The following is a 57671-nucleotide window of genomic DNA, read 5'->3' on the forward strand; positions in this document are numbered from 1 at the left end:
AGCAATACCCAGAAATACGATATTCATGGTGATTCTCCTGCTGAGCATATTTCGTACAGTTAACCGTAGAGGGAGGAGGTAGTCCATCCCATTAACTGGAAATCCAAATACGGTGGGATGGGATCCTCTGATATCAAGCGGATGAAAGAGCTGGAAGAAGAAAAACGTCGATTAAAACAAATGTATGCATCTCTGAGCCTGGATCATGAAATCCTTAAGGATGTCGTCGCAAAAAAACTTTAACGGTACCTGAGAGGCGTGAGCTGGTGCGCTATGTTATGGCGGAACATCAGGCCAGTGAGCGACGCGGGTGCCGTATTATCGGTATTAGTCGAAGCCTTTTACACTATCGCCCGAATACCGAACGGGATATTTCAGTGATCTAGGCATTGCAAAAGCTGGCACATCAGTATCCAGCGTATGGTTTCGGCCTCATGTTCAAATCGAAGGGACTACAAAACGACCAGATATGACCGAAAAATTCAGGTTGTGCCGGTTGTTGGTGGTCAGTGATTATTCGTTTTTACCGAAGTATGGGAAAAAGATATTAGGACGGATATTAGGAAAAGGAGTTCAGATCACAAAAAAACCGCCTTCCGGCGGTTCTACGACACTGCTTATTGCTTTGATTATTCTGCTATTTTCCAATGGTACCCGGAGCGGGACTTGAACCCGCACAGCGCGAACGCCGAGGGATTTTAAATCCCTTGTGTCTACCGATTCCACCATCCGGGCTCTGGGAAAATTGGAGGCGCGTTCCGGAGTCGAACCGGACTAGACGGATTTGCAATCCGCTACATAACCGCTTTGTTAACGCGCCAAATCTGTCGCTCTTTGAGCTAAAACCTGCGCTATGCGCAAATTTCTTTAATTTGGAGCGGGAAACGAGACTCGAACTCGCGACCCCAACCTTGGCAAGGTTGTGCTCTACCAACTGAGCTATTCCCGCTTTGGTAAATAAGTCATTCATTCAGAACTTATTTACTTGTATCTTCTGGCTTTTCACTTCGCCGTTCGATGCGTTGCATTCTACTTATCTGGCGCACTGCGTCAACACCAATTTTCGTATAACACGTCTGTTTGCTGCTTTTTAACGCGCTTCGATCAGGGTTCAAGCAGATCGCCGCGCGCCGCATTCAGGTACTGGAACATAGACCAGAATGTCAGCACCGCCGCAATGTAAAGCGCGATAACGCCAGCGGCCACAATATAGCTGTCCGGCCGCCAAAGCAGGCCCACCAGCGCCAGCATCTGGGCCGAGGTCTTCACTTTGCCTATCCAGGAAACCGCCACGCTGCTGCGTTTGCCTATCTCCGCCATCCACTCACGTAACGCGGAGATAATAATCTCACGCACAATCATGGTCGCAGCCGGCAGAGTGATCCACCATACGTGAAAATGCTCGGTCACCAGCACCAATGCCGTAGCAACCATCACTTTGTCCGCCACCGGGTCGAGAAAAGCGCCAAAACGCGTGGTCTGCTTCCAGCGGCGCGCCAAAAAACCGTCAAACCAGTCGGTGATGGCCGCAATTACGAATATCAGCGCGCAGACAAAAGGAGCCCAGGTGAAGGGAAGATAAAACGCCACGACAAAAAACGGGATCAAAATAACCCGGAACAGGGTCAACAACGTAGGTATATTAAATTGCATAGCGTGAGATAAAAATCTTCCTAAGGAGATATCGTACTATGTTGCTACAATACCCTTAGTGTTTCAACGCATTGTGGATCTTTTCTGCCAGTGCAAGCGAAATACCCGGCACTTTTGCGATCTGCTCGACACTTGCATTCATTAAAGACTGCAACCCGCCCATGTGTTTGAGCAGTTGCTGCCGCCGTTTCGGCCCCACCCCTTCTATCGTCTCCAGAGAACTGGTGTTGCGTACTTTGGCGCGTTTTTTACGGTGGCCGGTAATAGCATGATCATGCGAGTCATCACGGATGTGCTGAATCAGGTGCAGCGCCGGTGAGTCCGGCGGGAGCGAAAACCCTTCGCCTTCCGGTTCAAAAAACAGCGTTTCTAGGCCGGCTTTACGATCGCTGCCTTTGGCGATACCCAGCAGCAGCGGCTTCGTGGTATCCCAGGACACGTTCAGCGAGGAAAAAACGTCCTTCGCCTGCGATAACTGCCCTTTCCCACCATCGATAAATACCACGTCAGGAATTTTCTCTTCATCAAGCGCTTTACCGTAACGGCGGCGCAGCACCTGATTCATTGCCGCATAGTCATCCCCCGGCGTAATGCCGGTGATGTTATAGCGACGGTATTCCGCGCGCACCGGGCCATTACGGTCAAATACGACACAGGAGGCTACCGTCTCCTCACCCATTGTATGACTGATGTCGAAACACTCCATACGCCGGATCTCGGAAATATGCAGCACTTTTTCCAATTCGCTCATGCGCTGATGAATGGTCGACTGTTGGGAAAGTTTGGTGGTCAGCGCCGTCGTTGCGTTGGTTCTGGCAAGCTTCAGGTAACGCGCCCGATCGCCGCGCGGACGGCTTTGGATCTGAATACGCCGCCCGGCAAGCTCCGTCAGCGACTCGGCCAGCAGGTCTTTCTCCGGCAAACTGAAATCGAGCAAAATCTCACCGGGTAAAGTGCGTACCTGGCTGCCCTGCAGATAAAACTGGCCGACGAATGTCTGTACCACTTCCCCAAGCTCCGTACCGCCGGGCACCTTGGGAAAGTAACTGCGGCTGCCCAGCACTTTTCCCTGCCGGATGAAAAGCACGTGCACGCAGGCCATGCCGGCATCGAATGCCACGCCGATCACGTCCAGATCGTCGCTGTCGCCGGAAACGAACTGCCGCTCGGTTACGCGGCGCACCGCCTGAATCTGGTCGCGAATGCGTGCGGCCTCTTCAAAATTCAGCGTTTTACTGGCTTCTTCCATCCGCGCAATCAGGGAGTTCAGCACCTGATTATCTTTACCGGACAGGAACAGACGCACATAGTCCACCTGCTGCGCATACTCTTCTTCGCTGACCAGCCCTTTTACACAGGGGCCAAGACAACGACCAATCTGATATTGCAGACAGGGGCGCGAACGGTTGCGGTAAACGCTGTTCTCACACTGGCGAACCGGGAAAAGTTTTTGCAGCAGCGCCAGCGTTTCCCTTACCGCGTAAGAATTAGGGAAAGGCCCAAAATATTCCCCTTTGGCGTGCTTTGCACCACGATGGATACTGATTCTGGGATGAGTGTCTGCACTAAGAAAAATCAATGGGTAGGATTTATCGTCCCGCAACAGAACGTTATATCGCGGCTGATATAATTTTATATAATTATGTTCCAGCAGCAGCGCTTCGGTTTCAGTATGCGTGACGGTTACGTCTATTTGCGCGATGTTCTTTACCAGAGTTTCCGTTTTACGGCTGGCGAGATTTTGCCGGAAATAACTGGAGAGGCGTTTTTTGAGATCTTTTGCCTTGCCAACATAAATCACCGTATCGCTGGCATCATACATACGGTAGACGCCCGGCTGACTGGTGACTGTTTTCAGAAACGCTCTGGGATCAAACGGTTCACTCACTTCCGCGTAACTTCTCTGCCGTACACAATCCGTGACGGATTGCCAGATGCGTCAGCTCAACGTCGCCATTGATGTTTAGTTTGCTGAACATACGGTAGCGATAGCTGTTTACCGTTTTCGGACTGAGGTTCAGTTGCTCTGAAATCTCGTTGACCTTACGCCCCTGCGTAATCATCAGCATGATTTGCAGTTCACGTTCCGACAGGCTGCTGAAAGGCGTCTCCGTTTGCGGCGTCAGCTGGCTCAGTGCCATCTGCTGCGCGATATCGGAAGCAATGTAGCGCTGGCCGGCATGCACCGCCCGAATCGCGTTCACCACTTCCTGCGGCGCGGCGCCTTTGCTCAGGTAGCCGAATGCCCCCGCCTGCATGACTTTCGCCGGCAACGGATTTTCAGTGTGGATAGTCAACATGATCACCTTGACATCCGGGCTATGCCGCAAAATTTTGCGAGTCGCTTCAAGCCCGCCGATGCCCGGCATGTTCATATCCATGAGTACGATATCAACGTTGTTGCTGCGGCACCATTTAACGGCATCCTCGCCGCACTGGGCCTCGCCAACAACTTTAATCCCTTTGATATCTTCAAGAATGCGTCGGATCCCTGCGCGCACCAGTTCGTGGTCATCAACAAGAAGAACGCTTATCAAAGAAAAATCTCCAACATAATGAAGAGAATAACAGCACTGCTCATCAATCAAGTTTAGTAGATAATACTGGTTTTTGTTCCAATAATGAATAGTGAATTTACTAATGCATTTATTCGCGCCAGATTAATTATCAGCCACTTAATTTGCGTTTATCCGCGTTTGCGCGTAAATCACGCAGGTAAAATCGTATTAACAGTGCATCAAAAGCGCTCCCTGCATGCATTCCAATAAATCGGCAACATAATCAACATTTAGCCAACATACAATAATTATAAAAATAACTGTTGTATATTGCTATGAATATATTGACACCTACTGGTTTTGCATTCTGTGCTTTCCCAACGGTGAATAGCCGGAAACGATTTTAACACGCGCAGTCCGTTGTGCCGATAAAAATAATACGGAAACATCCTGAAAAAACGGCAAGTATAATGATAATTCATTCCATAATATGAGCAGAAACGACACTTTTGTTACTTTTGCTGCTGCCTCGCCCGGCGGCGGCGCACGCTATTATCACGGGTTGTGATATACTTCACGCCGAGCAGCCCGGCCCGCATCCGGCGGGGCGGCAGTCTGTATGAACACATTATGAGAAAGGATATTATATGAGCAACGTCGACTTTTCCACTGAGCCCACGATTGAGTCCCTGGCAAACGAAGTGGCCTGCCTCAAAGCCACCCTGACGTTTATGCTGAAGGCCATGGGCCAGGCAGATGCCGGCAAAGTCATCATTAATACGCAGAAATTCGCTGCCCAGCTTGAAGATCCGGCACAAGCGGAAGCGTTTAACCGCACCCTCAGCCAAATCATCCACGAATACCGTAAATAAGCTATGCGACAACGGCCAGCGCCCGGTAACGCTGCTGGCCCCGCGTCGTTTCGTTCGCCCTTCCCTCCGGCTGCAGCACCTGCGCCACGCGGGATAAGACTTGGAAATGGCCATGGGACTTGTTTTAAAAGCCATTCTTGGCGCACTGGTGGTCGTGTTGATCGGGGTTTTATCGAAAACCCGTAATTATTACATTGCCGGTCTGATCCCCCTTTTTCCGACATTTGCGTTAATCGCGCATTACATTGTCGGAAGCGAACGTGGCACTGAAGCCTTACGCGCCACCATTATCTTTGGTATGTGGGCGATCATTCCTTATTTTATCTATCTGGCGTCTTTACTGGTCTTAATCAGCTGGGTACGCCTGCCCTGGGCCCTGACAGGCGCCGTCGTCTGCTGGGTTGCCGCAGCCTGGCTGTTGATTTTGTTTTGGAATCGTTGGCACGGCGTCAATTAATGCCCGGAGCAAAAAAGCGTCTGTAGACAAAAAATACCGGGCTTATTCTTATATAAATAAGAATAAGTCAGATCATTATCATCCCGGTTAAGGTAAATAAATCATCCGCGGCATGCAATAAAACTAACCCGCCGGATTTCCGACGGGTTACACACTTTCCGTTATTTCTCTGCGTGCTCCTGGCAAGCGCAGGTATGACGGGGAATATCATCCGGATGAGGCTCTTCGCGCAGGAAAATATACGTCGGCGATATGTCATGAAAATCGCCGCTGTGTTCTTTAAACGCTTCCGGCTCCATTATCGCTAAGGTATGGTCCTTGGTCGTTATCCCCGCACGATAAACGTAAGGATGCGTTTTCTTGATGATGCCATTGAATACATTGAATTTATCATCATCTATCTCAGCCCAGATCGCTCTCGGCGGATTATTCGCCAGGGAGCGGGACGCGCCCTGAATCACATCGATTTCCGCGCCTTCAATATCCAGTTTCCAGATATCAAATGCTTCTCCTATAGCATCCACGCCAAGCGCCGGCACGGAAATCGTGACAGGCGGCTCCTCTGAAAGCCATCTGAGACGATCAACAATTTCCGGATCGCAGGTTGCCCCCTGCTCATAAACCGGCGAAGTAAACATCTCTTTTTCGCCAATCTCCCCGCAAAGCGCTGCATTAATGCAGGTAATATCCGGATGTTCAAGCGCGTCTATTCTCCCGGCAAATGCCGGAAACGCCTCTACGGCAGTGACGTTCCGGGCTCCGGCGGCAAGTAACCACAGCGCGGTTAACCCAATATTCGCGCCCGCATCCAGCACCCGGTCGCCTTTTTTTACCAAATGATTGATAAGAAATCGTGTAATATCAAATTGCGGATGGGTTACGTCACAAAGCAGGCATAAGGCGCAGCGCCTTTCATACTGGTTAGCCAAATCAAGCCTGAGAGGATATCCCGCAATCTCTACCGAGATATGCCCTTCGCGGTTAAAATACTTTTCTACATCGCTATAGTGTTGCATCCATTCCTCTTATATTTATATATCCCGCCCCACACCGGGGAGAGCAATAATATAAGAGGAAAACGTCTCCTTCATCTGCCGCAATGATGAGCAAAAAGTGCATTCCCGCGCATTTCAGAATATAGCCTGAGACTTACAAGCATAAATTTAGGATAAGCGCCATAGGAGTTTTCAGAATATCAGCCATTGCCTTGCCGCAGTTAAAAACGTTTAATACCTACCGATAACTATTATTTTATGTTCATCATCACATTCTCCCGCCGGTTTTCACCGGCGGTTTTTTTTATCCGTCTTGCTTTATTGCCTGCCCATCGTTTTGAATTAAACGCACGTATTCCGCTAATTCTCCGATCATAGGATCTTCAATATCGAGGCGAATTAACGCCTGCTCCAGCGAAAACAGATATTCCGCATTCGAACCGAGCGCGCCGCACGCGCCGGCAATCATTCCGGCAACAACTCCGCAGGTGGTATCCGCCTCATACAGAGGATGCGAGGGATTGGTTACGAAAGTAATCGCCCAAACGCTGCGCCCGTCCGCCAGTTGTACGTTGCACCAGCACGGGTTATACACTCCGGCCAGCATTTCCCGCATCCACAGCAGGCGAAGCTCTTGCTGCACCTTGTCTGCATCAAGCCGGAACACGATACCGCAGGTTTCTCCGCCCGCCTTCAGGCCCAGCATCCTGCCCGGCGCGCGCGCAGACCCGCGCCCCGCCAGCAGACGAATGTTAAAATCACGCGACCAGCCGTTCAGGCGGCCGGTTTGTGCTTCAGCGAAGTCCAGCAGCGGATTCCAAATCAACGAACCGTAACCAAAAATCCACACATCCTGCGTGACGGGGCAACGCTTCAGCGTTTCCTGCAACGAGCAGTTCAGTTGCTCGGGCGTCAGGAACATCTTTTCCAGCGTTGAATAGGTCCTGGCGAACTCGTCAGACTCCAACAGTTTTCGGGTTAACACACCACTCTCCCGGCAATAACCACAGCCAGTATTTAAACTAATTTATCGTATAAATTAATACAAGCGTGATTAAATGCTAAACAAAAATCTTTATATACTTAAATATTCCGAAGAATGTAGAGCGCGATGGATGCTTCCATAATGATGATCAAAATCGACCAGAAGGCCGTCATGAACTGCGCATGGGCTGCGATAAAAAGTCTGAGGGATTGAATTTTGAGGGATAGCATAAGGACCCTCCTGTTTGTTTCTGTACTTTTCTTAGTCTACGCCCGATAAAATTATTGCGCAAATAATCAATTAAATTTTAATCACCATCATTAGCCCTCACTAAAAGAATATTCAATAAATTGATATCTATGGTTTTTATCCAAATCCGGCAGAAATGATGTTCGTTTGCCCCTTTAAATCCGACCCGTTACAATGATCCGCGTCATTCTTTGTTGTAGCAGGTTTTTCCGATGTCTTCCCACTGGGACACCATAAGATCCATTTATTTTATCGGTATGGCCGTCACTGCCCTGATAATTTTCTTTTTCAGCCGTGATTCCATCAAAATGCGCCTGCTCGCCGCCCTGCTTATCGGCACCACCTGGCCGCTCAGCTTCCCCGTTGCGCTTATCTTCCTGTTTTTCTGAGTATAAAAAACCGCCATCTTCAATCCGCTCAGACCCGAAAAAGTGACCGGAACCGCATTTTTTCGTCTGCGTAGGCAAAAACGTTGTGCCATTTTCCGGCTTATGCTTTTATAAAAAACATCGTTGATAGTTTATTGATTAAGGAATCCCGTGACTACGACCCTGCCAACCCAAAGCCTGCTACTAACCGCGCAACCTGCCGCGGTGGTCGTCGTGCGTGTGGTGGTGGTCGTCGGCAATGCGCCGTAACGGGTCCCGAATCAACGTACGATTCTCAAAACCCCGCCGGCGCAAACCGGGCGGGGTTTTCTCTTCTGTGAGTCCTGCCTGAGGCGCCCCGGCCCAGAAGAAGGACGAAGACGCAATGACATCCACACAACGCAAACGTTATACGGGCGCGCAATTGATCGTTCACCTGCTGGAACGGCAGGGTATCACCACTCTCGCCGGCATTCCTGGCGGCGCAGCCCTGCCGTTGTATGACGCGCTGAGCCAGAGCCGGATTATTCATCACGTCCTGGCCCGTCATGAACAAGGCGCGGGGTTTATCGCTCAGGGAATGGCGCGGGTAAGCGGCAAAGCCGCGGTCTGTATCTCCTCAAGCGGGCCGGGGGCGACCAACCTGGTTACCGCTATTGCCGACGCCAAGCTCGACTCCATTCCCCTGGTGTGCATCACCGGCCAGGTCGCGTCCTCGATGATCGGCACCGATGCCTTCCAGGAGGTGGATACGTACGGGATCTCCATTCCCATCACCAAATACAACCATCTGGTGCGCGACATCCGCGAGCTGCCGCAGGTCATTACCGATGCTTTCCGCATCGCGGAATCAGGACGGCCCGGCCCGGTGTGGATCGACGTCCCCAAAGATGTGCAAACGGCCGAAATTGAGCTGGACGAACTGCCGCCCATCGCCACGCCCGACGCCCCGCCGGCTTTCGCCAATGAACCGGTGCTGCGCGCCGCCGACATGATCAACCGCGCACAGCGGCCGGTACTGTACCTGGGCGGCGGTATCATCAACAGCCAGGCGCAGGCGATGGCGCGGGAAATGGCGGAGCGCGCCAACATCCCTACCGCCATGACGCTGATGGCGCTGGGCACCCTGCCGGGCGATCATCCGCTGTCGCTGGGCATGCTGGGCATGCATGCCGCGCGCAGCACCAACTTCATTTTGCACGAGTCAGATCTGCTGATCGTACTGGGCGCCCGCTTTGACGACCGCGCCATCGGCAAAATGGAGCAGTTCTGCCCCAACGCCAAAGTTATCCACGTTGACATCGACCGCGCCGAGCTGGGCAAAATCCGCCAGCCGGACGTCACCCTGCATGCAGACGTCGGTGAGGTTCTGCGTCAGCTGTTGCCGCATATCGAAGCACAGCCGCGCGCCGGATGGCTGACGATAATGCGCGATATGCAACGCGATTTCCCCTTCACGCCGAACAACATCGACGATCCGCTCAGCCACTACGGACTGATTCGCGCCGCGGCCGACGCCGTGGACGATGACGCCATTATCACCACCGACGTCGGCCAGCATCAGATGTGGGTCGCTCAGGCGTATCCGCTGCGCCGTCCGCGCCAGTGGCTGACCTCCGGCGGACTGGGAACGATGGGATTCGGCCTGCCCGCCGCCATCGGCGCCGCGCTGGCGCAGCCGGAACGCAAAGTGCTGTGTTTTTCCGGCGACGGCAGCATCATGATGAATATTCAGGAGATGGCCACCGCAGCTGAACATAATCTGGATATCAAAATCATTCTGATGAACAATCAGGCGCTGGGGCTGGTACATCAGCAACAAACCCTGTTCTATCAACAGCATATTTTTGCCTCAACGTATCCCTACAGCACAGATTTCATTAAAATCGCCTCCGGTTTCGGTATGGATACCTGCGATCTGAACGCCGCAGCCGATCCCCGCCAGGCCTTACGGGAAGCCATCCAACGTCCCGGTCCGTGCCTGATTCACGCGTTGATTGACATTGAGGCGAAAGTTTTCCCGATGGTTGCGCCCGGCGCCGCCAACATTGACATGATTGGAGAGTAAGCCATGTCCGAACATCAAAATACTCCGGTGGTGCTTGAACTCACGGTGAGAAACCATCCCGGCGTTATGACGCACGTTTGCGGCCTGTTTGCCCGCCGCGCCTTCAACCTGGAAGGCATTTTGTGTATGCCGCTGAAAGACGGCGATAAAAGCCGGATTTGGCTGCTGGTGCTTGACGACGCTCGTCTGCCGCAGATGATCAATCAGGTTGATAAGCTGGAGGATGTACTGGCGATTCATCGCCATAACGAAGACGTGATGGTTTTCGAACAGGTCAAAGTTTTCTTTCAGTAACGTATTTTGTACATACCAATCAGTTGCACAAATCCAGCCAGGCACGCAGGGTATTGCCCGCAAGGGCAATACCGCGGCCGGCCATCCGGGAGTAAATTATGGCGGAAGTCGTGAGCCCCGTTGCGGCGACTATTGCGGTGGTCGTACACAATGACCGGGTTTTGCTGGTGCGACGGGCAAATCCGCCCGATGCGGGATTATGGGGATTTCCCGGCGGAAAAATTCAGGCCGGAGAAACACTGTCTGCCGCCGCGCTGCGCGAGCTGCATGAAGAAACCAACCTCATCGCCGAAGCCGGTCCGGTGCTTACCACGCTGGATGCGCTCGACTATGCCGCAAACGGGCAACTCAGGCACCATTTCATTCTGGTTGCCGTTTTGTGTCGTTGCTGTCACGGGGAAACGAAAATCCGCGCCGGGGACGACGCGCTGGAGGCCCGCTGGTTCGTCACCAGCGACCTGATGCGGGAACCGCCCCCGCTCAGCGAGGGCGTGTTGGACGTGCTGCGGCTGGCATTACAGACCGGGCGCTAGCCCGGCGTTACGCCTTCTGCCACCAATAGGCATCCAGCTTGTTCTTAAACTCCTCACCCGGCTGCCACGACGCCGACGGCTGTGTGCCGACGGGCGCAAAACCACAGGAGGCAAACAGCTTGCGATACCCGTCCTGCGTATACGCCTGCATGCTGGAGTCGTAACGGCTGACCTTGTCACCCTCTTCGATGACCCAATAGGACGACGTGGCTATCTGCTGCTCCCCGTCCCAAAAATTCTCCTGCAGCAACAGATGCGGCGCAGCGGAAAACAGACCGCTCTCAAGCGTCTGCCAGCTGCTTTCCTGCATTCCCTGGCGACAAACCTCATCCCAGGTATGTACTTCGGTCAGCAACATACCGCCAGGGTTCAGCATTGATGCCACCTGAGGCAGCAACCGCTCAATATCATCCCGGCTGAATACGTTGAACTCGCCGAACGTCAGCATAATGAAGTCAAACCGTTCCGTGCTGTGATACGTACGAATATCAGACAGCACGTAATCGATATTAAAGCCGTCCTTCGCCGCCTGCTCTTTGGCATAACGAATCGACGCAGGTGAAAAATCCACCCCGGTACACCGGTATCCCTTGGCCGCTAAGCGTTGCAGATAAAACCCCGGCCCGCAGCCGAGATCCAGCACGCGGCGCCGATCGCTGCCCAAACGGGCGGTAATCTGATGAATTTGTTGCTCAATGACACGAAAACGCCTGCTGGCCCAGTCATGTTCCTGGGAAAGGTGGTTTTCCAGCATGCGCACACTGAATGATTCATCATTCCACGGAATTTTCTCCCCGCTTTGCCAGGGAGTCGCCGGAATCGCTCTTTTAATCAGATCGGATAATGTCATTGCGATTACTCAGTTCTACTAATCAATTACGCCCGGCCACCTGGATTCATAAATGAACAGGCACCGACGGATTATTTTGCATCCCTGCGCCTATCCTTTTGACATATTTATATTTTTTTAACAGGAAACCTTACTTTCGGCGTCATTTTACCTCTCAATACCGGTAAAGAGAAGGGAAAATAAGAAATACATCAGAATCATCCAGTATTGCCGGAATAATCCATAGCGTCCCTATGGATTATAAAATCAATGATTAAGCGTTATTGATTGATTACGCATTCAGACCGCCTGGTCCGTATTATTAATGAGCAATCCACCCACCGCAACGCGCCCGGAAAGCAACACCTTTTTATCGCGAAATAAAAAGGGATTGGTGAAAATAACGAATTTATCACCATAAAATGGATAAGTTAAGGGATTACCGCCATTAAAACAGAAGAAACAGCATGAAAGCCCTTAATATAATTAGCACGAATAGATCTCACATATAAAATGATCCCGATCAATATAAGATTATACCCGATGAATAAGAATGCTCTTAGTCAATGACTGACGATATGCATCGCCAGATGCCTGTTCAAAAAGGAATTGGAGAATAATCATGTCTCTCTATAGGAAAAATCTTTCCTTCATCGCAATTAACATCTCCCTGGCTCTGGGGACCCTTGTCCTCCCCCCTCTGGTACATGCCGGCCAGCAATACACCGGCTTCATCTGGAGCAACGGCAGCTATGGTGACGATTACACCATCACGGGTGCCAACAGCGGCGGCTACCAGGGATCGGCAATCTACAAAAACGCCAACAACGCGGTTCCCGGCGACAGGAGCACCGGTATCGTGTTCGGAGATAACCTCGTCGCCACTACCGGTTCTTTTCTGCGCAGCGGCGCCGACGTTATTATGACTAAAGCCGGCAACGATGTTGATGCTTCAATCGTCGTCGGCAATAACGCCCAGCTAAAGGCCACGGGGATTTCCGGCGATGGCATTAACATTGGCTATGGCTCTGGCTCAATGGCCGTCATCATCGGTGAAAACGCAAAGATCACGACCACCTACGGCATGGGGGTACGTGCAAACCTGGGCGATCGGGACTCTATCCTGAACCTGATCGAAATCGGCCGCGGCGCGGTGATCACCACTAACGGCAGCGGTAGCAACACCAGTAGCGGCGAAGGCTACGGCGTTTATGCCGGTAACCGCCAAAAAAGTAATGAGTCCGGTTCGAAGGAAGACAGCGTCCAGCTCGGCCAGGCCATCGTGAAAATCGGCGCCGACAGCAGCATCACCACCGCCGGGTCCAATGCCCACGGCGTGTTCGCCAACAAAGGCGGACGGGTCGTGCTCGGCGATAACGTCACCGTTCTCACCAAGAACACCGGCGCCAATTCGGTCGCTGATGGTCTGCACGCGGAAAAAGGCACCGAAATCAACTACAACAGCGGCAGCATTGAGCTGCTCGGCGGCGCCAACATCACCGTGCTGGGCGCTAAATCCAACGCGATTTCGGTCTACGGCGAAGACGCCATTGTTCACTCTTATGACGCGGAAACCGACAGCGCTAGCGCGGGTATTTTCACGATCACCGGCAACCTGCTGGCCAATGAGCAGGGACAGATCGCGCTGAACATGATCGACAGCAGCATGGTAACAGGCGACGTCAACGCCCTGAACAGCGGCCTCATAGATTTAACCATGGCCAATAACAGCAGCCTGGATGGGAACATCAATGCCACTGCACAGGGTAATGCCCGTCTGGCGCTGACGGATGCCAGCCAGTTCACCGGCAACGCGGACGCCTCCGATAAAGGCAGTGTCAGCCTGCAACTGGACAACGGCAGCACCCTGACCGGCAACCTCAGCGCGGCAACCGAAGGCACCGTCGCCCTGACGATGCAAAACACCAGCACGTTCACCGGCAACGCTGACGCTACCGATAAAGGCAGTGTCAGCCTGCAGCTGGATAACGGCAGCACCCTGACCGGCAACCTCAGCGCGGCAACCGAAGGCGCCGTCGCCCTGACGATGCAAAACACCAGCACGTTCACCGGCTATGCCAATGCAGGAACCGCAGAAGGCGCAGCCAACCCGGACAACGGCACCATTAACGTCACGATGTCGACAGGCAGCATCTGGAACATGACGCAGGACTCCATGGTTTCCACCTTCTCCCTGAACGGTTCACGGCTGAACTTCGCCCCGCCTGCGGATGTCGACGACCCGGAGAATTTCGTCCCCAGCATCCTCACCGTCACAGGTAACTATGACGGCGACGGCGGCATCATCGCGATGAATACGGTATTGGGCGACGATAACTCCAAAACCGACAAGCTGGTGGTCAAAGGCTCAACCTCCGGCACCACCAACATGATCATTAACAACATCGGCGGCGCGGGCGCTACGACGATTGAAGGGATTGAGATCGTCAACGTAGCGGGCGATTCTGATGGTATCTTCCAGAAACTGGATGGCACCCGCATCGTTGCCGGCAGCTATGACTACTCCATCGTGAAAAAGGACAGTAACTGGTATCTGACCAGTTACAAGGAGCAACCCCCGGTCGATCCTGAACCGGAACCTGAGCCAGAACCCGGTCCGGGCCCTGGACCGGGGCCGGGACCTGGCCCCGGACCTGGACCTGGACCAAAACCTGAGCCGGAACCTGAGCCTGATCCGGAACACGTTCAGCGTCCGGAATCCGGCAGCTACATCGCTAACCTGGCGGCGGCCAATACGATGTTCATCACCCGCCTCCACGATCGTCTGGGTGAAACCCAGTACACCGATGTCTTAACCGGTGAGCAAAAAGTCACCAGCATGTGGATGCGCAACGAAGGTGGTCATAACCGCTTCCGCGATGCCAGCGGCCAGCTGAGCACCACCGGCAACCGCTACGTGCTGCAAATCGGCGGCGATCTGGCGCAATGGACCAGCAACGGGCAGGATCGCTGGCACCTTGGCCTGATGGCAGGCTATGCCAATAACCAAAGCAAAACCCGCTCTTCGGTGACGGGCTACAGTTCACGCGGACACGTCAACGGCTACAGCGTCGGCCTGTACGGTACCTGGTATCATAATGAGGCAGATAAAACCGGTCTGTACGTTGATACCTGGGCGCTCTACAGCTGGTTTAAAAACCGGGTCAGCGGCGATGCGCTGCAAACCGAGAAGTACGACTCCGACGGTTTCACCGCCTCGCTGGAAAGCGGCTACACCTTCAAACTCGGTGCAAACGAGCGTGCCAGCTACTGGTTGCAGCCCAAGGCGCAGCTTACCTGGATGGGCGTTAAAGCCGACGATCACCGCGAGCACAACGGAACCCGCGTTCGCGGCGAAGGCGACGGCAACCTGATGACGCGTCTGGGGGTTCGCGCCTACGCCAGCGGGCATCACGCCATCGATGATGGTAAGGACCGTACCTTCCAGCCGTTCGTCGAACTGAACTGGATCCACAACACGAAAGACTTCGGCGTGAAAATGAACGATGAGCACAACGCCATGCGCGGCGCCAAAAACATCGGTGAAGTTAAGGTCGGTGTGGAAGGCCAGACCAGCAAGCGGCTGAACCTGTGGGGTAACGTCGGCTATCAGGCCGGTGACAAAGGTTACAACGACACGCAGGTCATGATGGGCATCAAATATCACTTCTGATATTCATAAACAGAAAAAGCGCCATGTTCCGCAACGGACATGGCGCTTTCTTATTCAAACAGTCCGGGCTTACGCGTTATCCCGGATACCGCGCAACAGCTTCTTCAGCACGGCAACGTCCTCCGCGCTGAACGACGCCAACACCTGCTCCTGCTGTTTAACGGCGATCTCCCTCAGCACGGCGGCCTGCTCTTCACCCGCCGGCGTCAGACGGTAACCGGCATCCGTATTGGTCACCAACCCTTTACGGCACAGAATCTCTTCCGCTTCCTCAATTTCCCTGGCCGGCATCGCGACTTCACACAACAGCGCATTCTGGCTCATATGCTCGTCGCTGCTGAGCACCATCAGCATCCGCGCCTCGCTGGTGCGCAGCCCGCTGGAAAGCTGTTTAGGCTGATACGACGACTGATAGCTGCGCAGCGCCTGCGTCAGCAGGTAGTAGACGTTATCTTCCAGGCGCTTCTGACGGCAACTGGCTTCACCCGGCGGCACACTGCCTTCCTGCGCGCGCGGATACGGCAACACCATCGAATAAGCGCCCTGATGGTACACCAGCGGCGCACGGCCGAAATCATCAAACGCCACCACCCGGCCAATCAGGATCCAGTGATCGCCGCCGTCCGTCTGCTGGTATTTCTCGCACTGAAAGCGGGCCGAGCAGTCATGCAGCAACGGTGCCCCCCCGGCCCCGGCGTCGTAGTCCAGCCCGGCAAACTTATCTTCGCCCGGACGGGCGAAACGGTTGGAAAGCACAATCTGGTCAGCGGCCAGAATATTCACGGCGAAATGCGTCGCCTGCTCGAAAACCGAATAGCTTCCCGAACGCTTATCAATGCTCCACAGTACCAGCGGTGGGTCCAGAGACACCGAGTTAAAGCTGTTGGCGGTCACGCCGACGCGACTGCCGTCGTCGGCGCAGGCCGTCACCACGGTAACGCCCGTGGCAAAATTTCCCAGCGCGCGCCGGAAAGCGCGCGGGTCAAGGACATCTCCAGAGTGATGCGTCATGCTTAAAAATCCTCTGCCTTTTAAACCATTGTCGGGTCGGGTTCCAGCCCCATCAGCTCGCGCCCCAGGATCTGGGCGCAGATATCGTAATCGGTATAAGCGTGTGCGCCGGTCATGTGGGAATCGCGGAATAAACGCTGAATTTCGTTATTGGTCATCCAACTGGTGGCCCCGGCTGCGCTGAACAGGCGATCCACCGCGGAGATGCACATTTTCACTGCAAACGCCTGGTTGGTGCGCCAGAACGCCAACTCCGCACGGGTCGGGTAACGATGCTGACGCCCGAATTCGGCATGTTCTTCCCAGGTTTTTTCCAGGAATGCGCGGGCGGCGGCAACCTCATGGGTTGACTCAGCCAAACGCATCAGCGCCGGGGTCGCGGTGCCGACGTTAGCGCCGGTATAAGCCCGCACACGGTTCTTGGTTTTCTCTTTGAACGCCACCAGCATACGTTCCGCCACGCCCAGGCTGATTGCGGCGAATCCGCAGGCAAAATACGGACGATACGGCGTATAGAAAATATCGCTGTCCGGATACAGTCCATAACCCTTGGAACGTCCTTCCATCATATCTTTGGCGACTTCGATGCGGTGCTCAGGGATAAAGACGTTATTAATCACCAGCGTTTTGGAGCCGCTGCTGCTCATGCCCACCGCATACCAGTCATCGCGGATCTCGTAGTCTTTCCGCGGGATCACGCCGAAGCTATAAATCTTGTCACCGGCTTCGTTGAAGCGGTTGAAGCCGACGATGGCCCAGTCGGCGTGATCGCAGCCGCTGCTCCAGCCCATTTCGCCGCTGAGATAAACGCCGCCTTCCGCTTCTTCGATACGGCCAAAAGGGGCGATGCTGCTGCTCGCAGTGGCATCCGGATCGCTCAGCCACATTTCATCCTGCAACTGCTGGGTAAACATCGCCAGCTGATGGCTGTGGGTACACAACAGACTGAACGCCCAGGCGGTGCCGCCGCAGGCGCCGGCCAGTGCGGCCACGCAGTCGGTGAACTGCGGCAGCGACATTTCCAGCCCGCCGTACTTCTTAGGCTGGAACATGCGGTGCATACCGATTCCCTTCAGCAGCTTAATATTTTCCTCTGGCACTTTACGATCGCGCTCCGCCTGAGCGGCGTTTGCAGCGATCAACGGTAAAATCGGGCGTAATTTGTCCAGCATCGGGTTATTGGTTGTCATTATCGGACTCCCTTTTATTATCGTAGGGTACATGGCAGCCGGAGTTATCCGGCTATGTTCCGGCTGTCTTCGCAGCCTGCTTCCTTAGTGTTAAGAAGGATTATGAGGAAATGAATTTTTAATGGAATGTAAAATTCAGGTGAACAATTGTACTTTTCAGGTTAAAAGGAAAAAGTGTGACGTCATCGAAAATTTCCGCAAGGCGCGGCGGGCAAGGGGTTAGACAGAGTTGCGCAGTTCAGACTGGTACTTATACAATAAAACCGGATGTTACAATGATGTTTCTTTTCATCATTTATCGTTGAAATGTACGCTCTGAAATCCTGTTTTAAGCACCCGTCGGCTGGTCATGTGCTTCAGCCCATAATCCTTTGATGAAACTTCATTACTTATCAAAAATGAAGGCCATTTTGTCGGGCATATTTTTAAGGTATCTGATTTTTACTTTCATACCGGCCTGAAGTTGGCTGGCGTAGAATGCAGGAACCGTTTCTGTCCCCCTGATGGTTTTATTTTCATGGGTAAACGGATCAACAAATGACAACACAAAGAATACATTGGAGCTACCCTGTTGGTTAGCGCTGATAACCCGGCTTTCAAGAATTTCTGCAATGGCCGCCACTCCGTTTTTATCTATCTGGCAGTCCCGAAAAAATTGATAGCCAATATAGGTAATCACTGCGGCAATGATGGTATAAATTACAAAAGAGGTCATAACACGGCTACCTTCGATATCCGGACGTAGGGTTCAGTCGTGCGTGCGTAGGCCATCCAACAAGCCAAGCCGTCATTCCCCCTCAATAACTAAACCCCTTCACCAACGTCAGCTCACCGGGGTTACGCATCGGCACCACGAACGTCTCCTGCTTTTCGTTCAGCGTTCCCTCTTCGGTAATCACGCTCAGATGCGCCGTCGTCAGCTCCTGTTCCCCACGGCCGCCGTAATAGTTCACGTAAACCAAATACTTCCCGCGCAACGGCGTCGGCGTTGCGAACATCTCCGGCCCGTAGCCGGTCGTTACGTCGATATCCAGCGCCCCGCCATTGTCCAGATTACGCTTCCCGTACCATGCATGCTCACCGTCCGGCGTTACCACATGCAAGTCGAGGTCGGTATCATCCGTATCCCACGACAGCACCACGCGCAGGCGCGAAGATACCGCCCCGGCCCCCTGGCTGGCATAAAACTGCCGGCGACCGGTCTGAGTGCCATCCGGACTGCGTACCTCGACGCTGTTGCTGCCTTCAGAGAAAATAAACGGACGCGCGAAAGAGCCGTCGCTTTCAATCTTCAGCGGCATACTGATGCCGTTGACCACCAGCCGCCCCGGCGCCGTATTCTGCTTCGGCATGTTGGCGATCTGCCCGCGGATTTTGGCGGTTTCGCTTTGATCGGCGGCGATATTCACCGAAGAAGCAGGATAGTTCACCTGCTGAGAGTAATGCGCATTGTCGCCGGTATTCTCCCGCCAGCCCGACAGCGGAGCGTCAATACGCACGTCCTGCTCCGCCGCGGCAAGCGGCAGGTAACCGGACAGAACGAGTAAGCACAGGGAAGCGTAGCGCATAGCATTATTCCAACAAAAGTTGACGGGTAAGGCTCTCGATATAGTGCTCATCCTGACTGCTGGGATAGCCGTCGAAAGCCAGATGTAAGTATTCATGGGTCAAATCCAGCCGATCCTGTAACGAATAAAAATTGCGCACGTAAATGCGCCGCTGAGCGCGATCGGTATACGGCCGCCCCGACGCCAGGCGGCAAACGGCGAACACCTCCGTAGCGACGTACCCCGGTTCGCGGTTCAGCGTTATACGCCAGTCGCGCTGACGACCGCGCAGCCAGGCTTCGGCATCAGGCAACGGCTGGCAGGACGCCTGCGGATTATCCCAGCGGCTCAGATTGCCGCGGGGAAACGCCTGCGCCAGAATCGCGTTATAGCGCATGCCGCTCTTTGCCTGTTCCACCGCCTGAAGCCAGGACATTCGCGCCTCGCCCGCGTTGTCGTAGTGATAATTCACCGTCGTTCCGGCCAGCACCAGCGACGCCGTACGCGCCGCGATAGCCCGCGCCGCCGTACCGGCCGGCGATGGCGCCACGCGCTGGCTGGCGCTGCTGTCATCAATCAGCAGGCATTCGCCCTCGCGCCGCGCGTTCTGCTGCAAATAGCTGCGAATAGCCACTGCCATCGCCTTCGCGGCCTCTTCCGGCTCGGTTTTCGCTTCCCGCTCAATGACGCGGGCCACGTACTCCTCACGCGTCAGCCGGGCGGTCAGACGCGGCGCATCGCCCTCACGCGTCAAAAACAGTTCTCCACGGCTTTCCAGCGCCAGGCGGTTACCATTGGCGAACAGCACGTCATAGCGCCCGCGCAGCATGCCCTGCGCCGCCGTTTGTCCATCCTCCTGCCGCATCACCGACGTTAACGGATAGCGGCTGAACAGTTTCACCACCACGCATCCGTCATCCGCCGTCCGGCTCAGCGCCGGCGGCGGCAATGCGGCGGCCAGGGCGTCTGCATACTGATTCAAAACCGTTTTGCTGGTTCCCGCTCCCTGCGCCCATACCGGGCTGCCGTCGCTCAGCCAGCCGGCAAAACCGCCCACGCGGGTTTGCGCATCGCCATTTTCATGCCAGCTCCAGGTTTTCACCCGCAGCACGCTCCCCAGCGCGCCTGCCGGATCGCCGCCTGCGTTAAGCGTCACGTCCAGCAGCAAATTTTGCGCCTGGTCGCGCCCCGGCAATGTCGCCAGCACGCGTAATAATTCATGAACCGGCACCCGTGTTTCCGGCGTCAGGCGCGAAAGCTCCGTCAGCCAGTCAGGCGCCTGTTGCGTTTGCCAATACTGTCGCCAGGCTGCGGGCGTGATCTCCAGCCGCTGCGGCGCGAAGTAAAGCCCGCAGGACTTCACCAGCGCCTGCCCGCGATCAACAGATTGCCCCGGCTCGCAACAGTACACTTCTTCGCGATCCCGCCCACTGCAGTGATACGGCGCTTCCGTCCGGGCCAGATCCGTCTGATAGGCATACACGAACAGCTTCCACAAACTGCCGAGCGGCGCGGAGAGCGATGCCGGCAGAGCCTGCCGGGACAATACCTGCTGGCGGTTCAGCGTCAGCAGCACGTCCTCTTGGCCGTCGCGCCGGGCCAGTTGCAGCGTCGGCTCCGCGGCCAGGGCCAGCAACGGCGCGGCAATCAGCAACAGCAGCCCGGCCGCACGCATCGTTATTTCACCGTTACGCTGCGCATTGAACCGCTCTGATCCAACGCCTGCTCCTGCGGCGCATAGGCCCGCAGGTAACGCGCCGCCGGCATCTTGAAGCTGCCCTTTTGCGAGAAGCGCAGCAGATGGCGGTAAACCACCTCGCCTTCCAACCGGCTGACCGGCACCATATACGCCAGACGGCCGTTTTCATTGCGCGCTTTCTCCAGCGAGGCCGCATCTTTGCCGTCGTTGGTCAGGCTGACGTTGATTCCCCAGGTCGTTTCTTCGACTTCGCCGCCCGGCGGCAACGGTATTTCCAGCATACCGTAGCGCAGCGGCGTTTCTTCGCCCCCGCTGAGCACGATCTCGTCAAGGTAGAGCGCATCGCTGGACACCACGCCGTCGGTCACTTCTTCGGTGGTGAAGGTAAAGGCGCTGTCGCCGGGGATCAGCTTCAGCAAGCGGCGCGTCAGTGTAGCCGTTTCGGACGAGGCCTCAGCCTGCGCGTCCTGCGGGCGGTCATAGCTCAGCACGGCATTCAGCGGCGGGAACAGCCCTTCCGGCATAACGATCGCCGCAGGCAGCCCTTTCCCTGTCCACTGCCAGTACGGCTCGCCGCCCGCACCGCGCCGCTCCTGCCAGCCGGCGCCCGGCTCAGGCAGTACCGTGTTCTGCGATGCGCCCGCCCGGTTAAACAACCAGGTCATCGCCAGCGCGCGTTCCGGCCCCGGCTGCGCAGGCGCCAGTTCCCGCAGCCGTTCCACCACGCGCTGCATGTCGCCGCCCTGTTCCAGCAACGCCACGATATGAGCGAACGGCTGTTCGCTGGCGGCAATCAGTGCCATTGCCCGCGGCAGTTGCGCTTCCAGAGCGGAAGACGAAATATTCTCCTGCCGCATCAGCGATGCAGTCAGCACCCGCGCCACCGCATCGCCCAGCGCAGAGTCCGGCGCAAACATCACCAGGCTGTCCAGACGATCGTCGAAGTCGGGGAAAACGCGTCCGCTGTCCTGTTTATTCTCCAGCGTGGAAGCCAACCCGCGCAGCAGGCTGGCGACCGGCAGCTTCATTTCGCGGGCGAAGGAAATCGCCAGCGCGCGTTGCAACGGCGGCATTGTGCCGGCCTGTTCGCCGTAAATGTCCAGCACCCGCTGCCAGTGATCCGCCGGCAGCGCCACGCCCAGCGCCTGACTGGCGTACCAGTCGGCATAATAGGCATAGGCGGTCAGGAAAGCATCAGCATCCGCTCCGCCGCCCCACCATGCGAAACGCGCCGAAGGGCCGGCCATTTGCAGCAGACGCAGCCGGTTGTCCTGCATGATCTGGCGCAGATGGCGGGCGGCTTTTTCATCCGCCTGCAGCATGGAAGGGTAAACCAGGCTAAGCGGCAACAAGCGGCTGGCGGTATTAATCACGCCGCCGTATGGCTCGCTGAGCAAATCGTCCAGGTTGTTGTTGAACACCGCGCGGGCCGTGTCGTTAATGCGCAGACGCAGGTTATAGGCGTCCTGCGGCAGCACCAGCGGCGTCTCACCACCTTCCAACTGAAGGTTTTGCTTACGCGCCAGCGGCCAGGCATCATCGGTCACCATCAACGCCACCTGCAACGCATCCGCCTCCTGACCATTTTGCAGCAACTGCACCGACATAACGCCGCTGCGCAACGCCTCGACTGGCACCTTCACGTAGTTAGCGCCTTTATGCAGCGTAATCTTTTGGCGCACTTCGTGATCGGCATAATCAGTCAGCAGTTCAGCGTTGTTCACCGCCTCGCCCTGATTGAAGACAAACATGCCCAGCACCGGCTTATCTGCGGCGCGGAACAAGGTCGGCGCGCTCCATTTCAGGTACAGCGTTTTTTCCGAGCGCACGAAGGTCTTCATCTGCCCAACCTGCCCGTCCGCGTTTTGCGCGCGCACGGTAATCCGCCAACGCGTCAGCGAATCCGGCATACGGAAGCTGAAGCGCGTTTTCCCCTGCGCGTCGGTCACCAAATCCGGCTGCCAGGCCGCGGTGTCCACATCCTCACGGCGCGGACGCTCCAGCACTTTCACGCCGCGTTCGCTGCGGTTCGCCCGCCCCGGCGCGACAGGAACGCCCGGCAGCGCCAGGTCGTAGCTGATGAAGGCCAGGCTGGCGCTGGTGCGCACGTTGTTGCGGCGCGGATGATAGAAGAATTGATCGATGGCCGGCGTGATCTCCGGTTGCAGGGCGTAAACCATCTCGTCCACCACGCTGACGGTCAGCCTCGACGCCGCCGGCTTGCCGTCGAACAGGGTCGCGATATCCACGCTGACCACATCGCCCGGCCGGTATTGCTCTTTATCCGTCTTGACCTGCACGTCAATCTGCGGCGTGACCACCTTAATGCCCGCATTCTGGAAACTGTATTGCGCATTTTTGGTGTACAGCACAGAGAAGGTCAGATTCGGCGCAAAGTTATCCTTCACCGGAATCATGACGGCATACTGCGCGTCGTTCAGGCGTTCCACCTTCAGCCAGTCCGCCGGACGGCTCAACAGGGCGAGATTTTCCACCCGGTCGCGCTCCAGCGTCAGCAACGCCTCGCTGACCGGCTCGGGGAACGTCACCAGCGCCCGCGCCGTTTCACCGGTGCGGTATTGGGCTTTATCAAACACGATAGCGACCGTGCCCGCCGTCGCCAGCGCGCCTTCACCGCTGACCGCGTGGCTGCCCGCGCCGAGGATCAACCCGTGCTCGTCACGCAGCGTGATGCTGTAATTGCCCGGCTGCGCGAAACGAATGCGGAATGAATGCTCACCGGCGGCAAGCTGCCCCTGTTCCTGTTTTTGATCTTCCAGCCGGATCCACTCATAGCGGACCGGCACGACATCCGTCGGCTGCTCGCTGCGATAGCTGAACGTCACTTCCTCTCCGGCACTGCTGAAGCGCGCCGGCGTTTCCACCCGATAACGCGCGCTGCCGCGTTCGATCAGGATCTCTTTGCTGGTTTTTACCCGGTAAGCCGCGCCGTCGCTGGCGAACACCGTCAGCATATAGCGGCTGGGTTTATCTGCGGCGGGCAGGCTGAGCGGTACGCGGCCTTTGCTGTCGCTGACCAGTTCGGTGCTGTCCAGTTGAACCGGGAACTGCCCCAGGTATTGCAGATCGTTCTCCACCATCGACATTTGCTGGGCGCGCAGGCCGATCTGAACACGCGCGCCGGGCACCGGCTTGCCGTCGGGATAAAGCAGTTGCAGGTTGCCGGTCACCGGTTCGCCGGTTTTGAAATCGTCTTTATCCAGCGCCAGCGAAATTTCAAAATGCGGTTTGATGTAGCTGGCGACGCGGAAAGCGCTGGCATAGGTTTGCCCGCGATATTCCATGCGCAGGTCATACCCGCCCGCCACCGCGCTATCGGGCAGCTGGAAGCGGGTTTGCCCGCCGGACTGGCCGTCAATGCTGACGTTCAGGGTTTGCAGCGGAGTGCCGTTAGCGTCCAGCACCGTCAGTTTGCCCTGCGCCGGCTGGATCGCCACCGAGTCACGCGCGTTTTTGAACTCGCGCCCCAGCACCTTCACCTCAACCCAATCTCCCGGGCGGTACATCGGACGATCGGTGAACACGTACAGCTTGGTGTTATAAATTTCGCTGTCGTAATAGAAGTTTTCCGACACAAAGACGCCGCCGTCGCGATCTTCGCCCAGCACGTAAGAACGCTCAGGCGAGGCATGGCGCAGACGCAGCGTGCCATCGTCACCGGTAACGCCGCTGCTCATCACGCCCAGGCCGTCGCTCCACAGGATGCGCGCGCCCGGCAGGGGCGTACCCGCCTTCTTGTCCGCTACCCATACCAGCAATTCACCGCCGGCGATTTTGCTCATCGCCACGCTGTCGGCCACAAACACCAGCGTGGTCGCGCGGTATTTGCCGATCAGCGCCTCAACCAGATACAGCCCAGGCTTCAGTTTGCCCAGCGGAACGTAAACGTTACCCGGCACCGGTTCGAGGAATTCGCTGGAAGAGCCCTGCATCCTGACGTCTGCGGGCGGCTGAACGCCTTTGGCGTCCCACAGCGGATAGCGGAACTCCGTCACCAGCGGCAGGTTTTTCAGCGGCGCGAACTGCGGCTGCTGCACGAAAGGCCCCGGCCTGAGGATCGCATCGCCCACCTTCAGCTCCGGCAACGCCTGCGTCACCTCGGTGCGGGTGTCGGATGAAAACGCACGCTGCATCACCCGGCGTGATTTGCCGTACCAGTTATCCCACAGATAGGTCAGGGTGTTGGACAACCCTTCCCCCTGGTAATTCGGCTCCACCTTTATCCGGTGCAGGTTCTTTTGCTTGCGCAGAAACTCGGTCGGTTTGGGAATGCGGTAAACGCGGATATCCGCCCCGCCGTATTCCTCCATGCGGAAGCGGCGGTAGTCGCGCCCCGGCGCTTCCAGCCGCACCCTGGCGCTCTCTTCGCTGGTGAAGCTGCTGTCGGAGAGCAGGAAGAAAGACTCATCCGCCGGAGAATAACCGCTCGGCGGCAGGCCGTCGCCGGCCCGCGCGCCGGCGGACGCCAGCAGCAACAACGCGCACGCCGCCAGCCCGCGCATCAGACGCCGGCTCAGCGGGAGAGGAAGTCCAGCCGATAAACGCCAATGAAGTTGGGATTGGATTCGTCGGGTATCCATCGTGTGTCCTTCCATGTCATAAGTTGCTGCACGCCGACCGAACGCATTCCGTTATCTGTCTTGGTGCGGGTTCCAGTGTGATAGGCGATGTAGCGCCCCATCCAGATCATCAGATGCTGGTCATCACCCTGATCAAAAAACATCAGATCGCCCGGCTGCGCCTGATTCAGGTCACGCCCGACAAACCGGCTGTTGTACTGAATAAGCTTAATGGCGTCCACGTAGGGGCCGACCTTGCCGCCGCCCTGCTGCCACTGACGCGCCAGCAGGCGCTGCTCGTCGCTCAGCGTCGCCTCCGGCGGCAGGTAGCGGTTGGAAAGGCCGTTGCTGCGCAGCCACCTGGCGTCATGTACCTTCAGCGCCTCATTGGCGGCGAAGCGCACCAGGCCGGCGCAGTCCTGCTGATACCAGCGCGGGCTCGGTCCCTGGCGCAGTTGTTCTTCCGCGATGCGCACGAACCAGGCGCGAAAAATACGCGATTGCTCAGCGTCCAGCGTGAGGTTTGCCGCCAGCGCGCACTGCGCCAGCAACCATAACCCCGCCGCCAGCATCGCGCGCCGGATCATAACGCCCGCCACTCAATGGGGATCCACTGCCAGGCATCATCCGCCGACGTGTCCGCCGGCAGCGTCAGCGCATAGCTGCCGTGCCCCGCCAGCGCTTCCAGCTTCGGCACCAGCAGGGTTTGCGCGGCATTGTAAAAGATCGGCTCAACGTCCTTCGGCAGGCTGTCGAACGCCTCGTGCCGGAACAGGCCGGACAGCCCTTCCGGCGCCAAATAAAGCGGTACTACGGCATTGGCGGGCAATACTTCGGCCATCGGCGGGAAGTTTCCGCCCAGGGTTTGCCGCGCTTTCTCCACCAGACGATCGTCCAGCGAGAACAGCAGCGTCTGCCCTTCCCGCGCCAGCGTGACGCGGAAGAATTTCCTGGCGGTCATGCTTTCGCCCGCCTCGGATTCACCGGCATTATATTGTCCGTAGCTGGAGCTGACCTCCCGCCGCCAGCTGTGCGCCTGCTCCGTCTGGGTTTCGCGCATCGGCAACACGCCCTGCGGCGCCTTTTTCTCCGGCGCGCCGATCGTCCGGTCAAACAGCGCGCCCAGCCCGTCGTCCGCCTGACTGCCCGCCGCGTCGTCCAGCCGGGTCACCAGCAGCGGCGTATACAGGCGCGAATCCGCATACCAGCACATGCCGGCCGCGCCCGTCAGGTGCTGAGCCAGCACGCCCGCGCGTTCCTCATTGCCGCCGACCCGGCCGAGCATCTCCTCCGCCACGCCGCGCGCCACGGGAAGCGCAACGCAGAAGCTGGCGCCCATCGGCATGGCTTGCCATACCGGCGTGAAATTAAATGAAGTATCCGCCGCCGCGTCGCGATCGTTCAGGGCCAGAAAGCTGTTCCAGCCCTGCCCGGTCATTTCAAAACGCACCCCGGCAAACGCGGGCATAAAGCGCTGATAGCCGAAGCCAAGATAGTTGGCGCTGACCGCGATGCGGTGTTCCGGCGCCGCTGTTTCCCCGCCCTGCGCAGCACGCGGCGTCAGCCCGAAGCTCTCTGCCCAGGGCGCATTGCCGGCCAGCACCGCCTGCGCCACCTCCGTGGTGTCGCTGGCATGTTTTTCGCCGTCGAACATCATGTCAACGCCGGACATCAGCAGCAGTTTGTCGTCGTGGCTGGCGAACAGCAGGCTCTTGCCGCCGTAACGCAGCTGGTAAATCGCCGCCCCGGCCCCGCCGACCTGTATCTGGCTCAGTTTCGTTTTGCTCAGTTGGCTGTCATCTGCGGCGGCGAACGCCAGCGGCTCCAGCACTTTCGCCAGACCGCCGCGGCGGATTTCAATCATGAAATGGCGCAGACGACCATTAGCGTCGTGCCACAGCGCCACGTTGGCCGGCTGATCGAGCAGTTCTTCGATCAACGCGTCGCGTAATTCCAGGTTATGTTCGAAAATGATACGCCGCAGGCTGCCGATCAGGCCGAGCTTGTCGGCGTTATGCTGGTAATAAAAGACGAAATCTTCCGTCAGGGTATCGCGCAGCAGCGGTATGCTGAGCAGATCGCGCGGCAGGCGGCTGAGGGAGGCGCTTTCGATAAGGACGTCGGGATGGCGGGGATCAATTTGCAGGTTATTGTTCCGGACCAGCGTTTTCAGGGTATTGTAACCGGAGGCGCGGTTAAGGTGATAAGTCACTGCCGCAACGGCGCCCGCAATAAGGATGCCGGCAACGATAATCAGCCAACGTTTACCCGATCCGCGTTTGGCGGGAACAGCACTTTCGTTCATCACGATCCATCCCTGGTCAGCGCCGCCATTTTCTGCGGCGAAATTAAGCTGTATACGGCCGTCTTTTCAGTCTCTACAAGAGCTAAATGAGTCGCGTAAAGCGCTGGATATTTCACACCATTCACGACAGACTACGTTTCCGCCGGTTATGATAACGGATATCGTGATGGCAGCGCCACAGAAATGCACGGGGGAATCATTGCGTTCCCAGCCATTTTTCCGAACCTGGGATCAGGTTCTGATATCCCTTTTTTATCCCGCATAAACCTTTTGGGATTCAGGTTGTTTTATTTTGGAGAAACCACAATGAAAACGGGCGTAAAACCTTCCCGTCGCCGCTGGCTTATCATTCTTATCGTTCTGATTATCGCCGCCCTGATTCTCTGGCGTTATCTCACCCCCGCGCCCGTACAATGGAAAACGGTTGACGTGGCGCAGCGTACGCTGGAGCAAAACGTCATGGCTACCGGCAAGCTGGACGCTGTCCGTAAAGTCGACGTGGGCGCGCAGGTCAGCGGTCAGTTGCAGAGTCTGTACGTTGAAATCGGCGACACGGTGAAAAAAGAGCAGCTTCTGGCGGAGATCGATCCGCAGCAGGCGCAAAACCAGGTGAAGGAGTCTGAGGGAACGCTGCGTGAACTCAACGCGCAGCTCGCACAGGCCCGCGCCCAGTATCAGCTTTCACGCGCCACAGCGTCACGCAAGCAGGAGCTGGCCCGCCGCCAGGCGGTTTCCCGCCAGGATTTGGACGAAGCCAACACCGACGTCGCAGTCAGGCTGGCTGCCATTGACACCATCGAAGCGCAGATCGCCCGTAACAAAGCCACGCTCGGCACCGCCAAAACCAACCTGGACTACACCCGCATCGTGGCGCCGATGGACGGCGTGGTCACGCAGATCACCACCCTGCAGGGGCAAACCGTGATCGCGGCGCAGCAGGCGCCCAACATTCTCACCCTGGCCGATCTGGACACTATGCTGGTTAAAGCGCAGGTGTCTGAAGCCGACGTGATTCACCTGCGTCCGGGGCAGAAAGCCTGGTTCACCGTGCTGGGCGATCCCAACACCCGTTACGAGGGAACACTGAAAGACATTCAGCCCACGCCGGAAAAAATCAACGACGCCATCTTTTATTACGCGCGTTTTGAAGTTCCCAACCCGAAACATTTATTACGCCTGGACATGACCGCGCAGGTTCACATTATGCTGGATTCCGTCGCCGATGCCCTGGTTATCCCGCTCTCTGCGCTGGGCGATCAAATCAGCGACAACCGTTATCACATCGCGCTGCTGGAAGACGGCAAACCCGTGATGCGCGAAGTCACCATTGGTATCCGTAACAACATTGACGTCCAGTTGATCTCCGGCGTGAAGAAAGGCGATAAGGTCATTCCGGGCTACGGCGCTGCGGAGGCGGAGTAATGGCCGCGCTGCTGAGTCTGGAGAACATCCGCCGCTGTTACCCTTCCGGCGACGGCGAAGTGGAGGTGCTGAAAGGCGTTTCGCTCACCATCGAGGCCGGGGAAATGGTCGCGATCATCGGCGCCTCCGGCTCCGGTAAATCCACCCTGATGAACATTCTCGGCTGCCTGGATAAACCCACCTCCGGCGTTTACCGGGTCGCCGGCCAGGACGTTTCCCTGCTCGACGGCGATGCGCTGGCGCAACTGCGGCGTGAGCACTTCGGCTTCATCTTCCAGCGCTATCACCTGTTGCCGCACATGAGCGCGGCCCATAACGTGGAGGTTCCCGCCGTTTATGCCGGCACCGGCAACGCGGCGCGGCGCGAACGGGCGCGGGAACTGTTGACCCGGCTGGGGCTGGCCGATCGCGCCGACTACCAGCCCGGCCAGCTTTCCGGCGGGCAGCAGCAACGGGTCAGCATCGCCAGGGCGCTGATGAACGGCGGTCAGGTTATCCTGGCCGACGAACCGACCGGCGCGCTGGACAGCCATTCCGGCGAAGAAGTCATGGGGATCCTGAAGCAGCTGCGCGAACGCGGTCATACGGTGATTATCGTCACCCATGACCCGACCGTAGCGGCGCAGGCGGAGCGTATCGTGGAGATCCGCGACGGCGAAATCATCAGCGATTCCGTTTCCCGCCGCGAGGAACGCACCTCCCCTCCCCTGCATTTTGACGATCGCGCCCCCGGCTGGCAGCAGATCGTCGGCCGCTTCCGCGAGGCGCTGACCATGGCGTCCCGCGCCATGCTGGCCAACAAAATGCGCACCCTGCTGACCATGCTGGGTATTATCATCGGCATCGCGTCGGTGGTGTCGATCCTGATTATCGGCGACGCGGCGCAGCAGTTGGTGCTGAGCGACATTCGCTCCATCGGCACCAACACCATCAACGTCTATCCCGGCACCGATTTCGGCGACGACAACCCGGCTAACCGGCAGACGCTGTCCTATGACGATATGGAAGCCCTGTCCCAGCAGAGTTACGTAGACGGCGCCACGCCTTCGCTCTCTTCCAGCCCGCGCCTGCGTTACGGCAACATCGACGTACCGGTCAGCCTTGAAGGGGTCAGCCCGCAATATTTTCAGGTGTACGGCATGGGATTCTCGCAGGGCGCCACCTTCAGCAGCCTGCAAATGGATACGCTGGCGCAGGTGGTGGTGCTGGACAAAAACGCCCGTGACCGGCTGTTCCCGCATAAGAAAACGGTGATCGGCGAGGTTGTTCTGCTGGGCAACATGCCCGCGACGGTCATCGGCGTGGCCGAAGAGAAATCGTCCATGTTCGGCAGCAGCAAAAACCTGCGCGCCTGGGTGCCGTATACCACCATGAGCAGCCGCATGATGGGCCAGCGCTGGCTGAACGGCATCACGGTGAAGCTGCGCGACGGATACCAAAGCGCGGAGGCGGAACAGCAGATTAACCGCCTGCTGACGCTGCGCCACGGTAAAAAGGACTTCTTCACCTACAACATGGACAGCCTGCTGAAAACCATGGAACGCACCACGCGCACCATGCAGTTGTTCCTCACGCTGGTGGCGGTGATTTCGCTGGTCGTGGGCGGCATCGGCGTCATGAACATCATGCTGGTGTCCGTCACCGAGCGCACGCGTGAGATCGGCATCCGTATGGCCGTCGGCGCACGCACCAGCGACGTCATGCAGCAGTTCCTGATTGAAGCCGTGCTGGTTTGCCTGGTCGGCGGCCTGCTGGGAATTATGTTCTCGCTGCTGGTGGGGCTGCTGGTTCAGCTGTTCCTGCCGGGCTGGAGCATCCGCTTCCCGCCCGGCGCACTGATCAGCGCATTTGTTTGCTCTACGGCCATCGGCATCATCTTCGGCTGGCTGCCAGCCCGCAGTGCGGCGCGGCTTGACCCGGTTGAAGCCCTCGCCAGGGAGTAAGCCATATCATCCCCCTGAGCCGGCTTTCCGTCGGCTCAGGGCATATCAATAATCGTCAATATATTCATAATATCAATCAGTTAAACACTGCCATCGTCTAAGAGTTATCATCTTTAACATTTCCTTTGATTGTGTAATGCTCAATTACATTCTTCCGGTAGGTCCCCGGGGAGGAATGCTATAAATTGACACCGGAAACTTTGGCATCAGAGGTTTCAATGCCCGGGTAACAGGAACGTTAAGGGAAGGATAAGGATGTTCAACCACGCAGAGAAATGGGTACTACGCATTCTGGCGTTTATCGTCATGTTTCTTTCCGTTATCGCCAGCCGGGTATGGGTAAATCCCATCGACAATGCGGTAAGAAGCTTGCTGGCCGCCGGATATCTCCCGACGGCCGATTATGAACAGGCATTTATGGCCATCGCCCTCATCGTCGTTTGCCTGAGCGGGCTGGCGCTGACGGCCGTTGCCGAAGTGGTGGTGCGCGACCTGTTTCAGTGCGTTATGGAGTTTTTTGTTTAGCCTGCGTCAGTTCTCACCGCCTTTACGGTACTGCGCGTCACTGACTTTCTCCATCCACTCCACCACGCTGCCTTCCAGCGCTTCAGCTATCGCAATATGGCTCATCGCCGTATCCGGCGTAGCGCCGTGCCAGTGTTTAACGCCTTCAGGGATCCACACAATATCCCCCTGATTCATCTCTTTGATCTCTCCGCCCCACTCCTGGATCCAACCGCGCCCCTGCGTGACGATCAGCGTCTGGCCCAGCGGATGCGTATGCCATGCGGTGCGTGCGCCAGGCTCAAACGTCACCGTCGCCCCCCCGGTGCGGGCCGGAGCCGCGGCCTGAAACGGCGCGTCGATGCGTACTCTCCCAGTGAAGTAGCTTTCCGGGCCGGGTTGAGAAGGTTGTGAACCACTGTACTGAATTTTCATTTTTTCCTCCGCCTGAGCAAAAGCGCTGACCGGCGTTAACACGGTAGCCGCCAATAGTTTCATTATTATACGTCTTCGCGGGAATCCCGTTCCGCCGCCGATGAGGATAAGGAGGCGCAAACTCACTTCCCGGCAAAGAAATTCGCACATCATTCAGCGAAGGAAATCACATTTGGCAAAAATCATTTTACGGATATTTTTTAAACCGTGCGCTGCTTCATATTTTTAACCTTAAGGAAATACATTGTTTTCCTTATTTATCATCCATACCTTGTCCCATTAAATTTTTGCTGACAGCGACAATTAATTTACCAATATGGATATTTTGTATAATTCAACCCTAAAAATGCGCTAATACAGAATCTTTATCTCCGGATTTATCAATATAGTAATTACTTAATCTCATTTATCGTGTATATTTTGACCTGACTCTCAAAATGATTCACCAAGAAAAAACCCCGAAAAATAAGAAAGCTCCCTTTCATTTCTTTCAAAAAGCTTTCGTGCTTTATTTGTCACCATGCGAATAGATAATTACGACATAAGCAATTCAAAATATCACACATACGATATTTAATATCGCGCAACAGGGTATTTACCCCTCTGAGGGTTTAATATTGTTATCACTCGTAATGCATTGTATAATCGCGAAAATTCCTTAATTCCGGCTCAATTTCCTACTGAGCCCGTGCGGTAGCTATGCCTAAAGAAAAGGATATTCAATGAACAGAGCCATTATTGCACATACTCCGGCAGACAGCGGCGAGCTACTATTTAAGTCATTAACCGGGCAGGAAGGATTATCTGAAGCATTTGAATTTGAGGTTGAGCTTTTAAATAAGAGCAATAACCTGAATTTAAGAAATTTATTAGGGAAATCCCTGACTGTCGAATTACGCGGAAAACCGCTGACACCACGATTCCTTAATGGTTATATCACCCGCATGACCCTCACCGGGCGCGAAACCAGCGGCGAACGGTACTATATTTACCGTGCCACAGTTCGTCCGGGATTATGGTATCTGACGCAAAACAGGGATTTCCGCATTTGGCAGGAAAAATCCGTCCCCGATATCATTGCCAGCGTCCTATCCAGCTATCAAATTAAATTTGAAAACAAACTGACCTGGGACTACCGCCAGTGGGGATACTGCGTGCAGTATCAGGAAAGCGACTTCGACTTTATCAGCCGCCTGATGGAGCACGAAGGCATCTATTACTACTTCATCCATGAACGCGACAGCCATACGCTGGTGCTGGCAGATGCGCCTCAGGCGCATGAAGCGCTGCCGGGTTATGGTTTTATTCCCTACCAGCCGGTCGACAGCGGTCAGCACAAAAACACCGAAAGCGTTCACAGCTGGAGCGTCTCCGATATTATCACTCCCAGCCTGTACAGCCTGGATGATTACGACTTCCGTAAACCCCGCGCCCGTCTGCTGGAAACCCGCCAAAATCCCAACTCTTTCGCCGTAGACAAAGCCGAAGTCTTCGACTGGCCGGGCCGCTTTACCGACCGCGAACACGGCCAGTTTTACGTGCGCGTGCGCCAGGAAGAGTTTGAGGCCCGCCATGAGCAGATGAGCGGCGAAGGCTCCTCATTAGGATTCGCGCCTGGTCACACCTTCGTGCTGACTCAGGCGCCGCGTATGGAAGACAACCGCGAATACCTGACGACGCACGTTAAGTATTTTCTGACGGAAAACGCCTATTCCAGCAGCGCTCAGAGCATGGCGGAGCACATTCTTGAGTTTTCAGTGATCCCGAACAGCGTCAGCTGGCGTCCGCCGCGCGTGACGCAGTGGCCGAAAACCCACGGTCCGCAAACCGCCGAAGTGGTCGGCCCGGAAGGGCAACCTATCTGGACGGACAAATACGGCCGGGTAAAACTGAAATTCCGCTGGGATCGCCACAGCACCGGCGACGACACCAGCTCCTGCTGGGTGCGTGTTTCCAGCGCCTGGGCGGGCTGGAAATACGGCGGCGTGCAGATTCCCCGCGTCGGGGAAGAAGTGGTGGTGGACTTTATCAACGGCGACCCGGACCGCCCGATGATCACCGGCCGCGTTTACAACGAAAACAACATGCCCCCATGGGATCTGCCTAACGATGCCACTAAGATGGGCTTTATGTCGCGCAGCACCAACGGCAGCCCGGATAATGCCAGCTACCTGTTCTTTGAAGATTCTCCCGGCAATGAGTCGTTTGATATGCATGCCGAGAAGGATATGAATGTTTCGGTGGAAGGGGATCAGTTTGTTACGATTGATGGGACCAGGACGACGGTTATTGGGGGAAAACAGGATGACTCCATCACTGATGCGGCGACATTTCACTTCAAATCCTCGCGTACGACCACCACAGATGGGTTAGAAACCGTTAATTTTAACAATCATCTGGACATGACTGTCAACAATGGTCGAAAGATGGTTATTACGGGTGGCGACGAGATTGAGATCACAGGCGATCAGACATTCACACTGAAAGGTGCCCAAACACAAACCATTGACGACACACAGCACGTCACCATCAAAAATAACCAGATGCTTGATATCACCGATGGCAGCCAGACGAATCATATCAAGTCAGGCCAAATCACTACCATTATGTCAGGCGGACAAGAAACCACCGTGACCGCCGGTGGACAGACCACGCTCATTGAAGCGGGTGGCCAGACCCTCACGGTCAACGCCGGCGGGCAAACCTCGACAATAACCGGCGATGTGCTGGAGACATATAACAATGATCAGACAACGGAAATCACCGGCACGCTCAACATCCATGCCGCTGATGTAAGCATCACCAGTGATACCGGCGTTTCAATCTCCAGCCCGTCATGGACAGACAACTGTAAGGCACTCAGGTGGAGTGCAACAGGATTTAATCTTTCTTTCAATGGCATGAGTCTGGGCATTAATGGCCTGAATGTGCGGCATACCACAGCAGATATTTCGCACTCCCCTATTTCCATTAATAAGACTAATGTTAAAATCAGCAACACGCCGATGAATTACACGCAAACGGCAGCGTTGCTTACCAATGGCGCGTTGCGTTACAGCAGCATGGCACTGGCCATTTTTGTGTAGGGAAATATGGCAAAGATTAAATCCATTATCACAGTTATCGGTTTTATTATCGCCGCTCCGTTTCTCGGCCTGGTAGGCTTTTTCAAATTTATCACTGTCGACCTGTGGCGGATTATCAGCCAGTTTCTCAGCCCGATGAAACTGACGAAAGACGGCATTTCAACCTCCGGACAAATCGTCAGCGTAAAGCAGAGCGATCTGTGGTACGGCAACCAACCGGTTCTGGAAATAGAAGTTAAGCATATTACCAAAGATGGACGCAGCCATGCTGCGATGATAAAAGAGGCTGTCAGCCTGACGGAGCTGGCCCGTTTTCAACCTGGGCAATATATAGATATAAAATATGACCCAAAAAATCCGCGCCGGGCTGCAATTAATAACAATCCTCTTTATTAGTGCGGAGCAATACTGACATGCCTTTTCTATTACGCTGAAAACGAAATAGAAAGAATGCCGACATAAAGTCTTTCACGCTCTCCAGTGTATCGGCAAATAACCGCGTATCATGATAGCTTCGGCATTAAAATTTTGCAGGATGCATAATGAAAGTAGTAAAGCCGCTTCGACTCAGCATATTAAACCGCCCCTATCGCTGGCAGGGGAAAAACCATCTGGGCATTTCCGTTCTGGCGTTGACAGATATGGGAGATACCCCGTGCCTGCGTCCTGAACCAGAATTGTGGCAATTGGTTGAAAATGAGTTAAAACTTAGTGGTGGAATTCTTGACCTTGCAATTCCGAAAGTTTGTCCGGAGTTTTTGGCGACGGGCTATGCCTATACTAATCACCAGCAGGAAAAAAATGCTTGTGCAGTAAAAATACAATTAGCACAGCGGGAAAAAACGCTATTAATCTTCGGCGACAGATATTGGGTAAATAATACCCCCAGTACACCCTTACCTTTTGAACAAATGCGTCTGGACGGCAGCCGTGCCTATGGCGGTCCTGAGTTTGCCGATAATCAGTATGGCATCGGTGCCGGCACAGAAATGATAGGGGGAATGAAAGTACATCGCCTGCCGAATATCGAATCGCTGCACCAGCGAATTACCAGTATACGGCAAACGCCCGAACCTGCCGGCTTCGGACCTACAGACTTAATGGCACCGTCACGTTTCAGCCGTATCGGCAAGCAATACGATGCCCTCTGGCTTCAGAATGAATTTCCCGGATTTGCCCGCGATATTGATTGGCGGTTGTTTAACGCCGCCGCCCGCGATCAATGGTGGGAAGACTGTGATGCCCTTCCCTCAGGCGCTGAATGGCGCATCTGGAATATGCATCCGCAACATCCGCTGCAAGAAGGTAAATTGCCTCCCTGGCGTGCGCGCTGCTTCATTAACCGCCTGCGCGCCGACCAGACGATTTCTGAAGAAGTCATTTTGCGCGCCACAACGGTGTGGTTTTTCCCTCACCGGGAACAGATGATTTTAATCTGGCATGGCAGCGTCCCTATTAACGAAGATGATGCCGCCGACGTCTTACACCTGATGCCCGCACTTGAAATCGCCAACGCTCCGCGTCCGATCGCACATTATCGCGAGGTGTTGCAAAAGAGGCTGGATAAAGAAAAAGGCGCCCTGCTCGCTTTTCGCGAGAAAGATCTGCTGCCGGAGCAGATTATCGGCCCCTGGCTGGACACGGATATTCCGCAAAATGAAAGCCCATCGCATGACAACATGCAGGCACGCATCCGGCGCCTGCGTGAAACACATCGGGATCACGGGGCAGAATGGGCACAAGACATACATGACAAACTTGCGGCTTTCGATGTAACAACACCGCCTGCGCTTGAAGATCTCTCCGAATTCATAGAGAAAATGGAATTGTCAGCGCAAAAAATGCAGGCCGAACTGAATGATCGCATGCTCGCACAGGATGACGTTCCTGAGCATAATCCCGACGATCTACCCAGGGGGCCAGAAAGTATGCACCACATGCTGGAATCTCTGCATAACGGCGATCATGAGCTATCGGATAAGAAACTCACGCAGACCGAGCAGGCATTGCATCAAATGTATCTGATGTCGGTACAGGCACAGCAACCGGCTCTCCGTATGACGGGAGATCTGGCGCTCATTATCCGTCAGCACGCGCAGGCGACGATGGCTCGGGGAGGAGATTTCAGCGGGTTGGATTTGACTGGCGCCGATCTTTCCGGGATGGATTTACGCGGAGCAGACTTCTCCCACGCGTTGCTGGAAAGTGCGAATCTCAACAACAGTCAGCTTGATAACGCGAACTTTAGTGCAGCAATGCTGGGCAGGGCCGATATTACCGGCGCCTCCTTACGTAACGCCATTCTGGATCATGCCTGCCTCACATTGGCACAGTGCCGTGACAGCGATTTCAGCGGAGCCAGCCTGAATGACGTTCAATTACAGCAAACTCTGCTGGAAAACTGTGTCTTTGACGAAAGCCGCTGGCGGGAAATCATGTTTTATCAAACCCGCTTGTCACATTGCCGCTTTCATCATGCCAGCATCGATAACGTCTTATTTTATGAACTGGCAGGTTCCGCCCTCGATTTTTCCTCCGCCCGCCTCGCCAAAGTGGCTTTTATCCAGTGCGTTTTGGAGAACGCCAGTTTTGAACACGCCAGATTGGAAGATTGCTCCTGGGTTGGTACCCGCGCCGAAAAAGCGCACTTCGCACGGTCTGAACTGAAAACATGCTCATTCGCTTGTGAAACAACGCTGGCAAAAGCTAATTTCAGCCATGCCACACTCACGCAGTGTAATCTGCGTCAGATGGTACTGACAGATTCTTCTTTTGAAATGGCCAAACTGGACAACAGCGACCTGAGCGAAGCGAACTGCCTGAATGCGAATATGCACAGGATAAATGCCGCCGGCAGCCTGTTCATTCGCACTGATTTCCGGACAGCCAATCTCAGCGACGGAAATTTTATCGGCGCACTGATGCAAAAGTGCTGCTTTAGTGGCACCGATCTGCGTCACGCCAATCTTTTTCGCGCAGATCTTTCACAATCGATCATCGACGCGACGACCCGACTGGACAGCGCCTATACCAAACGAACAAAAACCCTGCCCAAGCGTAGCCAGGTGTTGATATGAACATATTAGCTCCCGATGAATTAGTGAAGCAGGTTAAGCAAGGAGAAACGCCTCAGGGCTTCTCCGTTGCCGGTCAGTCATTACGGGGAAAAGATCTCTCCGGCGGTATTTTCACTGACGCAGATTTTCGGGGTACGGACTTCAGCGGCGCAAACCTGCGTGAAACCGTCTTCAATGAATGCAGGCTGAACACAGCCGATTTCCGCGGTGCGATGTTGGCAGAAACCGTATTCAATCAGTGTGAAATGGAGAGAACCTGTTTCGCGGATACGACATTAGCAGATTGTGTTTTTAATCAAAGCCAGCTAGGTGAAGCCATATTTTCCCATAGTTGTCACGACAAAACGCAGTTTATGCAGTGCGATATGCACGGTGTGGATTTCAGTCACGCCACACTGGATCGCGGAGTTTTCTTTCTTAGCGCGATAGAGAACGCCCGGTTTAACGATGCAGGTAGCTTGTTGACCACCTTTTTTCGTCTTGATTTACGTACCACTAACCTTACCGGAGCCAGTTTCGAACGTGTTGCCTTCTTTGAGTGCGACCAACGGGGCAAAAGCTTCCGAGCTCAACAAATGTCCGGCTGCCAGTTCACTGATAATTTGCTTGATAACACCGATTTTCGTCAGGCGGCGCTGATTCAGTGCGTTTTTAAGAGCGCTTCGCTCCGACAGGCGCTTTTTGATGGTGCCGATGCATCGCAGGCGTTGTTTATCGACGCAGACCTGACACAAACGCGGTGCCGGCAAAGCCGCTTTGATAACGCGATCTTTGTGGGAGCCAATCTGGAACAGGCTGATTTCTCGCAAAGCCGGCTGTATCAGGCAGTATTAAAACAGGCACGTGCCAACGGCGCCCAATTCTGTGACAGCGATCTGACATACGCCGACTTCTCCTACGCCGACGTCAGCAACACCGATTTCCGCCGGGCGCGCTTTATGCGCACCCTCTTCCACCGCAGTCATCAGCCGGGCGCACGTTTTTCCGACCGCCAGGGCATTATTGAGAATGATCCGGAGCTGTTGGCCGCGGAAACCTGGAGTGCGCAGCGCAATAGTCGTATTTGACAAGGAATATCTGAACATGAGTAACGCCATCCCTTCCTTTGCTCTACCCGTTTCGCCGCCGCAGCAAGCCGCCGGTCAGGTCGTCAATCTGTTCGGCGACGGAAGTATGATTGTGGAATGCGACGGCCGCGGCTGGCACTGCCAGCGCGCAGCCAGTTGCCTGATGACGCCGGAGTGCGGCGATCGGGTGCTGATTGCCTCTGCCGGCGAACAGCTCTGGCTGCTGGCCGTACTGGAGCGTGCCGAAAGTCATCAGCCAGCAACACTCAGCGTCGAAGGCGACCTCAGAATCGCACCGACCGGCGATCTCAGCCTGAGCAGCGGAAAGCTGAACGTCACCGCCGAAAGCGGCGACTGTCATATCGACGCTATGAACTACAGCGGTAAGTCGCTCACCGCCTGGCTCAGCCTGACGCGCATCGTCGGCGGGCAGTTCGAGTCCGTCTGGCAGACCGTCACGCAGCTCAGCAACCGCCTGCTGCGCCGCACTCAGACAATTGAGCAGGTCCGCGCCGGCCAACTCGACATGCAGGCCGAAGACTACCTGCGCGCCCACGCGCAAAACACGTTCATCACCGCCAAGGGCATCACCAAGGTCGATTCAGAACAAATTCATATGGGGTAACAGGATGTTTGCCAACTGCCAACTGATGGGCATCGACATTGCTTTTCCCGATGTCTGCCTCACACCTATGCCGGCTCCGACGCCAATCCCTTACCCTAACGTGGCGCTGGGGCCAACCGCGATCCCAAACGCCGTCAATATTCTGTTCATGGGCATGCCAGCCCACAACATGGCAACCGTCACCCCGCTGACCAACGGCGACAACGCCGGCGTCGCGCTGGGCGTGGCCTCTGGTTCAGTCATGGGGCCGTCGCGCCACGTTACCGCGGCATTTACGGTACTGATTAAAGGCACCCCGGCCACCCGTCTGACCAGCGTCAGCATACAGAATTCAACCAATGCACCCGGTATGCGCGTTGTTCCCAGTCAGCTCAAAGTGCTGCTGCTGGCGCCGTAGGCTGCCGAACAACGTCTCTTTCCCCCCACAACATAAAGAAGTCGAGGATATCGTGAAAATACGGATTACTTTAGCCCTGCTCGCCGCCCTGACGCTTTCCGCCTGTGTGCCGAAAGCACCGCCGCCGGTCGACAAAGACACTATCATCACCAGTGAAGTCAACGGCGTCACGCTGAACCACCGCGCCGGCGTCCAGGCGCCCAAAGAGTTTAAGCCGATCAATGAAGAGTACCGCAGCCTGTACAGCGCCAGCGTCATGGACCGCCCGGGCTACGGCGGCGACATCATCACCTATCTGGACAACGCCGCGCCGTTCTACGCGCTGGGCGAAGTTGAAGGCGGCTGGCTGGCGATTTCCGCCATTCGCGACGGCAACCTCATCGGCTATGTCAAAGGTAACGCCGGCGTACTGAAAGACAAGCACCGCGCCACCGTACTCAAAGACCGCCGCGTGCGTCGTACCAGCAAGCCGGCCACCACTGCGCCTGCGCCGAAGAAAAAGAACTGCGTAGATGCCGGTGACGGTACTGCCTGTAAAGATACCGGCACCTCTACCTGGATTTTATAGTGATTCACACCGCGTCTCGGGAAACATCATGAACGGATTACTGAAAAACGCCCACCGCGGCTCCTGGCTGCTGTTTATCCTGGCCGCGCTGATGCTGACTGGCTGTATGTCTTCAGCCAAAAGCGTGCCTTCACGTTATAGCCTGGTGTTCGATGCCGATGCCAAAGCCAACGCCGAAGCGCCGGTCAAAGTCCGCGTGCTGCTGCTACGCTCGGACGCGGAATTTATGGACGCAGACTTTTTCAGCCTGCAAAACGACGCCAAAAGCGTACTTGGCAACAGCCTGCTCGACAGCGATCAGTTTTTCCTGACGCCGGGGCAGAAAGGTAAAAAGCTGGGCGGGCAAAGCACGCTGGAAACCCGCTATATCGGCATCATCGCCGAATATCAGCAGCTTGACGGCAAAGTGTGGCGCATGTCGCTGCCGCTGCCCGAACCAACTGAAACCAATTTCTACAAAGTATGGCAGTTCTCACCGGATGAGTTGGAAGCACACATCATTGCCGGGATTAATGGTCTGCATACCGCCGAAGGGAAAAAGTAATCTTCCCGTTTGGCTGGCACGAACAAGTTAGGTGTAATGATGAAAGATGCTCATAAAGTGGTCTGGACTGAAGGGATGTTCTTGCGCCCGCATCATTTCCAGCAGGCGGAAAATTACCTCGAAAACTACGTGCGCACCTGGGGGCAGTCGTTCAACGGCTGTTTTTGGGGATTCCTCACCCTGGAGCTGGACGAAACGCTGCTGCGCCAGGGAAAAGTCGCGCTGACGCGCGCCAGCGGCATCATGCCGGACGGCACGCCGTTCTGCTTCAACAATGCCAGGCAGGCGCCCGCCCCGCTGCTCATCGCGGACAACAAGGCCGGTGAAAACATCGTACTGGCGCTGCCCACCTTCCGCGAAGGCCGGGAAGACGTCATCTTCGAGGAAAAAACCGACACCCTGGCGCGCTACATAGCCTACGAACGGGAAGTGGACGACCTGAACGCCGTCACCGTCGGCAGCGCCGAGCTGCAGTTCGGCCGCCTGCGTCTGCGCCTGATGCCGGAGAGTGAATTGAACGCCGAATGGAGCGCCCTGACCCTGGGCAACGTCGTGGAAAAACGCAATGACGGCAGCCTGCGCCTGGACCCTGAGCTGATCCCGCCGGTGCTCAATTGCCGCACCAGTCCGGTACTGGAGTCCTTCATCAACGATCTGCTCGGCATGCTGCGCCAGCGCAGCCAGCAGATGAGCCAGCGCCTGTCGCAGCCCGGCCGCGGAGGCAGTTCGGAAATGGCCGACTTTATGCTGCTGCAACTGGTTAACCGTTACCTGGGCCAGGTCAGTCACGCGCAAAGCCTCGACCACCTGCACCCGGAGCGGCTGTACAACGACTGGCTGCAATTCGCCACCGAGCTGGCGACCTTCTCCGCCCGGCGTACGCCGGAGGATCGCCTGCCGGTCTACGATCACGACAATCTGGCGCTGTGCTTCGGCAAACTGATGCTGATCCTGCGTCAGGGGCTGTCGGTGGTGCTGGAAGAGAACGCCATCCGCCTGCCGTTGGTGGAGCGCTCGCACGGCCTGAACGTCGCCACCGTCCAGGATTCACGCATGATGCTCGACTTCGGCTTCGTACTGGCGGTGCGCGCCGACGTCTCGCCGGACGTCCTGATGTCGCACTTCCCGGCGCAGATGAAAATCGCCCCGGTCACCCGCATCCGCGATCTGGTTCAGCTACAGCTTCCCGGCATCGGCCTGCGCACCATGTCCTCCGCGCCGCGCCAAATCCCGTACAGCGCCGGCTACACCTATTTTGAACTGGAGAAAAGCGGCGACCTGTGGAAGCAACTGGAAAAATCCAGCGCCTTCGCCCTGCACCTGGCCGGTGAATTCCCCGCGCTGGATATGGAACTCTGGGCGATTCGCAGCAACTCGGAGCGCTAAACAATGACGCAATCCACTCACTGGGATAACCCGCTGGTGGCCGCCGCCAACCCGCTGCTGAACGCGATTTCACAAATCCGCCAGTCGGCCAGCCACGCCAACCCGGCCCAATTGCGTCAGCAACTGATTGATGAAATGCGCCGCTTTGAAATCCGCGGCCAGCGCGCCAACCTCTCGTATGAGACGATCATCGGCGCGCGTTATTGCCTGTGTACCGCGCTGGACGAAGCCGCCGCCCTCACGCCCTGGGGCAGCAACAGCGTCTGGTCCGGCAGCGGTCTGCTGGTGACGTTCCACAACGAAACCTGGGGCGGGGAGAAGTTCTTCCAACTGCTGGCCAAGCTTTCCCAGACGCCGCGCGAACATATCCAACTGCTGGAGCTGATCAACTATTGCCTGCTGCTCGGCTTCGAAGGGCGTTACCGGGTGATGGACAACGGCCGCTCTCAGTTGGAAACCCTGAAACAGCGCCTGCTGCAACTGATCCGCTCGGTGCGCGGCAGTTACGCCTTTCCCCTGTCGCCCAATGCGGCGGACTTGCCGGTGCTGCTCAAACGCTGGCGCCCGCTGGTGCCGCTGTGGGCCTGCGCAGCGCTGGCCGGATTCCTCGCCTCGCTGCTGTTTATCGTGCTGAACTGGCGGCTGGGCGACGTCACCAGCCCGGTGCTGGCAAAAATTTACCAGACCAGCCTGCCTCAGGTAGCCATCAGCAACCCGGCGCCGGTGGCGCCGCCGACGATGAGGCTGAGAGGCTTCCTGAGCAAGGAGATCGCCGAAGGGCTGGTGGTGGTGCGCGACGAAGCGCAGCAAAGCGTGGTGATCCTGAAGGGCGACGGCCTGTTTGACTCCGGCGCCACCACGGTGCGTCCGGTTTATCTGCCGGTGATCGACCGCATCGCCAAAGCGATGAACGGCGTCAGCGGCAAAATTCTGGTGACCGGTTATACCGACAACGTACCGATCCGCAGCGCGCGCTTCGGCTCCAACTGGGAGCTTTCCCTGGCCCGCGCCGAAGCCGTCAGCATTCAGTTGCAGAAATACCTCTCCGAACCAGAGCGGGTGAAAGCGGAAGGCCGCGGGGACAGCGACCCCGTCGCCGCTAACGACACCAAAGAGAATCGTGCCCTGAACCGCCGGGTGGTAATCACGCTGTTGGTCGCGCCGGAAAGCACCCGGGCGGAACTTAACGGAATGCAGCAAGGAAACGGACAGTAATGCTTAGCAAGCTTTTTTCCATTCTTACCAGTCGCCTGCTGTGGGGTTTTGTCGGCATCTCCGCCCTGTCGTTCATTATCTGGACCATCGGCCCGCTGATCGCCATCGGCGATTACCGCCCGCTGGAGCCGGAACTGAACCGGACTATCGCCATCGGCGTGCTTTACCTGATCTGGGTGTTATGCCGCCTGATCCCGCGCCTCTACAGCGCCTGGTTCAACAGCCGGATGCTGAGCAACCTGCGCGCCAGCAGTGAAGTGCCGGCTATCGAAGCCAAGGACGATCCGCGTCACGATGAACTGCTGACGCAGCGCTTCGACGAAGCGGCCCGCCTGCTGAAAAAAGCGCGTTTCGCGCCGGGACAGGGTGAAAAGCGCAGCTGGATGAGCCGTTTCAGCAGCCAGTATTTGTACCAGTTGCCCTGGTACATGATCATCGGCGCGCCCGGCGCAGGGAAAACCACCGCGCTGGTGAACTCCGGGCTGCATTTCCCGCTGGCCGAACAGTTCGGCAAGGCCGCCCTGCGCGGCGTCGGCGGCACCCGCAACTGCGACTGGTGGTTCACCAACGAGGCGGTGCTGCTGGATACCGCCGGCCGTTACACCACGCAGGAAAGCCAGCGGGAAGAAGACGCCGGCGAATGGAAAAGCTTTGTCGGCCTGCTGAAAAAATACCGTACGCGCCAGCCGATCAACGGCGTTATCGTCACCATCAGCGTGGCCGACCTGCTGAGCGAAAGCAGCGATGCCCTCGCTCAGCAGGCCACGGCGCTGCGTAAGCGCCTGACCGAACTGCATGAGCAGTTGGGAATCCATTTCCCGGTTTACGTGATGCTCACCAAAACCGACCTGCTCAACGGATTTATGGATTACTTTTCCGGCTTCGATAAAGCGCAGCGCGATCAAATCTGGGGATTCACTTTCCCGTATGAAAAATCGCGCCAGCCGGACTTCAGCCTGATGCAGGCGTTCGAAGAACAGTATTCCCTGCTGCAACAGCGTCTTGACGCCGCGTTGCCCGACATTCTGATCACCGAAAGCAACGCCCGCCTGCGCGCCAACGCCTACCTGTTCCCGCAGGAGTTCGCCGCGCTGCGCCCGCTGTTGCACAACTATCTGGAAACCGTATTTGCCGCATCGAGCTTTGAAACCCGCTTCACCCCGCGCGGCATTTACCTGACCAGCGCCACCCAGGAAGGGCTGCCCTTCGACCGGGTGATGGGCGACCTGAACCGCTATCTGCAACTCGCTTCTGCGGGCCGTCAGGAAAGCATGCACACCGCCTGGGACGGCATCAGCGAAGAAGCGCCCGTACCGGGCGCCAAAGGGCAGAGTTTCTTCCTGAAAGAGCTGCTGGAAGGCGTGATCTTCCAGGAAGCCGGCCTGGCCGGCAGCAACCGCTGGTGGGAGTACCGCAACCGCGCCATTCACTGGGCGGGTTACATTATTCTGGCGCTGTTGCTGGCAGGGCTGAGCATGCTGTGGTTCACCAGCTACGGCAACAACAAAAGCTATCTCGAAGAGGTCAGCGCCAAGCTGCCAGCGGTAGAACAACAGGGGCAAAGCCTGTCACGGCTCGGCAGCGGCGATATGCTGTCGCTGTTGCCGTTCCTCAATACCCTGCTGCATCTGCCCGACAGCCAGCATTTCTCGCTGGAGAGCCCGCCCTATTCTTACCGCGCAGGGCTGTACCGCGGCAATCAGGTGGACGACGCCAGCGAAGCGCTGTACCAGAAGGCCCTGAAGGAGCTGCTGTTGCCGCAGGTGGCCCAGCAAATTACCCGTACGCTGCGCTACGACAACCATGCCGACGCCGATTTCAGCTATGAAGCGCTCAAGGCGTACCAGATGCTGTATCAACCCAAACATTACGACGGCAAATTCCTGCGCGCCTGGGTGATGATCAACCTGCAACGCAACCTGCCGCACGGCAGCACGCAGAAACAGCTGCAACAGTTGGAATGGCACCTCAGCCAGTTGCTGGACCAGCAGATCCAGTCCTCGCCCTACGCCAGGGACGAAGCGCTGGTCACGCAGGCGCAGGCCGCCATCAACCGCGCGGCGTTGTCGCAGCGGGTTTACGGCCGCCTGAAGCGTTTGTTGCTCAAGCAGAGCGATATCAAACCGGTCAGCGTGGTCAATCTCGCCGGCCCGCAGGCCGAGCTGGCGTTTACCCGCAAAAGCGGCGTTCCGCTGACCGAAGGCGTGCCGGGGCTGTATACCCCGCAGGGTTACTGGAAAATGTTCGACAACAACATCGAACAGGTGACGGACACCCTGCGCCAGGAAGATGTCTGGGTGCTCAATACCCAAACGCCGCCGCAGAAAAGCGCGGACCTGACCATGACCATCCGCCAGCTGTATATGCAGGACTTTATCCGCGAATGGGACGTCCTGCTGGCGGATTTGCAGCTGGCCCGCATCAACAGCCTGGACCAACGCATCAGCACCGCCCGGCTGCTCTCCGGCAACCCGTCGCCGCTGCGCAATCTGGTGCTCAACACGGCCAAAAACGTCACCCTGCGTGATGAAAAGAACGACAGCGACGGACGTTCGCTGCTGAATAAAACCGGCGACAGAATCAACCAAAGCGCCAACCGCACGCTGGAGGCCTTGTTCGCCACCCAGCGCCACAGCGCCGACGGCGACGTCTCTTCCCAGCCGGAACAGGTGGTGATGGCCCATTTCGCCCCGCTGCTTGATCTGGCCCAGAGCCAGGGTGAAGGCGACAAGTCCATCCCGTTCGACAATATCCTCAAGCAGGTAGATGAGCTTTACAGCTACCTGACGGCGGTTCAGGGCGCGGCCAACAGCGGCATGTCGCCGCCGCCGAGTGACGTGATCCCGCGTTTGCAGGCGGAGTCCGGGCGCTTACCGGCCCCGTTCAAGCAAATGTTGTTGCAACTGGCCATCGGCGCCAGCAGCGACACCCAGCAGAAAGAGATGGAGAACGTGAAGAAGCGCATCAGCGTGGAAGTCAGCAGCTTCTGCCGCCAGGCCATCGCCGGGCGCTATCCGCTGGCCGCACGCTCCCGTCAGGATGTCACCCCGGACGATCTGGCGCGGATGTTCGCCCCCAATACCGGGCTGATGGATACCTTCTTCCGCGAGAACCTGCAGGGCAAGGTTGATACCACGCGCGCGGAATGGCGCTTTACCCCCGGCGTCGACGGCAAAACCCTGCCGGGCGGCGAAGGCATTCTGCGTCCGTTCCAGCAGGCGCAGCGCATCCGTGATGCGTTCTTCGCCAACGGCACCGCTACGCCGTCATTCCGGGTGACGGTCCGCCCGGTGCGCATGGACACCAACATTCTCAACATGACGCTGGACATTGACGGCCAGCTGTTCAAATACAGCCACGGCCCGCAGGTTCCGCTGGTCGTGAGCTGGCCCGGTACGCGTAATACCAATCAGGTGCACCTGCAACTGGCGCTGACCAACGGCAGCACCGCCAGCCTGGTCACCAGCGGCCCGTGGGCGCTGAACCGTATGATGGATATGGCGAAAACCAGCGCCGGCAGCAGCAGCCTCAGCCGTCAGGCCACGTTCACCCTGGACGGGCATAACGTTACGCTGGAGTTTACCGCCAACAGTATCCGCAACCCGTTCCAGATACCGGCGTTTTCCTGCCCCTAACACCGAGGAGCTATGATGAACAGCGTTCAAAACACGACGACAGCCCCCGGATGGTACGGAAAACTTCCGGCAACCGGCGATTTCCTGCAACGCCGTCTGCCGGCTCCCGTAGTCAACCACTGGGCGCAGTGGTTTCACAACGGTCTTGCCGGGCGTCAGCGTCGTCAGGAAGAGATGGAGCTTCCGCCATTCAGCGCTGCGCCGGTGTGGAACTTCGTCGTGCCCGCTACGCTCGGCAACCGCTATATCCAGATGGGATGCATGATGCCGGCCTGCGACAGCGTGGGGCGCAACTACCCCGTGTGCGCCATGCAGTTGTTCAGCCCGGATGACTGGCACCCTTACCAGCTCAATATGTCGGCGGAGTGGTATCAGCATCTCGGCTTTGCCCTGTTGCGCGGCGTACGCAACATTCTGTCGGCTGAGCAGGTCGACCAGTCCCTGCAAGCGCTGATGCCCCTGTCCGGCCCGCCGGAAAAATCCGGCGCGGAAATCCTTTCCGTGATCGGCTTTCAGCATCCGGACGTACCGCCGCTGAGCTGGCAGCAGGTCGCGGATTGTTTCGATCCGGAGCAGTACAGCAGCTTCTGGTGGACCAACCAGGCCGATGGCGCGCCGCTTTACACACACGTGCACAGCGGCAACCTGACGGTGCAACTGTTCACCCAGTTGTTCGAGCCCACCGTCTGGAACCGCCCCGGACGGGGTGGGCAATATCCTCAGATGTTTGATTAATCACGGTTTTATCAGTAACTATTTTATCAAGAGTAGCACTATGGCGATTGAAACCCTGCTGTCCCCCATCGCCGCCGATAACCCCTGCGGCGACAACCTGGAATACGACGCCGACTTTCAGGCGCTGGAAAAAGCCGCGACCGGCAAGGCCGAGCAGCAGTTCGGCAGCACCATCATCCCTGCGGAAGCACCGGACTGGGCGCTGGTGGAGCGGCTGTCCACCGCGCTGCTGGCGCGCACCAAAGATCTGCGCGTCATGCTGTACCTCACCCGGGCGTGGTGCCAGCTGCGCGGTCTGACCGGCTACGCCGACGGACTGGAACTGGTTCATCAGGCGCTGGTGCGTTACTGGGAACCGCTCCTGCCGCTGCTGGAGTTCGATGGCGAAGCGGATCCCATGTTCCGCCTCAACGCGCTGGCCGGTCTGGGCGACAATGCAGCGCTGACCAGCAGCATGCGCGCCGCGCTGCTGTTGTCCGGCCCGGCCGGTGAAATCTCGCTGCGCGACGCCGGCGCCCTGCTGGACGGCACCAAGCACGAATGCCCGAACTTCCCCGGCGGCAAGCCCCGCCTGCAGGACGAACTGGCGCGCCCGGATAATCCGGCCGCAATACAGATCCAGCGCGTCACGCAGTTGCTGGCCGGCATCCGGGCGGAAGTCACACGTCATCTGGGCGAAAGCGCCCTGCCGGAAATGAGCGGCGTACTGCGCCTGTTCGACATGCTTTCCCGCGCCAGCCAGATCGGCGCCGAGCAGCCGGAAAGCGCGCCGGAACCCGCCGCGCCCGCAGCAGCGGCCCCGGCAGCCGCCGCACAGCCGGTGATGGCGCCGGTTGCCGCCTCCGCGCCGTTCAGCTGGCACGGCGCACAGGTGCAGACGCGCGACGACGTGGTGCTGATGCTGGAAAAGATTAAAGAATATTTCCGCCAGAACGAACCCAGCCACCCGGCGCCGCTGATGATCGCTCGGGTACAGCGCCTGGTGACAATGGACTTTATGCAGCTCGTCAGCGACCTGGCGCCGGACGGTCTGCGTCAGTTGGAAACCATCCTTGGTCATTCCGGCGATGGCGATGACGAACACGATTAACATTCAACATTCCCGATATACCCCCAAATAATTCGGGTTGCAGGAAAGCGGTAAAACGCCGGCCCCCGGGAAAACACACCGGCAACCTGAAGTATTACGGATATAACCCCTGGTAAAGACGTCCTCCCTCCGTAACCGGAAGGACCCTGACATAACGACGGAGTATCTCATGAGTGCAGTATCCCGCAGCGGGCAAAAGTTCATCGCCCGCAACCGCGCACCGCGCGTGCAAATTGAATACGATGTGGAGATTTACGGTTCGGAGCGCAAAATCCAGCTGCCGTTCATCATGGGTGTTCTGGCCGATCTGGCCGGTAAACCGTTGGACCCGCTGCCAGCCGTCAACGACCGCAAGTTCCTGGAAATCGACATCGACAACTTCGACGAGCGTCTGAAGTCGATGAAACCACGTGTGGCGTACCAGGTGGACAACACCCTGACTGACGAAGGCAAACTCAACGTTGAGCTGACCTTCGAAAGCATGGACGACTTCAACCCGGCCAATATCGCCCGCAAAGTGGACCCGCTCAACAATCTGCTGGAAGCGCGTACCCAGCTTTCCAACCTGCTTTCCTATATGGACGGCAAAAACGGCGCGGAAGAACTGATTTCCCAAATCCTGCAAAATCCGGAGCTGCTGAAGTCCCTGACCAATGCCCCCAGGCCGGCGGAACAAGCCGAACCTCAGGACCGGGAGGAGTAACCGATGAGTAGCAACCCGCTTCAACAACAGCAACAGCAGCAAGCCGCCAACGTCTTTACCAGCGACGAATTCAGCGAGCTGCTGAATAAAGAGTTCCGCCCGGCGACCGACCAGGCCAAAGCGGCGGTAGAACACGCGGTGAAAACCCTGGCGCACCAGGCGCTGGAAAATACCGTCACCATTTCTTCGGACGCCTACCGCACCATTCAGGCGCTGATCGCGGAGATCGACGAAAAGCTGTCGCGTCAGATCAACCAGATCATCCACCACGAAGATTTCCAGGCGCTGGAAGGCGCATGGCGCGGTCTGCACCACCTGGTGAACAACACCGAAACCGATGAAATGCTGAAAATCCGTTTCATGAGCGTTTCCAAAAAAGAGCTGGGCCGCACACTCAAGCGTTATAAAGGCGTTGGCTGGGACCAAAGCCCGTTCTTCAAAAAGATTTACGAAGAAGAATACGGCCAGTTCGGCGGCGAACCGTTCGGCTGCCTGGTCGGCGACTACTACTTCGACCACAGCCCGCCGGACGTGGAGCTGCTGGGCGAGATGGCCAAGATCAGCGCCGCAGCGCACTGCCCGTTCATCAGCGGCACCGCGCCGAGCGTGATGCAGATGGAGTCATGGCAGGAGCTGTCCAACCCGCGCGACCTGACCAAGATTTTCCAGAACACCGAATACGCCGCATGGCGCAGCCTGCGCGAATCGGAAGACGCCCGTTACGTCGGCCTGGTCATGCCGCGCTTCCTGTCACGCCTGCCCTACGGCATCCGCACCAACCCGGTTGATGAATTCGACTTCGAGGAAGAAACCGACGGCGCGAACCACAGCAATTACACCTGGGCCAACTCCGCCTACGCGATGGCGGTCAACATCAACCGCTCGTTCAAAGAGTACGGCTGGTGTACCTCGATTCGCGGCGTGGAATCCGGCGGTTCGGTGGAAAACCTGCCGTGCCATACCTTCCCGAGCGACGACGGCGGCGTGGACATGAAGTGTCCGACCGAAATCGCCATCAGCGACCGTCGTGAAGCCGAGCTGGCGAAGAACGGCTTTATGCCGCTGATCCACCGCAAAAACTCCGACTTTGCCGCCTTTATCGGCGCCCAGTCGCTGCAAAAGCCGGCGGAATACTATGACGCGGACGCCTCCGCCAACGCTCAGTTGGCTGCACGCCTGCCTTATCTGTTTGCCTGCTGCCGCTTTGCACACTACCTGAAGTGTATCGTCCGCGACAAGATCGGTTCATTCCGCGAGCGCGACGATATGGAGCAATGGCTGAACAACTGGATCATGAACTATGTGGACGGCGACCCGGCGAACTCGTCGCAGGATACCAAAGCGCGTAAGCCGTTGGCCGCTGCCGAGGTACTGGTGGATGAGATCGAGGATAACCCGGGCTACTACAGCGCCAAGTTCTTCCTGCGTCCGCACTATCAGCTGGAAGGATTGACGGTGTCGCTGAGACTGGTTTCAAAGCTGCCGTCACTGAAGCAGGGCAATAGCTGACCGGCGTCAGAGCGCCCGTCTGATTTACGGGCGCGATGAAGCCGTTCAGTAACACCAATAAGCCGCCGGCTTGTCGCTCCTTACGCAATATCAGGAGCGCGAAAGGGGCAAAGCCGGCGCAGATGGAATGATGGACAACCGATGTAGGGAAACCCCGAATAAGCCCATGGAAAATTACTTTATTCCACACATTTTTATGGACACCACACAGCAAATAATCTCAGTAAATAACCGTCATCTTAAAAAATGACACCCTGATTATTGGCCGGCAACTTGGTCAATAGGATATGAAATCTCTCATATCTCAACCTCGTGTATATCACCGATATACCACCAAACCATAAAAAGGAAAGTAATTATGGCAATTGATATGTTTATGAAAGTCGAAGGTGCTAGTGGTGAATCTCAGGATGCTAACCATAAGGGTTGGACTGATATTACTTCTTTCACCTGGGGCGCTTCCCAGCCGGGTAACATGGGTGTTGGCGGCGGCGGTGGTTCCGGTAAGGTCAACTTCAACGACCTGCACGTTAACGCGCTGATCGACAAATCCACCCCGGCTCTGCTGAAGCATTGCGCCAGCGGTAAGCACCTGGCCAAAGTCGAAGTTTCCGTGTGTAAAGCCGGCGGCGAGCAGATCGAATATGCCCGCATCACGCTGGAAGAAGTCCTGGTCACCAACGTACAGTACAACGGTGCTCAGGGTGAAGACACGCTGGGCCTGACCTACTCCTTCCAGGCTGCAAAAGTGAAGCAGCAGTACTGGGAGCAGACGGGCAAAGGCGGCAAAGGTGCCGAAAGCAGCGCAGGCTGGAACATCAAAGAAAACTGCGAAGCATAATTCCCCGATCCCCCGGCTCGTCCGGGGGATATCCGTTTTACCACGGCGGATAAATAAAAAATAAATCGTTTTACGGCCTATTTTTTATTTACCTGACGCAACGAAATTCATTATCCGAACGTCGCCATTGACCTTATTTCGCTGATTATTCCCACCGTTATACGATCGGAATAACCCTGTACCCGGATTGATATTTGCAGGACTGCCTTTATGCGATTCACTATTGTAAAAAATAAAAACGGCCATACCCCGCCGCAAAATAGCTGCGATTTTCTGCCGCCCGGCGGAACCATCGGCCGCAGCGTGGACAATAATCTGGTATTACCCGACGATGACCGTTCTATTTCCCGCCTGCAGGCCATTGTGCATATTTCCGCCGACGGCGAGTGCCGCATCACCAACCGCGGCAACGTTACCCGCGTCATGCTGAACGATATCCCGCTGGAGCGGGGGCGTCAGGTTGAATTGCAGGATGGCGATACCCTGGGCATTGATGATTATCAGATCCAGGTCAGCATTCCCCAGCAACGCACTGCGCCGGCGGAGCCTCCATACGCCGCCGCGCCGCTTCAGGATATTCCGCCGCCGGTACAGGCCGTTCCGCCCCCGGTCGCGCCGGTGGTCAGCGCGCCCATACAGCCCGTCGTGCCGCCAGCCCAGGAGACTGCGCCGGCGCCGCGCGATGACGCCGCGCCGGCAGCCATTTCCACCATTCCCAATGAAATCTGGGACAGCCTGGTGGACGAGTTCACCCCGGCCGCGGCGCAAGCGCCGCAGCCCGTCAGCGAACCGCCGCTCAGCATCGATAATCCGCTGCTGACGCCGGCGGCCAGCGAGCTGAACCCTGCCGATCCGCTGGCCCAGCTTGCCGGCGGCATCGGGCTGCACGAGCTGCAGCAAAAGCAGACCGATCCGACCGCCCTGTTCCACGGCGACAGCACCTTCGCGCGCGATAACATTCTCAACGACACTACGCCCAGCGCGCTGTTGGCGGACAAACCCGGCGCGCCGCTGCTGCCGGACGCGCCGAACGCCGACGAGCAGGCGCTGGACCCGCTGGCCCTGTTCGGCGCCTCGCCGGCCCCCGTTGCACCGGGCGCGCTGGGCAAAGACGATCCGCTCGGCCTGATGACGGAAGGCGCAGTGCCGCTCGCCCGTCCGGACGCAGAGCCGGAACCGGGCATCGCGATGGTTCCGCCCGTCACCGCCGCGCCGCCGATGCCGGAACCGCCCCGTCAGCCCCGGCCCGAACCGCCGCCGGTGATCCATATGCCGCCGCCCCCGCCGGAACCTGTGCCAGCGCCCGCCATACAGCTGGAGCCGCGCCCAGAGAAAACACGTCGCGCCACCAACCGGCTGGGTATCGACCCCATCGACAGCCCGCTCAAGCAGGCGCCGGTGGTCATGGGCGACGGCAGCTCCGAACTCGACGGCGCGATGCTGAGCGCGCTGTTGCGCGGCATCGGCCTGGACGATCTGCAACCGCCGCCGCATTTCGACGAGCAGCAGGTGCAGCAGGTCGGCCGCATGCTCAGCCTGTTCTCGCAGGGAACGGTCGCCCTGCTCTCTTCGCGCTCCATCCTCAAGCGCGGCGTGAAGGCGGAGATGACCATGATCCTCGACGAGGCCAACAACCCGTTCAAGCTGTTGCCCTCCGGCAAAACGGTACTGATGCAGATGTTCGGCACCCGTATGCCGGGCTTTATGCCGCCGGAGCAGGCGGTGCGCGACGCGCTGATCGACCTGCAGGCCCACCAGCTCGGCATGATCGCCGGCATCCGCGCCATCATCGCCGCCATGCTGCAATCCTTTAACCCGGAGCGGCTGGAGGAAGAAGCGCGCAAAGACGGCGTTGCGCCGCGCCTGTCGCTGCCGTCCGGGCGCAAGGCGGCCCTGTGGGATTACTTCACCAAGCGCTATCAAAAAACCGCCGGTGAAATTGAGGACGATTTCCATACCCTGTTTGGCGAAGCTTTCCTGCACGCCTACGACGTTGAAGTAAACCAATACAAAGACTCGCAGACTCAACCGGATAAGCCATGAACATCACCGTAGCCTCCACCAGTAATCAGGGCAGCAGAGACAGCAACCAGGATCAGACCGGCGAAGCCATCGGCGAACGCGCCGCCTGCTTCGTGGTTTGCGACGGCATTGCCGGCACGCCCGGCGGCGACATCGCCGCAAAACTGGCGCGCGACAGCATCCTGCAACATTTTGACGGCGAAAAGCACCTGGATGCCCAGAGCATCCGTGAGCAGATCGCCCGCGCCAATGCCGCCATTCATCAGGAACAACAGAACTCGGAAGAGCACGCCAAAATGGGCACCACCGTGGTCAGCCTGTTTATCGACCGCGACTTCCAGCTCGCCTACTGGGCGCACGCCGGCGACAGCCGGTTGTACCTGTTCCGGCGCGGCTATCTGCACAGCGTCACCACCGATCACAGCCTGGTGCAGCAGATGCGGGACGCCGGTTACCAGACCGGCGGCATCAACAACAACCTGCTTTACTTCGCGCTCGGTATGCACGAAGAGCGCGACGCCAGCTACGGCGACGTGCTGCAACTGGAAGACGGCGACGTGTTTCTGCTGTGTACCGACGGCTTCTGGCACAACTTTACCCATGCCGAGCTGGAGCAATCGCTGCGCATGGTCAACTCGCCCGGCGAGTGGCTGGCCCTGATGCAGCAGGCCTGGACTGAAAAGAGCGACAGCGACAATTACAGCGCCATCGCGGTTTGGATTGGCTCGCCGCAGGAGACCACGTTATTGCACTCCCTGACGGACGCCGAGCGTTTCCTGTTACGTGACTGACCCTTTTTTCCCGCTACACCACAGGGATAAGATACCTACAAGGCTAACTATGAAATATTGGATGACAGGTCTCGTCGCCATGATGGCGGCCTCCGGCGCACACGCGCTGGACTATCGGATGGCGTACTCCCCCAGCCAGCAACTTGAGGTCTACGTCGATAACGTACAAAGCGATGCGCCGGTTCACTGGTGCGACAGAAGCATCACCCTGCGTATCGTCTCGCGCCAGAGCACCGATCCGTCAGTACTGAACGATTTCCTGCCGCGCCTCGGCGGCCTGGTGGAGCGCCAGTGTCCCAAGGCTACCCGCCTGCCCTGGACCATGGTGGATGCCCCCGGCAACGTACTGGCGCAGGGGGAAGCTACCAAAGCCAAGCGCTGGGCGCCCAATGCCAAGACGCTGACGCCCGCCGTTCCGCCTGCGGTGCCGGTCACCTCGCCCCATGCCGACAGCGCGCCGCTGCAAACCTTCGAGCTTACGCCGGGCTGCCGCTTCCGCACCCACTGGGATAACGCCGGCGGCGGCAACGCCCTGTTCGTTCCGACGGACAACGCGCTGCGCTGCACCGACGGCTGGCTGAACGGCAACAGTTCCTCGACCCTGCACCTGAACGGCCAGAGCCAAACCTCTTCCCTGACCTTTTTCCAGGGTTATCCGCTGCTCAACCTGAGCATCGGCGAACAGCCGCTGATGGTCATCAGCGCCAACCGTGAACGTCTGGTGCTGGGCGGAAGCCGCCAGGCGACGGGCAGCTACCTGCTGCTGCCGTTCGACTCCCGCCTGCATGCCTGGGCGTTCAACGGCACGGTGATCGTCGAAATGCCGCGCCAGGACGCCGCCGACGCGGAGAAAACGGAGTTACGCGTCGAACAGGCGCTCAGCGCCTGGCAACCCCTGCTCAGCCAGCAATCCGTGCTGACCTTCAAGCTGGTGGAATCGCTGGCGACTGACCGGGTCGATCCCGCCAGCGGCAGCTATAAATCCGTCACCAGCAGCGCCTACTGACGACAAGGAGTACGAAGTGAACTCATTAACCCACTTACTGGCAGACGCCTCCCTCAGCGACGCAATCATTTCCCTGGAAAATGACATCAAGGCCGCGCCGGCCGACGCCGACAAACGCGCCGCCCTGACGCAGCTTCTGTGCCTGAGCGGCAACTGGCAGCGCGCCCGCGCGCAGCTGAAATCCTGGCAGGCGCTCAAACCCATCGCCCAGCCGACGGTGCTGCTGCTGACGCAGTCCGTAGAGGCGGAAATTCAGCGCCAGGCGGTATTCGCCGGTGAAGCGGCGCCGTCATTCAAGGGGTATGAGCAAAGCTGGCTGCCGTTGATGGCCGAAGCGCTGCGTCTCGACGCCAACGGCGATGCCGCCGCCGCGCAGGAAATGCGCGACCGCGCGCTGGAAGAAGCGCCGGCCACCCGTGGCTCGCTGACGCTGGCGGAAGGCGGCGAAGAGCGCGACGTCAGTTTTGACTGGCTGATGGACGGCGACGGACGCCTCGGCCCGCTGTGCGAGGCGTTGCTGAACGGCACCTATCACTGGGTTCCCTTCTCCGACATCGAAGAAATCCGCTTCCAGGCCCCGCAGAGCGCTATCGATCTGGTCTGGAGCCACGCGCTGATCCGGCTGAGCGACGGCCGCGAACAAGTTTGCCAGCTACCGGCCCGCTACCCGCTGCCGGACGACGCCGACGATGCCCTGCGCCTCGCCAGACGTACCGAGTGGGTGCCGATGGGCGACACCCCGCACTACGCCGGGCTGGGGCAAAAAACCTGGCTGAGCGAAGACGGCGAGTTTCCGCTGCACACCCTGCGCCACCTGCGCTTCGGGCAGGACGGCGGCGAGGAACAGGACGGGGGCAAATGAGCGACAAATTTCCGTTATCGCCGCGCAATAACAGCAAGCTGCGCAGCCAGGGGTATCGCTTTCGCGACAACGGCGAACGCGTTACCTCCCGCGACCGCATGCAGCCGGTGCTGCTCGACCTGCTGACCGACGACGAGCCGCAGAAAAAAAAGGAAGCGCAGGGCCGCAACCTGCTCAGCCACGGCGAGTTGCGCAAAAGCGTACTGCGCGACCTGCAATGGCTGTTTAACTGCGTCAGCCACGAGTCAACGTCGGATTTGAGCGCTTTCCCGCACGTGCGCCGTTCGACCATCAACTACGGCATCACCTCGCTGGCGGGGAAACGGATGTCGGACATCGAATGGGCGGACATCCAGCGCGCGCTGACGGAAACCATCCTGCACTTTGAGCCGCGTATTCTGT

The 57671-nt window shown here is 57.3% G+C and carries 47 protein-coding genes, 3 tRNA genes and 1 pseudogene (1 of these 51 running past the window's edge); 32 read left to right on the forward strand and 19 right to left on the reverse strand.

Annotated elements, in window-relative coordinates:
• Positions 1–93 precede the first annotated feature (93 nt).
• Positions 94–383 (forward strand): annotated as a pseudogene (locus C8D90_RS20235) (transposase); the annotation flags it as partial.
• A gap of 265 nt (positions 384–648) precedes the next feature.
• Here C8D90_RS20235 and C8D90_RS20240 read toward each other — a convergent pair.
• The 6 genes from C8D90_RS20240 to uvrY all read right to left on the reverse strand — a co-directional run bounded on the left by C8D90_RS20240 (position 649) and on the right by uvrY (position 4190).
• Positions 649–735, reverse strand: a tRNA-Leu gene (locus tag C8D90_RS20240).
• An 11-nt stretch (positions 736–746) separates the two neighbouring features.
• A tRNA-Cys gene (locus C8D90_RS20245) sits at positions 747–820 on the reverse strand.
• A 53-nt stretch (positions 821–873) separates the two neighbouring features.
• A tRNA-Gly gene (locus C8D90_RS20250) sits at positions 874–949 on the reverse strand.
• Between the two features lie 155 nt (positions 950–1104).
• Positions 1105–1653, reverse strand: a complete 549-nt coding sequence (pgsA, locus tag C8D90_RS20255) for a CDP-diacylglycerol--glycerol-3-phosphate 3-phosphatidyltransferase (RefSeq protein WP_115460283.1) — start codon at positions 1651–1653, stop codon at positions 1105–1107.
• 55 nt (positions 1654–1708) lie between these two features.
• The gene (gene uvrC, locus C8D90_RS20260; protein WP_115460284.1) at positions 1709–3541 is read right to left on the reverse strand and encodes an excinuclease ABC subunit UvrC; all 1833 of its coding nucleotides are present in this window, start codon (positions 3539–3541) and stop codon (positions 1709–1711) included.
• Positions 3534–4190, reverse strand: a complete 657-nt coding sequence (uvrY, locus tag C8D90_RS20265; RefSeq protein WP_115460285.1) for a UvrY/SirA/GacA family response regulator transcription factor — start codon at positions 4188–4190, stop codon at positions 3534–3536. Before uvrY ends, uvrC begins: the two co-directional genes overlap by 8 nt.
• Positions 4191–4798: 608 nt before the next feature.
• Here uvrY and C8D90_RS20270 point away from each other — a divergent pair.
• On the forward strand, positions 4799–5023 hold the full coding sequence (locus C8D90_RS20270; protein ID WP_115460286.1) for a DUF2594 family protein: 225 nt from the start codon (positions 4799–4801) through the stop codon (positions 5021–5023).
• A 112-nt stretch (positions 5024–5135) separates the two neighbouring features.
• Complete coding sequence (locus C8D90_RS20275) at positions 5136–5480, forward strand: GlpM family protein (RefSeq protein WP_115460347.1); 345 nt, start codon at positions 5136–5138, stop codon at positions 5478–5480.
• Between the two features lie 161 nt (positions 5481–5641).
• Here the strand turns inward: C8D90_RS20275 and C8D90_RS20280 are convergent, their stop codons facing one another.
• The 3 genes from C8D90_RS20280 to C8D90_RS22580 all read right to left on the reverse strand — a co-directional run bounded on the left by C8D90_RS20280 (position 5642) and on the right by C8D90_RS22580 (position 8176).
• Complete coding sequence (locus C8D90_RS20280) at positions 5642–6496, reverse strand: FkbM family methyltransferase (RefSeq protein ID WP_115460287.1); 855 nt, start codon at positions 6494–6496, stop codon at positions 5642–5644.
• A gap of 283 nt (positions 6497–6779) precedes the next feature.
• The gene (locus C8D90_RS20285) at positions 6780–7460 is read right to left on the reverse strand and encodes a gamma-glutamylcyclotransferase (RefSeq protein ID WP_230473066.1); all 681 of its coding nucleotides are present in this window, start codon (positions 7458–7460) and stop codon (positions 6780–6782) included.
• A gap of 404 nt (positions 7461–7864) precedes the next feature.
• A complete protein-coding gene (locus C8D90_RS22580; protein ID WP_446661694.1) occupies positions 7865–8176 on the reverse strand; it encodes a hypothetical protein in 312 nt (103 codons plus the stop codon).
• 72 nt (positions 8177–8248) lie between these two features.
• Between C8D90_RS22580 and ivbL the strand changes: the two genes are divergently transcribed.
• The 4 genes from ivbL (at position 8249) to C8D90_RS20315 (ending at position 10972) form a co-directional block, all read left to right on the forward strand.
• The gene (gene ivbL / locus C8D90_RS20295) at positions 8249–8347 is read left to right on the forward strand and encodes an ilvB operon leader peptide IvbL (RefSeq protein ID WP_115460289.1); all 99 of its coding nucleotides are present in this window, start codon (positions 8249–8251) and stop codon (positions 8345–8347) included.
• Between the two features lie 115 nt (positions 8348–8462).
• Positions 8463–10145: an acetolactate synthase large subunit gene (gene ilvB, locus C8D90_RS20305; protein WP_115460290.1), complete on the forward strand. Its 1683-nt coding sequence runs from the start codon at positions 8463–8465 to the stop codon at positions 10143–10145.
• Between the two features lie 3 nt (positions 10146–10148).
• A complete protein-coding gene (gene ilvN / locus C8D90_RS20310; RefSeq protein WP_115460291.1) occupies positions 10149–10439 on the forward strand; it encodes an acetolactate synthase small subunit in 291 nt (96 codons plus the stop codon).
• Positions 10440–10537: 98 nt separating this feature from the next.
• Positions 10538–10972 (forward strand): NUDIX hydrolase, encoded by a 435-nt coding sequence (locus C8D90_RS20315; RefSeq protein WP_115460292.1) that lies wholly within the window; start codon positions 10538–10540, stop codon positions 10970–10972.
• A gap of 7 nt (positions 10973–10979) precedes the next feature.
• Here the strand turns inward: C8D90_RS20315 and C8D90_RS20320 are convergent, their stop codons facing one another.
• Positions 10980–11822 carry a class I SAM-dependent methyltransferase gene (locus C8D90_RS20320; protein ID WP_115460293.1) on the reverse strand — a complete coding sequence of 281 codons (843 nt, stop codon included), beginning with the start codon at positions 11820–11822 and terminating at the stop codon, positions 10980–10982.
• A gap of 601 nt (positions 11823–12423) precedes the next feature.
• Here C8D90_RS20320 and C8D90_RS22430 point away from each other — a divergent pair.
• Positions 12424–15474 carry an autotransporter outer membrane beta-barrel domain-containing protein gene (locus C8D90_RS22430; RefSeq protein WP_196238527.1) on the forward strand — a complete coding sequence of 1017 codons (3051 nt, stop codon included), beginning with the start codon at positions 12424–12426 and terminating at the stop codon, positions 15472–15474.
• Positions 15475–15543: 69 nt separating this feature from the next.
• On the opposite strand, the gene C8D90_RS20330 is transcribed toward C8D90_RS22430, so the two are convergent.
• From C8D90_RS20330 to C8D90_RS20365, 8 genes are all read right to left on the reverse strand, one after another.
• A complete protein-coding gene (locus C8D90_RS20330; RefSeq protein WP_115460294.1) occupies positions 15544–16485 on the reverse strand; it encodes a p-hydroxyphenylacetate 3-hydroxylase reductase component in 942 nt (313 codons plus the stop codon).
• A gap of 20 nt (positions 16486–16505) precedes the next feature.
• Positions 16506–17675 (reverse strand): p-hydroxyphenylacetate 3-hydroxylase oxygenase component, encoded by a 1170-nt coding sequence (locus tag C8D90_RS20335; RefSeq protein ID WP_115460295.1) that lies wholly within the window; start codon positions 17673–17675, stop codon positions 16506–16508.
• Between the two features lie 385 nt (positions 17676–18060).
• Positions 18061–18390 (reverse strand): DUF3592 domain-containing protein, encoded by a 330-nt coding sequence (locus tag C8D90_RS20340; protein ID WP_115460296.1) that lies wholly within the window; start codon positions 18388–18390, stop codon positions 18061–18063.
• Between the two features lie 82 nt (positions 18391–18472).
• Complete coding sequence (locus C8D90_RS20345) at positions 18473–19243, reverse strand: DUF2135 domain-containing protein (RefSeq protein WP_115460297.1); 771 nt, start codon at positions 19241–19243, stop codon at positions 18473–18475.
• A gap of 4 nt (positions 19244–19247) precedes the next feature.
• Positions 19248–20897: a DUF2300 domain-containing protein gene (locus C8D90_RS20350; RefSeq protein ID WP_115460298.1), complete on the reverse strand. Its 1650-nt coding sequence runs from the start codon at positions 20895–20897 to the stop codon at positions 19248–19250.
• Positions 20898–20899: 2 nt separating this feature from the next.
• A complete protein-coding gene (locus tag C8D90_RS20355; RefSeq protein WP_230473069.1) occupies positions 20900–25411 on the reverse strand; it encodes an alpha-2-macroglobulin family protein in 4512 nt (1503 codons plus the stop codon).
• A 44-nt stretch (positions 25412–25455) separates the two neighbouring features.
• Entirely contained in the window at positions 25456–26085 is a 630-nt protein-coding gene (locus tag C8D90_RS20360) for a DUF1175 domain-containing protein (RefSeq protein WP_376744995.1), read from the reverse strand.
• Positions 26085–27806: a DUF2138 domain-containing protein gene (locus C8D90_RS20365; RefSeq protein WP_115460301.1), complete on the reverse strand. Its 1722-nt coding sequence runs from the start codon at positions 27804–27806 to the stop codon at positions 26085–26087. The genes C8D90_RS20360 and C8D90_RS20365 overlap by 1 nt, the downstream gene beginning before the upstream one ends.
• A gap of 306 nt (positions 27807–28112) precedes the next feature.
• On the opposite strand from C8D90_RS20365, the gene macA reads away from it, so the two are divergent.
• The 3 genes from macA to C8D90_RS20380 all read left to right on the forward strand — a co-directional run bounded on the left by macA (position 28113) and on the right by C8D90_RS20380 (position 31696).
• Complete coding sequence (macA, locus tag C8D90_RS20370) at positions 28113–29228, forward strand: macrolide transporter subunit MacA (protein ID WP_115460302.1); 1116 nt, start codon at positions 28113–28115, stop codon at positions 29226–29228.
• Entirely contained in the window at positions 29228–31171 is a 1944-nt protein-coding gene (macB, locus tag C8D90_RS20375; protein WP_115460303.1) for a macrolide ABC transporter ATP-binding protein/permease MacB, read from the forward strand. The genes macA and macB overlap by 1 nt, the downstream gene beginning before the upstream one ends.
• 255 nt (positions 31172–31426) lie before the next feature.
• Entirely contained in the window at positions 31427–31696 is a 270-nt protein-coding gene (locus C8D90_RS20380; protein ID WP_115460304.1) for a hypothetical protein, read from the forward strand.
• 6 nt (positions 31697–31702) lie between these two features.
• On the opposite strand, the gene C8D90_RS20385 is transcribed toward C8D90_RS20380, so the two are convergent.
• Complete coding sequence (locus tag C8D90_RS20385) at positions 31703–32110, reverse strand: (R)-mandelonitrile lyase (RefSeq protein ID WP_115460350.1); 408 nt, start codon at positions 32108–32110, stop codon at positions 31703–31705.
• A gap of 722 nt (positions 32111–32832) precedes the next feature.
• On the opposite strand from C8D90_RS20385, the gene C8D90_RS20390 reads away from it, so the two are divergent.
• The 21 genes from C8D90_RS20390 to tssE form a co-directional block, all read left to right on the forward strand.
• On the forward strand, positions 32833–35196 hold the full coding sequence (locus tag C8D90_RS20390; RefSeq protein ID WP_115460305.1) for a type VI secretion system Vgr family protein: 2364 nt from the start codon (positions 32833–32835) through the stop codon (positions 35194–35196).
• Between the two features lie 6 nt (positions 35197–35202).
• Positions 35203–35592, forward strand: coding sequence for a DUF3592 domain-containing protein (locus tag C8D90_RS20395; RefSeq protein ID WP_115460306.1), 390 nt, complete (start codon positions 35203–35205; stop codon positions 35590–35592).
• A 146-nt stretch (positions 35593–35738) separates the two neighbouring features.
• Positions 35739–38273 (forward strand): DUF2169 family type VI secretion system accessory protein, encoded by a 2535-nt coding sequence (locus tag C8D90_RS20400; RefSeq protein ID WP_115460307.1) that lies wholly within the window; start codon positions 35739–35741, stop codon positions 38271–38273.
• Positions 38270–39340 (forward strand): pentapeptide repeat-containing protein, encoded by a 1071-nt coding sequence (locus tag C8D90_RS20405; RefSeq protein WP_115460308.1) that lies wholly within the window; start codon positions 38270–38272, stop codon positions 39338–39340. Before C8D90_RS20400 ends, C8D90_RS20405 begins: the two co-directional genes overlap by 4 nt.
• Positions 39341–39356: 16 nt before the next feature.
• Positions 39357–39965, forward strand: coding sequence for a DUF3540 domain-containing protein (locus tag C8D90_RS20410; RefSeq protein ID WP_115460309.1), 609 nt, complete (start codon positions 39357–39359; stop codon positions 39963–39965).
• Between the two features lie 4 nt (positions 39966–39969).
• Positions 39970–40362, forward strand: a complete 393-nt coding sequence (locus C8D90_RS20415; RefSeq protein ID WP_115460310.1) for a DUF4150 domain-containing protein — start codon at positions 39970–39972, stop codon at positions 40360–40362.
• A 52-nt stretch (positions 40363–40414) separates the two neighbouring features.
• On the forward strand, positions 40415–40930 hold the full coding sequence (locus C8D90_RS20420; RefSeq protein ID WP_115460311.1) for a hypothetical protein: 516 nt from the start codon (positions 40415–40417) through the stop codon (positions 40928–40930).
• Positions 40931–40958: 28 nt separating this feature from the next.
• Complete coding sequence (tssJ, locus tag C8D90_RS20425; RefSeq protein ID WP_115460312.1) at positions 40959–41474, forward strand: type VI secretion system lipoprotein TssJ; 516 nt, start codon at positions 40959–40961, stop codon at positions 41472–41474.
• A gap of 39 nt (positions 41475–41513) precedes the next feature.
• Positions 41514–42860: a type VI secretion system baseplate subunit TssK gene (tssK, locus tag C8D90_RS20430; protein ID WP_115460351.1), complete on the forward strand. Its 1347-nt coding sequence runs from the start codon at positions 41514–41516 to the stop codon at positions 42858–42860.
• Between the two features lie 3 nt (positions 42861–42863).
• Entirely contained in the window at positions 42864–44075 is a 1212-nt protein-coding gene (locus C8D90_RS20435; RefSeq protein ID WP_115460313.1) for a DotU family type VI secretion system protein, read from the forward strand.
• On the forward strand, positions 44075–47710 hold the full coding sequence (tssM, locus tag C8D90_RS20440) for a type VI secretion system membrane subunit TssM (RefSeq protein ID WP_115460314.1): 3636 nt from the start codon (positions 44075–44077) through the stop codon (positions 47708–47710). The genes C8D90_RS20435 and tssM overlap by 1 nt, the downstream gene beginning before the upstream one ends.
• A gap of 15 nt (positions 47711–47725) precedes the next feature.
• Positions 47726–48445: a type VI secretion system-associated protein TagF gene (gene tagF, locus C8D90_RS20445; protein ID WP_115460315.1), complete on the forward strand. Its 720-nt coding sequence runs from the start codon at positions 47726–47728 to the stop codon at positions 48443–48445.
• A 40-nt stretch (positions 48446–48485) separates the two neighbouring features.
• On the forward strand, positions 48486–49535 hold the full coding sequence (gene tssA / locus C8D90_RS20450; protein WP_115460316.1) for a type VI secretion system protein TssA: 1050 nt from the start codon (positions 48486–48488) through the stop codon (positions 49533–49535).
• Between the two features lie 169 nt (positions 49536–49704).
• Complete coding sequence (tssB, locus tag C8D90_RS20455) at positions 49705–50238, forward strand: type VI secretion system contractile sheath small subunit (RefSeq protein WP_115460317.1); 534 nt, start codon at positions 49705–49707, stop codon at positions 50236–50238.
• 3 nt (positions 50239–50241) lie between these two features.
• On the forward strand, positions 50242–51747 hold the full coding sequence (gene tssC, locus C8D90_RS20460; protein WP_115460318.1) for a type VI secretion system contractile sheath large subunit: 1506 nt from the start codon (positions 50242–50244) through the stop codon (positions 51745–51747).
• 358 nt (positions 51748–52105) lie between these two features.
• Positions 52106–52588, forward strand: coding sequence for an Hcp family type VI secretion system effector (locus tag C8D90_RS20465; protein WP_115460319.1), 483 nt, complete (start codon positions 52106–52108; stop codon positions 52586–52588).
• 210 nt (positions 52589–52798) lie between these two features.
• Positions 52799–54631 carry a type VI secretion system-associated FHA domain protein TagH gene (tagH, locus tag C8D90_RS20470; RefSeq protein ID WP_115460320.1) on the forward strand — a complete coding sequence of 611 codons (1833 nt, stop codon included), beginning with the start codon at positions 52799–52801 and terminating at the stop codon, positions 54629–54631.
• Entirely contained in the window at positions 54628–55401 is a 774-nt protein-coding gene (locus C8D90_RS20475) for a PP2C family protein-serine/threonine phosphatase (RefSeq protein ID WP_115460321.1), read from the forward strand. Before tagH ends, C8D90_RS20475 begins: the two co-directional genes overlap by 4 nt.
• A 61-nt stretch (positions 55402–55462) precedes the next feature.
• Positions 55463–56407, forward strand: a complete 945-nt coding sequence (locus C8D90_RS20480; RefSeq protein ID WP_312026938.1) for a type VI secretion system-associated protein — start codon at positions 55463–55465, stop codon at positions 56405–56407.
• A gap of 16 nt (positions 56408–56423) precedes the next feature.
• Complete coding sequence (locus C8D90_RS20485; RefSeq protein ID WP_115460323.1) at positions 56424–57269, forward strand: type VI secretion system accessory protein TagJ; 846 nt, start codon at positions 56424–56426, stop codon at positions 57267–57269.
• On the forward strand, positions 57266–57671 hold the 5' portion of the coding sequence (gene tssE / locus C8D90_RS20490; RefSeq protein ID WP_115460324.1) for a type VI secretion system baseplate subunit TssE. Its footprint extends 173 nt past the window's final position; only the first 406 of its 579 coding nucleotides appear in the window; the start codon lies at positions 57266–57268; its stop codon lies beyond the right edge, outside the window. The genes C8D90_RS20485 and tssE overlap by 4 nt, the downstream gene beginning before the upstream one ends.

Origin of the sequence: Enterobacillus tribolii, assembly GCF_003363015.1 — a bacterium.
GTDB classification, from domain to species: Bacteria; Pseudomonadota; Gammaproteobacteria; order Enterobacterales; family Enterobacteriaceae; genus Enterobacillus; species Enterobacillus tribolii.

What these genes read in the sequence shown, in the direction of transcription:
- tssJ (WP_115460312.1), top strand. Translation starts at nt 40,959, where the DNA reads ATGAACGGATTACTGAAAAACGCCCACCGCGGCTCCTGGCTGCTGTTT.
- tssB (WP_115460317.1), top strand. Translation starts at nt 49,705, where the DNA reads ATGAGTGCAGTATCCCGCAGCGGGCAAAAGTTCATCGCCCGCAACCGC.
- ilvB (WP_115460290.1), top strand. Translation starts at nt 8,463, where the DNA reads ATGACATCCACACAACGCAAACGTTATACGGGCGCGCAATTGATCGTT.
- C8D90_RS20465 (WP_115460319.1), top strand. Translation starts at nt 52,106, where the DNA reads ATGGCAATTGATATGTTTATGAAAGTCGAAGGTGCTAGTGGTGAATCT.
- ilvN (WP_115460291.1), top strand. Translation starts at nt 10,149, where the DNA reads ATGTCCGAACATCAAAATACTCCGGTGGTGCTTGAACTCACGGTGAGA.
- C8D90_RS20435 (WP_115460313.1), top strand. Translation starts at nt 42,864, where the DNA reads ATGACGCAATCCACTCACTGGGATAACCCGCTGGTGGCCGCCGCCAAC.
- C8D90_RS20330 (WP_115460294.1), bottom strand. Translation starts at nt 16,485, where the DNA reads ATGACGCATCACTCTGGAGATGTCCTTGACCCGCGCGCTTTCCGGCGC.
- pgsA (WP_115460283.1), bottom strand. Translation starts at nt 1,653, where the DNA reads ATGCAATTTAATATACCTACGTTGTTGACCCTGTTCCGGGTTATTTTG.
- macA (WP_115460302.1), top strand. Translation starts at nt 28,113, where the DNA reads ATGAAAACGGGCGTAAAACCTTCCCGTCGCCGCTGGCTTATCATTCTT.
- C8D90_RS20365 (WP_115460301.1), bottom strand. Translation starts at nt 27,806, where the DNA reads ATGAACGAAAGTGCTGTTCCCGCCAAACGCGGATCGGGTAAACGTTGG.
- C8D90_RS20400 (WP_115460307.1), top strand. Translation starts at nt 35,739, where the DNA reads ATGAAAGTAGTAAAGCCGCTTCGACTCAGCATATTAAACCGCCCCTAT.
- C8D90_RS20415 (WP_115460310.1), top strand. Translation starts at nt 39,970, where the DNA reads ATGTTTGCCAACTGCCAACTGATGGGCATCGACATTGCTTTTCCCGAT.
- C8D90_RS20335 (WP_115460295.1), bottom strand. Translation starts at nt 17,675, where the DNA reads ATGACAACCAATAACCCGATGCTGGACAAATTACGCCCGATTTTACCG.
- C8D90_RS20270 (WP_115460286.1), top strand. Translation starts at nt 4,799, where the DNA reads ATGAGCAACGTCGACTTTTCCACTGAGCCCACGATTGAGTCCCTGGCA.
- C8D90_RS20395 (WP_115460306.1), top strand. Translation starts at nt 35,203, where the DNA reads ATGGCAAAGATTAAATCCATTATCACAGTTATCGGTTTTATTATCGCC.
- C8D90_RS20350 (WP_115460298.1), bottom strand. Translation starts at nt 20,897, where the DNA reads ATGCGTGCGGCCGGGCTGCTGTTGCTGATTGCCGCGCCGTTGCTGGCC.
- C8D90_RS20275 (WP_115460347.1), top strand. Translation starts at nt 5,136, where the DNA reads ATGGGACTTGTTTTAAAAGCCATTCTTGGCGCACTGGTGGTCGTGTTG.
- C8D90_RS20380 (WP_115460304.1), top strand. Translation starts at nt 31,427, where the DNA reads ATGTTCAACCACGCAGAGAAATGGGTACTACGCATTCTGGCGTTTATC.
- C8D90_RS20345 (WP_115460297.1), bottom strand. Translation starts at nt 19,243, where the DNA reads ATGCGCTACGCTTCCCTGTGCTTACTCGTTCTGTCCGGTTACCTGCCG.
- tssM (WP_115460314.1), top strand. Translation starts at nt 44,075, where the DNA reads ATGCTTAGCAAGCTTTTTTCCATTCTTACCAGTCGCCTGCTGTGGGGT.
- macB (WP_115460303.1), top strand. Translation starts at nt 29,228, where the DNA reads ATGGCCGCGCTGCTGAGTCTGGAGAACATCCGCCGCTGTTACCCTTCC.
- C8D90_RS20405 (WP_115460308.1), top strand. Translation starts at nt 38,270, where the DNA reads ATGAACATATTAGCTCCCGATGAATTAGTGAAGCAGGTTAAGCAAGGA.
- tagH (WP_115460320.1), top strand. Translation starts at nt 52,799, where the DNA reads ATGCGATTCACTATTGTAAAAAATAAAAACGGCCATACCCCGCCGCAA.
- tssA (WP_115460316.1), top strand. Translation starts at nt 48,486, where the DNA reads ATGGCGATTGAAACCCTGCTGTCCCCCATCGCCGCCGATAACCCCTGC.
- C8D90_RS20340 (WP_115460296.1), bottom strand. Translation starts at nt 18,390, where the DNA reads ATGACCTCTTTTGTAATTTATACCATCATTGCCGCAGTGATTACCTAT.
- C8D90_RS20280 (WP_115460287.1), bottom strand. Translation starts at nt 6,496, where the DNA reads ATGCAACACTATAGCGATGTAGAAAAGTATTTTAACCGCGAAGGGCAT.
- C8D90_RS22430 (WP_196238527.1), top strand. Translation starts at nt 12,424, where the DNA reads ATGTCTCTCTATAGGAAAAATCTTTCCTTCATCGCAATTAACATCTCC.
- C8D90_RS20320 (WP_115460293.1), bottom strand. Translation starts at nt 11,822, where the DNA reads ATGACATTATCCGATCTGATTAAAAGAGCGATTCCGGCGACTCCCTGG.
- C8D90_RS20475 (WP_115460321.1), top strand. Translation starts at nt 54,628, where the DNA reads ATGAACATCACCGTAGCCTCCACCAGTAATCAGGGCAGCAGAGACAGC.
- tssK (WP_115460351.1), top strand. Translation starts at nt 41,514, where the DNA reads ATGAAAGATGCTCATAAAGTGGTCTGGACTGAAGGGATGTTCTTGCGC.
- C8D90_RS20385 (WP_115460350.1), bottom strand. Translation starts at nt 32,110, where the DNA reads ATGAAAATTCAGTACAGTGGTTCACAACCTTCTCAACCCGGCCCGGAA.
- C8D90_RS20410 (WP_115460309.1), top strand. Translation starts at nt 39,357, where the DNA reads ATGAGTAACGCCATCCCTTCCTTTGCTCTACCCGTTTCGCCGCCGCAG.
- C8D90_RS20315 (WP_115460292.1), top strand. Translation starts at nt 10,538, where the DNA reads ATGGCGGAAGTCGTGAGCCCCGTTGCGGCGACTATTGCGGTGGTCGTA.
- tssC (WP_115460318.1), top strand. Translation starts at nt 50,242, where the DNA reads ATGAGTAGCAACCCGCTTCAACAACAGCAACAGCAGCAAGCCGCCAAC.
- C8D90_RS20390 (WP_115460305.1), top strand. Translation starts at nt 32,833, where the DNA reads ATGAACAGAGCCATTATTGCACATACTCCGGCAGACAGCGGCGAGCTA.
- C8D90_RS20480 (WP_312026938.1), top strand. Translation starts at nt 55,463, where the DNA reads ATGACAGGTCTCGTCGCCATGATGGCGGCCTCCGGCGCACACGCGCTG.
- tagF (WP_115460315.1), top strand. Translation starts at nt 47,726, where the DNA reads ATGAACAGCGTTCAAAACACGACGACAGCCCCCGGATGGTACGGAAAA.